We start from the raw sequence: 57671 nt of genomic DNA, 5'->3' as shown, positions 1-57671 counted from the left end.
CTCAGTTATCATGTACAAAATGGTGAGCCTAACCCGCCGTTTTTGTTAGGCACCTTCGGCTACGTGGCTCCTGAACAGATCAATCACGCAGTCCCTCACTTTAAAGAAGATATTTATTCACTTGGCGCATTGCTGTGTTTTACATTGACGGGATGTAAAACCTGGGAATACATTACGCCAAATCTGCACCAAGTCCGGGCGAAGACAATGCGCCTCACCAATGAGCATGAATTAACTGATATCATTATCAAATGTTTGAGTAACAGCCGTGCTGACCGCCCCAAAATAGGCGAATTGCTGGTCGGTGTGAAACGCATTTATCTACAACAAAAAAATCAAACTGATGAAAAAATCCCAATGGCTGTGTGAGTTAATTGTATTACTCCTGGCACTGCTTTTCCTTTATACGGCATTTAGCAAGCTGATTGATATGCGCCATTGGATTCGTGCGATCCATAACCAAGTTTTTCCAAAATCGGTCGATCCGTTTTTAGTTGTGTTAGTCCCCATTGTAGAAATAGTTGTTGGCGTAGCCTTGTTAATACCTAAATGGAGAAGGTTTGGATTTACGGGTTCAATGATATTGCTTTCGGGATTTAGTATTTATATCCTACTGGGCATACTACATGCTTTCAAACGCGTCCCCTGCGGTTGTGCAGGTGTTTTTCAAGCTATGTCCTGGCCTGTTCATTTAGTTTTTAATGTGGTATTTCTCTCACTGACAATCATCGGGCTTATTCTTAATCGCAAAGCAGATCATATCAAAGCTGTTTCAAAAAGATATTCGACAACATAAAAATATTCATGCGCAAAGAATCAGGGGAAAGCTGAAAACCTGCGAAAAGAGTAGGCAAAAAAATACATCTAAATTTCAAAGTTATGTTAAACTCTAAAAAAAGCTTTTTACAAAAAGCAAGAATTGCGATGGTAGCCATTGTAACAATTATGAGCCTTGGCGGTGCTTATGCCATGAATGCTCCTAAACACGATGCATTGCAGACATGGGGTGTAATTGCCACGGTTGGCAATCAATATCATGTTACCGCAGTTACTTCCGGATCATTTTGTGATAACCCATCAGCAAAAGCCTGCGAAGTTCGCTCTGCCGCAACACCGGATGCTAATAACATGATCCCAACAGCCGGTGCTTCTGTTAAATTAACTGGTGATTTTAATAAATAAGCCAGCATCAAATGGAATCGGTATGAGCCGATTCCGTTTGATCATTGTTATTTAATTATTACATTGTAATACTAATAGTAATTTCTGAACATTCTAAAAGGTCTAATTTGCTTTTGCTGCTGAGATTGTACTCAATAAGATATCCATGTTTCGCAAGGTATTATCGACTTTGTACAGTCGTTGTAATTTATCAATCACTAATGGTCGCGGGTACCCTAAAACTTGGTAAAATTTAATAACAGGATCGCTCATACCATCACCATTGGTATACAGGTTGACTATATTATCTGATGTATAAGTACCAGACTGGATACTTTTCAACCACCCCTCTTTATTTTTATCAATTGATATTGAAATAAAAACCACATTTGGATCATTGGCAAATTTCTCTTCAACCTTTGATAGTACATCTCTATAATAATTTATGCAATTGCCACAACCCGTATACCAAAAATCTATAAAAACCACTTTACCTGCAAATTCGGAAAGCTTTACTTTATGACCCTTTGCATCGGTTAGATCGAAATTATATGCTGGCATTCCCTTAGTCGTTTTCATCATTTCCGCAAGTTGTGATTTACCAACATCAGTTTTGATGCTAAGAGAAGCAATCTTAAAGAAATTGATCAGATTTCTGAACCGATTTAAATACATTTTTGTTACCAGGATATATAAATTTTCCTTAATAAAGGCATCGCCGATAGGTGCCAATGATTGCGCAAGAGTATCAGGTTTCCAATTCTTACAATCAGTTATAGTACGATATTTTCTAAGCTCTGCTGACCAAAAATCATTGCTTGAAATCATTGTAGTTCTATCAAGCCTTTTACGACTTACAGAATCAGCATAAGATAATGATTTGAATAGCTGTTTTTTGAATGGTACCGATGAATTCTTTAAGATCCCATGTAGGTTGCTTAAGAGGATGTCATATTGTAAACCAGCAGCAGAAAAATATGCATGAATACATAATTCATTATAAGCCTGAAGATCTAAACCCGCCCTATAATGTTTTATTGTGTCAATCGCTTTTCTGGCGATCCGCATATCCAAATTATCGACATTGAAGGTTGAGTCCGCTTTTATATAATCTTTAGCAAACTCACGCCAATATTCAATTGAATCTACAAGATAGCGTAATGAATATTTTTGAGCCCCCTTTCCACTAAAATTAAAGCTAAAGCCTCTTACGTAATTACTAAGTGGGCGAAAGGTAGATTTTTTTCTTGCCACAATTTTGATATCATCTCCACCTTGAACAAAGTAATTTTCTAAGATGCCATATCCTATGGGCACCCCCACCTCCCTATCGTTTCGGCCGAGTGTATCAAGAGAACTCCCAATTTTACTTAGTCGTATATAAAATCCCAATTTTCTCCGAGTTGGAGGGACTTTTAAATGAAACACATAAAGGCCATGTTTATCAGCTTTGGATACTAAGGACGTTTCCCCGTTATCGAAAGCTCTATCTGCTTTCACAACCTGATCTGAAAAAGTAAGTTCCAGTTTTTCAGATAAATCTATCTCTGGAATTAATACAGTTATTTTGGCAGAATCAATCGATCCTGTTCGAACAGAAGATTGTGCAAAGGTAATACGAGAGCTATAAATAAAAATAAACAGTGTAGCGATGAAAGCTATTGTTAAATTTTTCATGGATTATCGTGGATTTTGAGGTAAATGGTTAATAGTAATTTCGTCTTGCGGTAATGGAAAAACATAGCGTTTGTCGTTCGGAGCTAATATGTATGTATTGCCATGATACTCGTGTTGGATTGTCAATGAAAATCGGCTATCTTGATTAAGCCTTCTCAGATCTTCCCATCGCGTGTTACCTGTAAGAACTAATTCCCGGCGTCGTTCAGCTAATATTTTGTTGAGTAAAGTAACTGGATCTGTTGATGTGAACGCGACGAATGCGTCTGGCGATAACCTGTATTTCATCAAAGCATTGATGTCAGCTAATGCAATCGTTACATAGTTATTTCTTGCGGCACACTCAGCCCTTATAAGATAGATTTCATCGTTTGCGATTCCGCAGAAGTTATAGGGCCTCGCTGAATAGTTTGCCTTCGGCCTGAACGCACCGGCACCATCACTAATAAAATAGGTTGTTTTTCTTAAGTCACCAGGAATATAGCTATTGTAGAGATCGGTTGAAATTCGGCTTGTTGCCTTCGCGTTGCAGATAGTGGCGGTCAGACCATAACTGTAAGCGTACCACATAATTTCGGGATTATTTTGGGCGAAACTCGGAAATGGTGCTGTGCTCGATATATTGAGCTTATTAAAATCTAATAGTGTGGCATTTTCTTTAAGTGCTGCATCGGCGAATGTGTATGCATTTTGATAATCTGCCATAGATAAACACACTTTCGCTAACAAGGCATTTGCGGCACTGGAATTCGGCCGTGTTTTATACTGAGCACTTAAAGGCAAAAGTGGAATTGCAATCTTCAAATCATTGATCATTTGATCATAAACTTGCTTTACTGAGCCGCGTCCAACCTTTTGATTTACATCTAATGATAAACGGATGGGAACTCCTAAATCAGAACCTGCCGATGACAAAACATAAGGTTTGCAAAACAATTGTGATAACTGATAAAATGCAAAACTTCGCATAAAGAGTGCCTGGCCCTTAATATTTTGTGCGGTTACAGTGGATCGTTGTGCGGTGGGCAGTTTCTCCAGGCCATCCAATACAATGTTCGCATATTCTACTGCCTGATAATTATTAACCCAGTCAGCAGACAACGCACCCTGATAAATATCAGATGCCCATAAATATGTGTTTCGGGTAACCTGATTTTCGGCATCGAGTTTTGTATCGGGAAAATAGATGTTATCGGTTCCAATAACGCCTAAAATTGAATTTAGATCATTAAATACTACGTCATTATCTAATATGGCTTGAAAATCCTGGAGTGTTTGAGGAGTTACATCAGATTTATTGTTTTTAATGTTAAGCCAGTCGTCTTGTTTTTTACATGAAAAACAGCAAATTAAGGCCATTATGAACACACAAAAATATAACGACCTAAACATTTTAAATGGTGAACGTTTCATAGAGAGTTTTTAAAGATTAGCATTGAATCCTATAGAAAGAGTAAATGGTGTAGCAATTGGGTGTGGGTTGAATTGTACGAGATCTGGATCAAGTCCATATTTATTTGCCCTCCAAATAATGCCCAGATTACTTGCGTATGCGAAAACATTGATTTTTTTGAATGGTAGGTTGTGCACCATACTTTTATCCAAGCCATAGGAAAGCCTGATATCCATTAATCTGATGTTGTTTCCGTTTGCAACGAGACTACTGCTGTATTTATAAAAAGTATTTCTGTTTTCGTTTGAAGGATAAATTACAGAGGGTACAGACGTATTTTTCTCGTCTCCGGGATTTTGCCAGCGCACTTCATAATCGATATTTTGACTATTGCTCTGCGAAATGATGCCAGCTTGGTTAAGGTTAGTAGATGGTCGCCTAAATACATAACCGAATTCAAATTTGATCATTGCGGATAGCGTAAATCCAGCATAAGAAAATTCGTTTATTAATGAACCATATACCGTGGGGCGCGCTGATCCATTATATATTAGGCTATCAGTTTTGTAATTATTAATTATGCCAGTGTAATCCTCGCTTGTTTTCCCATTAAGATACCCAATAGGATTGCCATTCGTAGGATTAAGTCCCGCCCAACGATAGCTATAGATGCCATAAATGGAGTGATTTAATATTGGCACGCCGGTCGTTGACTGAATTGTTGAATTCGTTAATGGCATATCGAATTTTGTTACTCTATCATGCAGCGTGCTAAATAACAGCGTAGAATTCCATTGGAACTTTCCGACCAGGTTTCTTGTATTTATTGTGATATCGAAACCTTTAGTTGTAGTTGAGGCGGCGTTGCCAGAAAATGATGTAAAACCGCTCGAAGTCGCTAAGGGGATACTTTCAATTAGATCAGTGCCATTTTTGATATAGTACTCAATATCGCCGTAGATGCGGCTGTTCTTAGTTTGAAACTCTAACGTGAAGTTAGTATTCCTTACTTTCTCCCACCGCAATTCAGGATTTGGAGCGGTTAGATTAAATATAGCAGGTGCGCCTGTAATTGAATTTGTTTGATATAAACCTGTCACATAAGCCGAACCATTGTAGACATTTCCATTATAACCGTATGTAGCCTTTAACCGAAGTAATGGAAACCAATCCCATTTGTAAAAGGGCTCTTTAGAAAGTTCCCAAACTCCACCAGTTGACCAAAGTGGCGTTACACGATCATTGGTTTTTACACCGAAAATATTAGAACCATCTTTACGACCGCTCAATGTAAATGTGTATTTATCAGAAAAGGTATAGGCAAGATTTGAGAAATAAGATACATAGCGATTGGTTGAACCTGTGATACTGCCATCCGGTGCTGGAATTTGCGCATAACCCGAAGGATTTATTAAAAGATAATCGTAGAAGTTTAGATTTTGGGTTGCAGTGCCAAACTGATCGTTGTATCCTAATGAATTTCTTGTATATCCAGTATTGGTCAGTTGTTTTACTTCAGCACCGACTAATCCCGAAAGCTGACTGTTATTTGAAAATGCTTGACTATAATTCAATTGTCCCCTTGCGTTGTTAGACGTTAGTTGATTATGGTTAAGATTGAGCATGCCGCCAAGCGGAACCTGATATGTCGGCGCGGCGCCTGAGTTAATTATTGTAAATTCATTGATCAATGAGCGTGCGTTATAAGAGTCAACGCTTTGATAGTTTCTTCCATCCACAGCTTGCGTTTCATTTTGATAGGAAAGATTTACATCCCAATGCTTTAAAAATCTGTAGTCTGCGCTTACATTTAGTAGAAGATCATTGACTTTTGCATGATTGTCTGCTATCGCTAATTCGTCAAGTGGCCGATAACTCCAATTCAATAAGCCGGATGCTGGTACCCCTGCAACATAGCTTGATCTGTAACCTTTAACTATTGGTAAATGGTTGCCTGCGGCATCTGAAAATTGAGCATAAGGATATACACCGTTCACAGGGCCACCAACGCTAATACCAGAACCGTAATAAAGATTATTATTCAGGGCTGAGTTATTTTGACTATAATTTATACCGGTAGTTATAGAAAGATTTTTAATCGGTGTGTATGTATTTTGTGCATTCACACTCAGGCGTTCAAATCCATTACGAACCAAAGGATTTTGATTATTGACGTATCCGACCGACATATTGTAAGCATTTTGGTCGGTTCCCCCTCTAATGCCGATGGTATATTGTTGGTTAACGGTACTCCGGTAAATGTACTTTTCGTAATCGCTTCTAACATCTTTACTTCTTAAAGCCGCGATTTGGGAATTAGCATTAGGTATATTAATAGTGCCAGCTTTTGCAGCAGCCAATAAATCGACCACTGGTGAAACCGGTGATTGATCGTAAGTGTCGTTTAACCAAGTATCAAAATACCCTTGCTTGAACAAGCTTGTTTCCAGATCGACATAATCAGCAGACGGCAGGTAATTTCTGTCTGAGAAAAGATTAGGTTTATTTTGAAATGTAATTGTCCCATTCAACTCGACCGAAAGCTTTTGGTTTTTACGGCCTTTTTTAGTGGTTATTACAATCACTCCATTGCCGGATCGCGCACCCCAGATACTTGCTGCTGCGGCATCTTTAAGGACCGTTATACTCTCAACATCATTTGGATTTATGTTGCTAATGTTACCCTCATACGGGAAATTATCAAGAACAATCAAAGGATCAGTACCGACATTACCTGATAATGTACTTACCCCTCTTACAGTAACACCTAAATAGCGGTCATTTGAACCAGTTGCAATTGTTGGCCCGGACTGTCCCACAAAGCGTAATCCACTTGCTACACCATCAAGTCTATTTAAAATATTATCACCTGGGTTTCGGTTCAGTAATTTGTTATCAATCTGATCGAATGAACCAGATGCCCGTTCTTTTGGAATATTCTGATAACCCGTGGAAATTATTACTTCGTTCAACGATGTTTGATCGTCAGTTAATTGGATTTTAAATGGGCCAAAATTCTCATGTCCAAACGTAATCTCAATATTTTTATAACCAATGTAGGTAGCTAAGATAGTTCCACTGGTATCAGCTGTATGAAATTGAAAAGAGCCGCGGTTATCTGTTTGTGTTACAACTTTTCCATTTAGTAATATTGTAGCACCAAATAAAGGCTGTAGATTTTTCGCACTCAAAACAACACCCTGAATAAGCTTTATATTTTGTGCTTCTGACTGCGAGAAACTTTGTGGGGATTGATCCCGCTTTTCTGAGTTAACGGGTTTCGCTTTGATGACAATTCGATTTCCAATTATATCGAAGTCTAAATCAAGTGGTAGAAGCAAATCGTTAAGTACTTTTTTTAACGGTTGATTTGTTTCTTGTAGGCTTAACTTCACATTCAGGTTGCCACTTACATTACTGTAAATAATTCCTACTCTCGCTTTCTTTCCGATTATGGTTAAAACATCCTTGAGGGGTTTATCGGATATATCAACTGAAATTAATTTATTAAGATCCTGACCGAAAGCTTTGTTAGTTTGGGTCAGCGGGATTAAAACGAATAGAGATAGAGTAATAATACATATTCGTTTAAAAGCTAATTGTAAAAAAGGTCTAATAGGCATTTTAAAATTGCGTTTAAATAGTGTTTTAAAAATTGCATAGGGAACTTGATTTTGGCCTACCGGAGGTCGCCGCACATAGGGATGGAAAGGCAATAGCTTTCCCATAAAGTAAATTTTCATTTCTTTTTAGTTTTTAAATTCTTGACTGGAAAAGTGTTACTGTGCTGGCTAATGCAGCTTAGTGTTTCGTCTTATTTATGGTTCTTTACAACCACCATTAATAATAAATCCCCCATTCGCTTCAACTGCATTTCCATTGATGGAAACAGAAATTTGTTTTAAAATGACGGATAAGGGTTGTGATGTATCGAAGTCTCCGAAACACAGACAACTTGAAGTGTTGTCGCCAAGTTTGATCGACGCGTCGTAATATCGTCGTAAATCTGTTATGACCTCTTGAATAGGTGTGCCATTATATGATAGAATACCTGATTTTCTATTTAAGACAGCCTGAACTTTAGATGAACTTACAGTTAGTTCTAAATCTCTTCGATTAAAGAACACTTTTTGCCCTGGTTTTAAAACAACATTTTTGGTGAGAGCAGATTGAGGCTGATTGGAACTTACCTTCACTATACCGGTAACTACAGAAACTGAAAATATCTTAAGATTACTATAAGAAGTAATATCGAACGAGGTGCCAACCACTTCAGTTCTCATGTTTCCGCTATGTATGATAAATGGGTGAGATTTATCTTTTGCGACCTGAAAAAAAGCTTCGCCATCCAAACTAACCTCACGAAATTTACCTATTAACTGATCCCGGTATTTAAGTTTGCTGGATGGACAAAGCCATATCGTCGTCCCATCGTAAAGCTGGATTCTTTTTTTCTCACCAATATTTGTTACCAATTCTTTCAAATCTTCACTGTTCGTTTTACCTTTTATAAGTTCAGAGCGGTAAATCAGGTAAACTGTCGCGCTTGCTATCAAAATGAAAATTGCCGCCGCTGATAAAAAGATTTTGATAAACCTGGTATTGAAATTACTGTACCTATTATTCTCCTTGCTGCTATCTTTAACCGCAACCAAAAGTGTTTTTCTTACAGTTTCAATTGCTTTCTCATTTGCAAATAGTCTGTCAATCGCAATTGGATCGCCGTTTAATTCATTTGAAATAAAATTTCTTATAAGTAATTCATTCTCCGGCTTTTGAATTTCATTAAATAATAATGAAGCTTCAGCTGCGGTGCATTGATCGTTTAGATATTTATCAAGGAGTGCTTTTAAATCCACTTTATTCAATGTCGTTTAATGCTATTATCCGCATTGAATTAATTCTCACTGCTGTGAATGAAAATTTATTTCAGATGGTTGAAAACCTTAGGGATTATTACCAGGAGAGCTAAATGCTGGTTGGCAAGAAAATACTGCTTTATTGATTTGTTAGCTTTTACAAGGTGGTCATTGATCGTGTAAACTGAGATTCCGAGTAGTTCACTCACTTCCTTATAACTCTTTTCTTCTAAGCGACACAAGGTAAAAACAATCTTACGCTGAGGGGGCAAGCTTGCTATCGCTTTATTAATGAGTATTTTGGTTTCACTTTCGATAATTTTATCTTCTACTGGTAATACGTAGTCGATATTATTCACTATTAATTGCTCAATAAGTTTTTGATCCTGAGCAATTTTTCTAAAATGCTTATATACTAAGTTTTCTGCGATCTTAAATAGATAGGCCTTTATTGGTTTCTCGGGGTCGAGTGTATCGCGTTTCGTCCAGATTTTAAGGAACACATCTTGAAGAATCTCCTGAACGATTTCATCGTCTTTGATGATTCGCATAATTCTGCTATAAAGGTTGCGGCTATGTAAATCGTAAAATTTGGCAAATGCAATTTCGTCGCCATTTTTTATCGCGATGACTAAAACTTTTAATTCTTCATCGTTGACTATCATAACTGCCTTGACTACCCACTTTAAATTATTACGTCCAAGAATGGACTATGCTTTACGTGGGAGTAGTTAACCCTTCCTTAGTTTCGGCTGCATTGTTTGCCTGGTGAACGTTGTACGCTGCAGCAACCAGGCCAATTAACTGATCTAAGAACAAGGCAAGTTTTTCGTCGGAGATTTCCGCTTTCTGGTTGCAATCTTTCAATGTCCAGCATTGAAAGATTTTCCAGGCGAACACCTTCATGGTTTCAGGGGTATTGGCGACAAAAAAGTTAGCCAGTACATCTTTAAAAGGTGTTTCTGAGGAAGGACTGTTATTGAAATTTATTGCTCCCATACTTATCAGTTAAAGTTGGGCCACATAAAAACGCCATTGGCGTGGACTCAACTTACCGGACTGAGGCACGTGAGAAGGCCCAACCCCACAGTAAGAGAGCCCACACCAATGGCGTGGGCGTTCACTTACGTCTCCGGGGTTAAAAATTTCTCACGTTTTCAGACCGAGACAAAGCGAATGCTTCATATTTTTCAAGAAGTATCGCAAAACAAAGATAATATTTTTGTTGAATTGTAGTGCGTTCGCACTACAAACTTTTAATTTTAATAATCGAATTTCATTTCCTTAAATATTGTATCTATTTGGAAGCGAAAAGCGAAAACCTTAAAATCAAATTTGGCGAGCGTTTAAGAACTTTAAGAATTGAACGGAATCTTTCGCAAGAAAAATTAGCTGCATTGGCAGAAACAGATAAGAGTTGGATTTCGGAAGTTGAGTTGGCAAAAAGGGATATTCAGCTAACTTCAATTGGAAAATTAGCTGATGCATTAGAAATCTCGTTGAAAGAACTTTTAGATTTCGACTTTTAAGAATAAAATTGCTTCTAACAATTGTAAAATTCTTTTAGCCTCATTTAATAGGATAATTTTCTTTCACCTTTACTTTTTGATATAAATACGCATTTCTGCTATCAAGCGTAGCCAACTTATCTAATTCCAAGTTGGCCTGATCTTTATAGGCGTTGAACTGATTTCTTCGTATCCTGATTTGGTCTGGTTTAAAAGTCCAACTCTCATCACTCAGGTATTGGTTAGCAAGTGAGGTAAAAATCCGTGCACGCAATATTTTTAATTTAAAATCTTTCATGGAGTGCTTATAAGCGGAGTCTGCTTCAGCGCTTGCCTTCTTTAGATTTGCCAGCGAAGCCGCATTAGGATGAGGTTTTGCCATGACGTTGTTAGTCCTATAAAGGAAAAAGCTGTGTTCAAACAACGCAGCAGTATCGGTTGGGCTTTTTTTTAGGATCATCGCCAGACTATCTAAGCTATGTACATATTTCGAAGGACGAAACATCAAGGAACCATCATTGATTTGCAAATCTGCGTCAGTCGTTATAATCTTGATCTGAGCAATGGATTTTGTTGAATAAACATACAGAAAGCAGGTAACAGCAAGTAAAGCTTTAAGAGATGTTTTCATAGATATATAAGATTTAAATAGTATAAAAGTACTTATACTTAAAGATCCCTATTGATTAAAGATATAAGTTAAACTTATGAAACCTCTTTATTTAGGAGGATAAATGTATTATCAACGGCCGTTAAGTCTTTCAAAGAAAACGAACTCGAAGATTCAATAGGTAAATTGACAACTGAAAAAGGAAATCAGTTTAAAAGATGATTTATTGGCAACGATCCAAAGATGTTTGCGAAGACAGGAATATGTCACAAAACTCTTAAAGGAAAAGAACAATTTCTTGATCCAGCAAAATAGCTTGGTACTATTATTAGGCTATATATTTCATGAGCGTATAAAGTGATACTTAATGGCTGCGTAAATTGCTACCCAAACCAGAAGTAAGGCCGCACCATAAATTAATTGCCTTCTTCTGTTCGGCTTGTCTTTATTTTCGGCCCCCCCGATTGATTAAGATCAGTTTTCATTAGTTATTAATTAAGGGGATAAATAACTGGTTATATTGGTTTGGTCGAATTCGACTTACTAACATACATTTTTAACCTGTAAATTCTATCTGCTATAAATTCGTATATCCTCGAATTTCAGTTTCTCACTGCTCTAATTTTTATAATATTCCTTACGGTTGTATTTTTTAATACAGGCTAAAGTTTGTTGTATGGTAGTCATGGTAAAAACTAAATGAAGAAAAGCATGAACTTTAGCTACACACACATGCCGAAGAAACTGCGAAATTGCGGGGATGATGGTGGGACGGCTTCCTTAAGTTTTAATTTATGGCGTACCTTTAACCCAAACAATAAAACCATTCACAATCTATGTTTACCAGAGGATTTATTATTGGCAGGATCGTTGATGACATTGCCAACCTTAAAATACAAGTAGAAACCCGTAACCGGCTCGGTCTTTTCGATCTTACAAAAATGGCTGAGGATTTTTTTTGCGAAACCCTTAATGCCGTGTATAATTTAAACTTGGTCAACCTCAATACAGTTCGCAGTAATAACCCAGGCCTTGACCTTGGCGATAAAAAAAATAAAATAGCCTATCAAATCACGTCATCAAATAACAGCCAGAAAGTTAACGATACCTTAGCGGTATTGAACCAGGATCAATTGCGTACTTATACAAAAGTTAAGTTATTTATCATTGGTGATAAACAATCGAAATATACTGTTGATGCTACAAATCAGGCAAAAACCAATTTTATCATTGACGAAGATATACTTGACTTGGATGACTTGTTAAGAGATATTATGGTTCTACCGATTGCAAGCCTGGATGTCCTTTACAATCAGTTTTTACGGGAATTTAGAAGTTTGAAAATTGAGCTGGAGCCAGTTGATAAAGATGGTAATTTTGAATCGTCATTGTATAATCAATTGGAGTCGAAACCAAGTATGCCGCCGGCTAATGCAGGTAAAATTGCTGATCGTTTGTACGATGATGAATTTAATCTCAAATCTATTAAAGAGTTGTATGAGCGCTTAGCTGCGGTACCGAGATATTCAAGAGAATTGATTGCGATTATTGCTGAGCGTGGTAAAGAGGGGCTTTATGGCCGTGGAGGTGCAGATTGGGGTATTTTGCCGGAGTTGCTTCAAAGAATACTCCGTCTGACTCAACAGGAACTGAGGATGGAGTTATTAATATTGCTCGATGCGGATTTGATTTATAACGGAGAGCGTAGTATAGATGATGGTCATGTTCCTGTTATTGCATTAAAAGATGAAACTCTGAATGGCTTAGTAGACTGGATAAAAGAGGCAGGCCTATCGCTTCGTACTTTTTTCAATTTATTAGACTTCACTGTTTTGGATAACGAAGAATAACAGTTGTCATTTTATGAGCAACCCCGTACATCAAGAAATCAGTAAGCAGATGCTGGCTATCTATTATTTAGAAAGCAGGTCGCTGCCGGATTGGGATTTGATATTGGAAGTCATACAATTGGCAAAAATAGAACCTTCTTTTGACAACATTCGGTATGCCAACTGGCTGTTTTATGCATTAGAAGATCTTTTTAAGATTGTGAAACATAGCTGGGTAACGATAGAGCATATTGATGAAGCAAACCACACGGTTACACTAATTAAACATGATTTGTTCACTAATAAGGTAGGTGTTATCGATTCTGAGCCCTTCACTTATTCTCCAGATGATATTAGGTGGGATGCATTTTATAAAGATAAAACGATTGATGAGTTAAATGCCAATCCTTACGTCAACCAGGTGGATCAGTTTGAATACGAAGTGCTGGAGAAAAATGAGCGTAAGATGGAGCTTTTGCCTGAAGACTATGTTAATGAGCGAAATGTTAGAGATGGTTATAAGCAGGCGTTTGAACCGGTGATTAACCGCGAGTTTGCACGTATTAGTTTTTTTCGTTTTATCGAACGAATACAATCGGGGAACAGAATAAGCAGTAAATTTGGAGAGCCGGAACTTGTTAACCGGCATCAACACTTATTAAACTATTACAATATGCCAGAGTTTCAAACCGAAATACGCTCAACATTTGGTAAGGAGTATCTTAAAGTTTTTCTGAAGGATAAAACACGATTCCAGGAGATTCAAATTATTTTGAGAGATCTTCCTTCCATCAAAAGCGTAAATATTACAGAAAACAACCAAACTGATCTTACGGTATACCCAGGTAGGTTTAGCACGGCCAAAGAAATCCAGGCCGAAGTAACCAGCACCTTGAACGTGGTTTTCGCAGGTAAGCCATCGGACCCAATAATTAAAGATGATGTGTTAGATGGGATCAGCGAGCCTATTTACAAAAAAATACTTAACCTGATCTCTTACTTTGGTAAGAACCTGGAGAAGTTCAGTAGCCTGCACAGCAAATTTGACGAAGAAGGCTTCAGGGAGTATTTTTTGCCATTCCTTAATGTAATGTCGGCCTCACACAGCGCAACGGGAGAAACATTTAACAAGATCGGCAAAACAGATATACTCATTCAGAATCAAAAAGGTGAAAATGTATTTATCGCTGAGTGCAAAGTTTGGGGCGGCGAAAGCGAAGTGACCAAAGCGGTGGATCAATTATTGGAACGTTATGTTACCTGGAGAGACGAAAAGGTATCGCTGATCATTTTTAACAAAACAGTTCAAGGGTTTTCTGCAATTGTTGCAAAGGCGATTGATGCATTGAAGAAACACCCATCCTTTAAGGAGTATAAAGGCCAAGTTGAAAACAGTAGGGCTTCGTTTATTTTCAAACATCCGGAAGATCCTGCGAAGACCGTTGAGTTGGAATTAATGATGTTTAATTGCACTGGTAATTAAAACTTTCTATCAGCCATATTAAGTGTTAGATACTAATTACCATTTGGTATCGTTACCTGTATATTGCTCTACATTAACCCAAACCATCATCCTGTTACCAATGAAACACATCTTCTATTTATTGATTTGTTCTGCCTTATTCTTTTCATGTAAAAAAGGCAGTGATCAGTCTGCTACAACTCCACAGCCAGCTGCGGTAAATTATCAATTGGATCATGTTACTTTTCTGGTAAATGAACATACTACTACACGTTCGGATTCTACAATTCTTTACCAGCGACAGATTGTAAATAATGCAGTTAATAGTTTAGAAGCCAATATTGGCGTACCCACGCCCGACGAAACATCCAAATTCACTACAAATAATACGGACACCCGGTTACAGGGTACGTTTGCTACTAAGATCAGCATACCGGTAGCCCTTACAAACCAGGCATTGATAACAGGTGAGAAAAAGTGGAGCTACTCTGTAAATCAGTCAGAAGGTAAGGCAGCCAATATTGATCAATATCAAGTTAAGCTTTCGGTAACGGGTTACACGAAGATCAGCTTAGACGTATATGCTAAGTGGCAGACTTTGCAAACGGATTATTTAGCTACCTTTAAAGATACTGGCAGTGGCAAGACGATTGAGGTAAGCGGCACATGGGAAGGTCGATTATTACAGGGATTCTCACAGGTAGCCTCGGCCACTCCTATCAAGTAATTATCCTGCATCTGGTTGCAAATTGATATTAGTCCTTTAAAAAAGAGTATTTAGACAAGTAATCGTTATGACCGCGTTTCTGAATACCATTATTCTGCTTGGGGCCTTACAAGGTTTCATTATTAGCATTTTGCTTTTTTTTGCTCCCCTACACAAATTGTCTGACCGTTTATTGGGCGCGTTGTTATTTCTGATAGCTCTGGCTTGTCTTGGTATTTACCTGAATACACAGCAGTGGTATCGTTCCAACTCTTTATTGCAGTTGATCGATGCTATCGTACCTTTTATTATGGTTATGCCAATAGGGCCTTTGCTTTACTTTTATGTGCGCGCATCTGTTGAATTGGATTGTCGGCTTAGCGAAACGCAACGGAAACATTTTTACCTGGTGATCATCGATCTGTTACCCAGAGTATTCGTATTAGTCATCCTTATAGGGGCTTTACTAAAATTTTATAATCGATTACCTTTTGCACCAGGAATTTGGATTGATGTATATAATACTTATGCAGATATTCCGCGCTGGATCTCGTTGAGTGCTTATGTGATTTTCGCTTGGCGTTATTTGAAACGCCAAGATAAACCTGAACAATTAAAGTGGCTGACCCAGTGTGTAAAAGGTTTCGCGGTGTTCCAATTTTTATGGTTGATATTCCTGGTACCTTACGTCATACCCGTTGTCAGTAACAGATTACTGGATGCAGTGGACTGGTATCCCATATATGTGCCGTTAGCAATACTAATCTATTGGCTGGGCATCAACGGGTATTTGATCACGCGCCAGGAACGGCAGCTTGCAAAGCCATCGGCTGGGGGTTTAGCAAACTTGAACGACGATATTATTCAGGGTTTTATCACATCTATTACTCGGGCCATGGAACTTGACCAACTCTATCTCGACCCGGAGTTGAATCTGTCAAAACTCGCCCAATATACCGGTGTCTCACCGAAAAATATCTCGGCGGTGCTAAACCAGCATCTCCAAACCAGCTTTAACGAACTGGTAAATGAATACCGGGTTCGGGCCGTTAAGGACAAGATTTTATCGGAAAGTTTCAACCACTTGACTATTGCGGGTATCGCGGCGGAATGCGGCTTTAATTCGCAGGCGACTTTTCAGCGGAGTTTTAAGCAATTTACCGGTTTGTCGCCCTCCCAATTCCGTAAAAACAATACTCATATCCCGATTTGAGCATTGTTTGCTTTTGTGAATGGTGTGGTTAAGCACAGTTTTGCAAAAAGAAAACTGATGAAACGATTAACATTTTCTGTGCTATTGCTCTTAACATTTGGCCGCGTATCTTCCCAGTCCTTAAACGACGCTTACATCGATAAGGTCGTGTCCCGGCTAATGGATACGGCCGCGGTAACCGGCCTGCAAATAGGTATAGTTAAAGATGGCCAAGTATTTTTTGCAAAGGGTTATGGTTACCGCAACAAGGCGTTAAATTTGCGAAATGATGCGAATACCTGTTTTTATGGGGCATCGCTGTCCAAATCGTTGTTTGCCTATGTTGTGATGCAACTGGTCGATGAAAAAAAAATCGACCTCGATAAACCGGTCTATCAATACTTACCCAAGCGTCTGCCAGAATACGAAGCATATAAACAGTTGGCCGGTGATGAACGGTATAAACTGATCACCCCGCGCATGTGCCTTGATCATACAACGGGCTTCCCGAATTGGCGGGATCTTAACCAGGGAAGGCTTGAGATCCAGTTTCGCCCCGGTACAAAATATGCATACTCCGGCGAAGGCATTATGCTTTTGCAATTGGTGGTAGAGACGGTTAACGGGAAATCGCTTGCTGAAACGGCTCGCCAACGCATTTTCAAACCATTTGGCATGGATCGAACTGACTTTAAATGGCAACCTCGCTTTGAGACCAACTATGCAGTTGGACATAACGTGAATGAAGACACACTGACCATGGTGAGGTACCGGGCGACTTATGCCGCAGGTTCCATGGAAACCACCGCAGTCGATTACACGCGTTTTATGGCAATGGTGCTGCAAAGTAAAAATCTGTCAAAGAAAAGCTGGAACGAAATGTTATCGCCGCAGACCATCATTAAGAGCGCCCGCCAGTTCGATCCCGGTGATACTTCGCGCATTATTGAGAACCGCAGCATCGGGTTATCCTACGGTTTAGGCTGGGGCTTATTCCATACGCCGAAAGGAAAAGCTTTTTTTAAAGAAGGGCATGCCGACGGGTGGATGCATTATGTAATCGGGTTACCTGACCAGCGGTTTGCATTAGTAATCATGGGTAACAGTTCCAATGCTGAAAGCATTTTCAAAGAACTGGTGGAGAAACTGGCGGGTGTGACCATTCCCTGGTATTGGGAGGGATATACACCCTATCGTCCCAATATTAAACTTCCCTTAGCTGATCTGAAAAAATACGTTGGGGAATATGATGGGCGGCTAAAGGCAATTATAACTATAGAAAACGGTTGCCTGAGTGTAGCCTCGCCTACAGTTAATCTGGCTAAAAGCCGGCTCTACGCCACCGGGAATGATCATTTCTATCTCAAGGTTATGGAGGTGGATCTTTCTTTTGTAAAAGACGCACAAGGTAAGGTGGTAAAAGTGATAGCTGACGATGAAGGTGAACATTACGAATTGTCGAAAATTAAATAGCTTTAAATAGCTGAAGATCGCAATATGTGCGTAACGCAGGTAAATGCGTTACGCTGAAGTAGCTTAAAATTAGTTGCAGATGACATAAGAAGGTCGATTGCTATTAGAGCTCTCACACGTAGCATCGGCCACTTCTATCAAGTAATTATCCTGAATGTGATTGCGCATCGACAACCTTCTTTAACGGAATTTTATTCAAATAGCTGCTGACTTCCAGTGTAATACGTCTTACGTTTATCAAGTTCTGCTTTAAGAATAGGCTCACCGTTAAGCGTAAGTGTTTGTTTCGGACGGTGTACCTGTAAGAAATCGCGCTCTTTTTCCGTGATGGTGTCCGGGAAAAGAGAAACAATGTGATTTTCAGCATCTGTTAATACTCCTCTGATTGCCTGACTAAGGATTTCAATATTGCTTTCAGGAATTTTATTGGCTTTTGAAAAAGGCGATATTTTTGCGACGTAAAGGATTTCATCCACATAAGCGTTCCCAATACCCTGAACTGCTTTACCATCGGTCAACACTGTTTTGATCGGCTTTGCACTTTTTTTCAAAGCAGATTGCAGGTAGCCATCTGGCATGTGCATGGCATCGGGCACTGTGGAGATAACCGGATCAAGGGTTAACATCACTGATTTTTGCCAGTCTGTTATTGCCAACCCAGTACCATCAGAAAACAGCAATTCCACGATGGTAAACTTATTTTCATTTTTACCTTCATACCAGTGCATTGAGCCATACAGCATCAGATGTAGTCCCAATATGTGATTTTGCCCGAACTCAAAGAATAGCTGTTTGCCGATTCGTTTCACTGCCGTTAATATCTTGCCCGTAAGGGCTGCATCAAAATCGGCTTCAGTCGTTTTGATTTTGCGGGGAACAAGTATATGTATGGCGGTAAGCGATTTACCAACGAGGCGTTTGGCGAGGTTGGCGCTAAATATGTTCAAATCTGGTATTTCAGGCATAAGAATTTGCTTTAATTATTTGTATTCACTTTCGACGCGCAAGCCGATTTCTTCGATGATTGAGTCCGGCAATATAACCCCGGATTCCTGTATCCAAGTCCAATCATCAGTATGAGCTATCGTCGCCATAAACCGGCCATCGAAAATCACATCATAACCTTGTGGCTGCATGACCACCTTACAGTTGACGATTTTTTCGGCGTAGATCAAATCAAAATTAAATGCGGGGTTTTGCTCTTCCATTATTATTTAATCAAGGGTATTTCCTGGTATATAGATATTTAGGCCAAGCTCTTTATTGAGCGTTGTTATAAAAAACTGGTATAATGATAGCGAAGGCGCATCACCAGCATGAATGAAAAAGTATAATGATTGCAGTCCCTTTTCCTTCCATATTTTCAGACGCTTGGCCCACTCTTCCAATCTTAGATAATCTATACGATCATCATCACAAGCGACAAAACGTATAAACGCATGGGGCGTAGGTAATTCCATGTGCAGGCAATCTCTTCTGCTCAAGGTATCGGTGATTACCGCTCCTAATTTTGATTCTTTCAAAAAACTAAAAAGATCATTTCTGTGCAGTTCATCAAACCAGTTTTTATTTCTGACTTCAACAAATAGCTGAACGTCGGTTGGCAAAGTAACTAAGTATGCTTTGAGGTCAGGGAAAGTTTTTGGTGTAGCGTTATCGGCCAATTGAAGAAAGACAGGGCCAAGATATTCCCTTAACACCGCAATGCTCATGTAAAATTCGTCCGTTTGTTGTTCCACATTTTTGAATCTGCGGATATGGCTAATGCTCTGCGGGAATTTCGGGCAAAACTTAAAATCTGCCCCGTCCCTGATCAACTCTTTCCAGGCGGCCATTCGCTCCGGCGGCGGCGTCTGATAAAAGGTGGCGTTGAGTTCAATGGCATTAAAGTGCCTGGCGTAATATTGTAAGAAATCCTTGTCTTTGGTGTAATGAGGATAGATAACCCCTGACCAATTTTTATACCCCCACTTAGGTGCCCCAATATGCGCGATGAACGGGCTGGCCTTCTCTGCGCTTGCTAAAGTGGCCGTGGTCAGGTTAGTATCTGCCGGTAAATGATAATCGAAGCTTGAAATATCTATATTTTCTTTGCCAAAGTTCATAGGTAGAAGTTACGTAGTGATTTTGAAATAGGTAAAGCTTAGTCTTTTGGTAAACTTTGATCAGAACAAACTTAATTGCTCTTCTGGCGGTTCTTCCTGACCATAAATCGGTAGTTTTTTTCCCCAATCGTAATATGCATCCCGCTCTTGTCCTTCGGGCAATGCTTTCTTACCGCGAAGAGAAAATACCGGATGATGCTGAATCTTCTCCGATGGTATAGAGTAATGGAAAATTTCGTTCATATCACTATCACTCAAGTCTTCCAATACCCAGGCTTGTTCCATTTCTTCAGTTAGAAATAAGGGCATGCGGTGTTTATTATCGCCACTATTATGAATCCAACTCATTTTCTCATTCGCCCCGCGTGTGATCATGGAAAATGATGCGAAACTAAATATCTCACCTGTAGATTGATCCACTTCCTGGCTAATCTGGTATAATGCCGGAACATAAAATTGCTCCCGGTGAGCAATGCTGACATGATATGGTATTTTGTTTTTAAAACCCTTAACATCACGATGTTCATATATACCGGTCGCTGGGATCAAGCAACGGTTCTTTCGTAATCTATACCAATAAGATCTTTTATCATCAATTATTCTTTCTGCGCGCGCATTGACGTAGTTACTTCGCTGGGCCTGCCGTTCTGTTGGGTCATCAATAAATTGAGGTACTACCCCCCAGCTCATATTAGCCAATGCCAGGGTCTTGCGGTTGACCACAATTGGGTGGGTTGGCAAAACCAGGCAAGAAACATGGATCATATCATTTGGATAATGCGCCAGATCAGGAGCCAGTTTGATCCCCTGGAAATCCTTGGTGACTATTTGTATTTCCGAATGAAAGCTAATGTCCTTGCACATAAGTTTATTTAATCATATCATAAAACAGCGCCGTATGGCTCTGATCGCCAGAACTGATCTCTGCTTTTAATCGCCCGTATTCAACAAATATACGCACATCATAATGATCTTCCTTTTTCATGCGGATATAATGGATATACGCTGAAACGGCTTTAGCATAGGCCTTTTGCAAACGTGCTTCATGTTTGGCATCAATTGTACCGGCAAAAAAAACGCCAATGCCTTCAGTTGGTTTCAGCAGTTTGGTTATATTTTGATATTGCGTGAGATCAAGCAGATTTTGGGCTTTACCTTCATTAGCGCGCAATTCGCGTTCGTGCAAACGCGCCTCATATTCCTGTTCATAAGCGGAAAGCAGAAATGTTTTCTGTAAGGGCTGTCCTGGCCATTGAAAACGCTGGATGACCACATGCGGTTTACCCATCGCCATCAGTTTCCTAATGGTATCCTCCTTGACGCGTAAAAATGGATTATAAAACAAGTTATCAGCCATTTAGCCTATCCTCCAAAATTATTTTCAAATATAAACAAAATGCTAATATTTTTAGTATTAGTTTTGTTCTCCGTTTTCTAAACGAATAAAATAGATCATGATGTGATTAAAAACTGATCGTGTATTAATAATTCAAGGGCATAAATGAGTACAGACCGCCAAATCATTCACATGGACCAGGATGCATTTTTTGTATCCGTCGAAGTTCGCAAAAATCCTGAACTGATAGGCAAGCCGGTAATCATCGGAAGTTTGTCGGATCGCGGTGTAGTGGCCTCATGTAGTTATGAAGCGCGAAAATTCGGTATTCACTCCGCCATGCCCGCAAGGATGGCCCGTATGCTTTGCCCGCATGGTATCTGGATCAGGGGCAATATGGATGAGTATTCCAAAGCTTCCCATGAAATCACGGATATCCTCAAAGAAAATGTGCCGCTGATTGAAAAAGCCAGTATTGACGAGCATTATATCGATATGACCGGAATGGACAAGCATTTCGGAACATTGCGCTACGCTAAAGAATTACGTGCAAGGGTCATGAAAGAAACGGCCCTGCCCATATCATTTGGCTTATCGGTTAATAAAACAGTTTCCAAAATGGCTACCAATGAATGTAAGCCTAATGGTGAGCTGAATATAGAAAAGGCTGTTGTACAACCTTTTTTAAACCCGTTATCGATTCGGAAAATCCCCGGTTTGGGGGAAAAGACTTTTGTGAAATTGAGTGATATGGGTATTAAGCGGATTCATGAACTGGCACAGGTACACCCGGAATACATGAGCAGCATACTGGGGAAGAACGGCATTTGGCTATTACAGAAAGCGCAAGGCATCGATGAATCGCCGATCATTCCTTACCAGGAGCAAAAATCCATCGGTACCCAATCCACTTTTAAAAATGATAGTATTGACCTGGTATCAATTAATTATTTGCTGACCTCTATGGTGATGGATCTGGCTTTTGAGTTGAGGCAAAAGCAAAAACAAGCCGCTTGCGTGACCGTGACTGTGCGTTATTCGACGCGGGAAGATGTGACAAAACAGGCCACCATCCCTTATACAGCTTTGGATGCCCCGCTCATTAAAAAGGTTAAAGAGCTTTTTAAACAGGCTTATCAAAAGCGGTTGCTCATTCGTCTGGTTGGTGTGCGGCTATCCAATCTGGTCAACGGTTTTGAACAGATTGATTTATATACTGAATCAAAGGAACAATATAGTCTTTGCCAGGCGATGGATAAAATCCGTCGCCGGTTCGGCCCGGATGCGATTAAGCTTGCATCAGGTATAAATCTTAATTTATAATCAGCGATGTACCTGAATGTTCACTCTCAATATAGCCTGCGCTACGGCACGATGTCGATCCCGGCATTGGTGGAGGAAGCTATCGCGTGCGGCGTAACGCAAATGGTGCTCACGGATATCAATAATTCAACGGGTATCATGGAGTTTATGCGGGAGTGTGACGAGAAAGGCATTAAACCTATTGCCGGTATGGAGTTCAGGCGGGATAAAAAGCTGCTGTATTTCGGTATTGCGCGGAACAAAGAAGGCATGAAGGAGTTGAATGATTACCTGACCGAGCACAACCTGGAGCAGAAGCCCCTACCAGACCTCGCTCCGGCATTTGCACATGCTTATATTGTTTACCCATATGGCCACCAGGAACCGTTAAAAGAAAACGAATACCTGGGTATCCGTTACCATCAGCTAAATAGGCTGTTCAACGCTGACCTGACGGGTATCAAAGAAAAACTCCTGGCTTTACAGCCGGTGTTCATAAACGATAAGATTGAATACCGCTTACATGAATACCTGCGGGGTATCGATTTGAACGTGGTGCTAACCGAGGTTACTCCGGAAGATAAATGTGCGCCAACCGATATGTTTCTCCCGCCGGGACAATTAGAGGCTAAGTTCGCCCGGTATGCCTTCATATTGGATAACACCCGTAACCTGATGAACCGTTGTGTTATGGACTATCCAAAAGGGCGAGTCAATCTAAACCGTAAGCATTTTACCGGTAATAAAAAGAATGACCGGGACTTGTTAGAGAAACTGGCGCTAAGCGGCATGGAGTACCGTTATGGAAAATCCAACAAGGAAGCTTTACGTAGGGTTAAGCATGAATTAAAAGTTATTTATGAACTGGATTTCTGCGCCTACTTCCTCATTACCTGGGATATTATCCGCTATTCCAGTTCTCAGGGCTATTACCATGTTGGCCGTGGTTCGGGCGCTAACAGCATTGTCGCGTATTGTCTCAAAATAACCGATGTGGACCCGATTGAGCTGAACCTTTATTTTGAACGGTTCCTAAATGCGCAGCGGACTTCACCGCCTGATTTTGATATCGATTATTCCTGGGATGAACGGGAAGATGTACAGGATTACATATTTAAGCGCTACGGCAGCCAGCATACGGCCTTGTTAGGCACGATGTCAACTTTCAAAGACCGAAGCATTATCCGCGAAATTGGCAAGGTAATGGGCCTGCCCAAAGCAGAAATCGATGGTTTTACTGATCCAACGAGGCTGGCCTTTAACCGGGATAATGATGCCTTTAAAAAGATCACCGCCATTTATGAGCGCATGGCCAATATGCCTAACCAGCGCTCTATTCATGCCGGTGGCGTGCTGATTACAGAAGAACCCATTACTTATTATACTGCGCTTGACCTGCCGCCGAAAGGCATGGCTACCGTGCAGTGGGATATGTACGAAGCAGAGAAGATTGGCTTTGACAAATATGATATCCTCAGTCAACGGGGAATCGGGCATATCAAAATGGCAGTTCAATTGGTTGAGGAAAACCAGCAACGTAAGATCGACATTCACCAGGTCAAAAATTTCATGAAAGACCCGACGGTGAACGCCAACTTGAGAATTGGAAACACGAAAGGTTGTTTTTATATCGAATCCCCGGCAATGATCCAGCTAAACCGAAAGCTGGGCTGTGATAGTTATCTCGTGTTGGTTGCCGCAAGCTCGATTATCCGGCCAGGTGTAGCCAGTTCAGGTATGATGGCCGAGTATATCAAAAACCATCACGCACCCGATCAGGTGAAGTACCTGCATCCGGTAATGAAGGAACAACTTGAAGAAACTTATGGAGTGATGGTATATCAGGAGGATGTAATTAAAGTTTGTATTCATTTTGCGGGGATGGACGGAACGGATGCGGATATCCTGCGACGCGGCATGAGCGGCAAATACCGTTCAAAGAAAGAATTTGAGCGTTTGGTGGAGCGTTTCCATGAAGGTGCGTTGAATTTGGGCCGTCCGGAGGCAGTCGTTAAAGAAGTGTGGCGGCAGGTTGCCTCTTTTGCGGGTTATAGTTTCTCCAAAGCGCATTCTGCCAGCTTCGCTGTAGAAAGCTATCAAAGCCTTCACCTGAAGACTTATTTTCCTCGGGAGTTCATGGTTGCTGTATTGAATAATTACGGGGGATTTTATGACCGGGCGTTGTATGTGCAGGAGTTGCAAAGGTCAGGAGGCATTGTTCATTTGCCATGCGTGAATAACAGTGACAGCCTGGTGAATATCTCGGGCGTTGATGTTTACCTGGGATTTGTAGGTATTCACGGCTTAAATGAGGAGTTTATTGAACTGATTCCGGCAGAACGCCGGCAAAATGGGCCATATCAAAGCTTAGAAAATTTTGTAAAAAGAACGGGGATGGGTTTAGAGCAAACGATTACGCTAATTCGTGTAGGTGCGTTACGATTTACCGGGAAAAGTAAAAAGGAACTGCTTTGGGCCATACACCTGTTATTAGGAGCGAAAACCAAGCCTAATAATAATGCGGAGTTATTTAAGGTTGAAACCAAGAATTATTCCCTGCCTGTATTGGTCAACACACGGTTAGAGAATGCCTATCATGAACTGGAACTGCTGGGCTTTCCCGTAAGCATGACCATGTTTGAACTTTTGCAAACAGACTACCGGGGCGAAATCTGTGCGAACGATCTGATCAATCATGTAGGCCAGCAGGTGAAAATGGTGGGCCAGTACGTATGTGAAAAGACGGTTCATACAAAATACAATCAAAAAATGTGGTTTGGTAACTTTCTCGATGTGGAAGGCAATACATTCGACACGGTACATTTTCCTAATAATACCCCGAATTATCCTTTTCGCGGGGCTGGTTGCTATTTGATCCTTGGGAAAGTTGTCGCCGAGTTCGGGTTTGCCAGTTTAGAGGTGCTCAAATTTGCCAAATTGCCGATCTTCCCAAATCCCGTAATTTCTTAATCACGATATAAAGATGGACAGAATAAACATTAAGTGTTTGATTGCAGGCCTGGAGACGGAACTGCAATTTGACAAAAAAGCCATGCCGGGAGAAGCCGGGCCTTGCTTCATGATTACTGAGAGCGGATGTTTTAAAGGGTACATTTCCCGGAAACGGGATGGCGCGTATCAACCGATCGGTGCGCTATATTATACAGATACCGATTTCAAGTTAATTGGCGAAGTTTTAGGACAAAAAGTGAGGTGATCCAAAAAATGGTTGCGGGTTCGATTTAGGTTGGGTCGTATTGTCGTGGAAAGATTAAGTGTTCAGGAAAAATATAAAGCCCCATAGCACTCGCTGCATGGGGCCTTAAACCTAAACCTTATCACAATAAATGTCTCTAATGACATTTAAGAAGGGCAAGTTATGAAAATTTATAACATGCTTAATAGCGCTGGTTTCGCATTTTATTACGCATGTACTCCTGGAACCCGCGTTCTTCATATTTACGCTGCTGATATTTCTTCATGCGGTTATTCCAGCCTCTGAAAAAAGGCACCCAGATGCCAAAAGCAATTAAAAAAAATATAGCCTTGGCAGCGAACTGCTTTGTATTCGTTGCGGCCATCATCAGGCCACATGAAATACAGATGGTAAAGATAAAATAGACGAATGTTTTCATAGCTTCAATACTTAAAAATACTAATTTTATTAGTCTATTGCAAGCTTTATTTTATTAGTTTAACTCATAAACGCCATTGTTTCGGCGTGTCGCCAACACCCGTTTACGCAGTGTTTCTACCAGATCAGAGCAAGGAATACCACGTAACCAAAGGTTGCGGTTTTCGGGGTCGGTAGTCTTCAGGTTCAAATCCATCAGCCGCATGATCTGAAGCCAAACAGGCTGGATAAGTACATAATCTTTTACCCTGAATAATTCGACCGTATCCACTCTTTTAAAGATCAGGCCCTGGCAAATCTGAAGGTATTCAGCGGTGATCAGGTATTTAATATGACGGATGTACCAGTACCGGTAGGCAGCAATAAGAATGGCAGTCAGACTGAACCAGGTTAGTCCGGGCCAGAAGCGCCAGGCCAATAGCAACATAAGGATGGCGGTTACCAGATAACCAAATATCCGCATAAAAGCGAAGATTGCCGCCGGTCGGATGAGCAACGTTTCGGGCGGTGTAAAATCGGATGTTTCCATAATAAGCCATTAATGATTTTTTTCGGCGAGCAAAAGCTGCAGCCAGTTGAGATGATCTGTGGGTTTCGATGTGCCACACCGAAAGCGAAAACCTGCATGTTTACTGAAAGCGTTCAGGCTGAAATATTCAGCCTGAACGCGGTAAGCCTGGTTCCTGAAAAATATGTCAAGGTAATCCGCATCATGGCGAATTGAAATGGGTTTCCTTCGGATCGCGGCGGCGATGCTTAAATCCATTACCGCCCCTAAAAGGCTATTTTCGGTGGCAAGTACATAAGATTTGTGTTTACCGAGTGTGCTGAGCCTGGCACGCTTGATCAGCGATAGCGCAGTGCCAGTTGACAGTAACAGAAGGTTGTCGAGGTCAATAAATGCCGGAGCATGAAAATGCAGCCAGGCGACGGCTTCCATCGCCGACGTAGCTATCACTATTCTCTTTATTGTGGCAATGTTTTGTGCGCCAGCTTGCCAGAAATCATCGGTTACCGGCACCCGGTGAAAGCCTATGCCGTAAATCTCGGCTTCGTTACCATATTTAAACAGGATGTTTCCGGCATCATCAGACTGAAAAGATGGTGCCAGCCAAGCTTGAATTTGCGGGTTTATGCCAAGCCATTCCAGGTAAGGATGCATTATCTGGAGCCGGTTCGGGAGTACGAACGTTCGTATTCCTTATTATTGCTTTCAGGCTTCTGCGCCATGGTTTCCCGGCGATCCTGCTTTTGAAACTGTTCGAGATCGCTGTAATAGCCTTTGCTGTTCTCTGTAGCTTTGGAATCATGCTCTTTCTGTCCGAACAGTGCTTTAAGGCCGTGATAAACGGCATAAGTCAATCCGCCATCCATGATGATGGAGGCTATCAGTAACATTTTGTTGGAGCGCAAACCTTCCTTTTCTTTCGCTGAAAACTGAACCTTTGTGCCGTCTTGTAATTCGACTTCTTTGCCTTTTCGGTAACGTTCCTTTTGATCGAGTGAGAGATCCTCACCATTGATGCGGTCAGGTACCAGGATACGGCTCTGATCAGTTACGATAAACTCATTGGTTTCTTCATCAAACTCAATAAGGATATCCTGCGGATCTCCTTCATCGTCAAAAATCATTTTCTCAATGTTGGGTACGTGCCCTTCTTCGAGGTTGAGGGCTTCGGTATCCGTCAGAAAAGGCAGTTGGGGCGCTTCTTTATAAATCGGATGAACCATAAGTTCCAGGCCCCCTTCCTTAGCAGGCCGAACAGAGAGTTTGGCATCAAACTCGGGCAGGTTAAGTTCCGGTGCGAACTGATTTTTAAGGCGCAGCATTTCCGTGCGCCTGCCGGATAATAAAGTCATCAGGTTATCCTGGTCAATGGTTAACTTTCCTTCCCTGGCAAGACCGACCTTTTCCAGTTCATTGTATGGAAGCTGTTGCGCTTCATAGAGTTGTTGTTTCATGTAGCTTATCGTTTAAAACGGTTACCGGTATTGTGTTCGATCTCCTGAGCAACTACAGGTTCATTGTCCTGCTGCTGGCCTTCTTTGTTGCCTTGCTGCTCAGTTTGTCCATCTCGTTTTTCGCCCTGCTGCTGATATTGTTTGTGGTCAAGCGTTTCGGCGCTACCAGGACTATTTAGCTCTTTAAGCAGAGATTTATAGAGGCCCATCGATGGGGTAATCCTGATTTTCTGATGGCTGGTCAAGTCTTCAATCTTGACCGCATTTTTCGATTGTTTTTCAAGGATCTTGTAGGTGGTATTATTGTAGGGGATTTCCAGGCCTACCTCCAGTTTACCCGATTGAGATTGGTTTTGCTTTTGTTCCTGGCTTACTTCCTGTTTTTGTGCTGGCTGACGTTCATAAAGCATGACATAATCGGCAATCTTTTGTGCGTCGTTGGCTGCGTTAAATAATTCACCTGGTTCTTGTGCAATTAGTTTGGCCCAATCCTTCGTCATATTAGCATGTTCGCCAAGTTCGTAAGGCAGGTTAAGCTGTGCGCTCATAAAAACTGCTGCAATGTTGGTGCGGAGTGATTCCCTGACGATCTGATCTGCTTGCGGCAGATCTGTTTCCGGACGGTTAAGCCTGGTTTCATGGGAGGTAGCTGCGGCAACCTCACGTAACGCGGCGGCATAGTATAACTCCGGTTTCTCGAAGTCTTCCATTGATGGAATTTGAATGGCATCCTGCTTGCGGTCATAAGTGGTCATCAGGCCCGCAGGTTCAATTTTGATCTGGCTGTTTTCGATAATGATCTGCGCCCGCTCCATTGGCGTTTTTTCATGCGGTTTCACCTCACCGGATTTGAGGTTCATCAGGTCTTTACCGTTGAACATCCTCGCTGTTACCGCGACTGGTTCATCCAGTTTGACCCGCTCCATTTTTGGTGCGCCGTTTTCTTTCACTACGGGCTGGCCGTTTTCAGTCTTTTGGCGTAGTTCACGCGTTGAATTAAATTCGATATCAACACCATAGGCACCGCGCTTTACCGGGGTACGATTGAATTTTGCCTGGTCATAGGTGAGCCAGCGGGGATCGCGCCGGTTCTGCATGATCAGCACCAATGCTGCTGCCCCTCGATAAGGTTGCTTTGTACGCGCATTGATTGGCATATTAAACTGAGATGTACCATCTTCTCTGATGGCTTTGGTGAAGATCGATCTGTCTTCATTTAACAGGCCAGCCATTTTTTCGGCAACCTGTTCTGATAGCGGTTTTTGATTTTCGCTCATGGGATTAATGATTAATTGTTTTTTGATTTTTTAATGCTGCTGATAGAAAATTCAGCGGATTGATATACCAGTTATAGTACCGGATGGAAAAATGCAGGTGCTCAGCGGTGACCCTGCCCGTTGCACCGCTGATGGCGATGGGTACACCACCGGCTAATGAATCGCCGGTGGCAACCAGGCACATGGAAAGGTGCCCATAGATGGCGCAGAACGGGCCATTTTGTATTTTAATAAAAATGCCGATTAAAGGATGATAACCAATGGAAACTACCCGGCCTGAAAAGGCTGCATAAACGGTGTCCCTTTGTGCACGGAGGTCTACACCCTCATGAAAACAATCTTTGCCTGTTAAAGGATGAATGCGATTGCCGAAGGATGAGGTTACACGGAGTTTTTTCAGTGGTAAGCTCACTTGCGCACAAGTGATGCCCCTCATAGCAAAGAGCGCAGCTACGACGAGGGAACAAATTCGCTTCATGGCTATTTTTTCTTAATGACAGATTGATTTTCGTTCACGGGCGCTGTTGCGGGAGGCGCATTTTTTTGGCGGAACTGGCTGACAATCGCCTCCGTTTCGCTGTTGATGCGATTGAAGTTCTGGCGCAGGATTTCATCCTTTTTATCGCCGAAATGATAATAAACCGGAAGGTCGCGATAGTTCTTTTCTTCGAGTGCTATTTCCTCCGCATTCAGATTAACGCGGCAATTAATCGCCGAAGTTTCAAACTGACCGGTGTAGGTTTCCTGAACGTCGGCAGCCAAGAGGCCGACCATTTCGCCAGTATTTAAAGATGCCATTTTACCCGCCGGTATCAGGGCCTCAAGCTTTTCCTGTAGCGATGTAGAGGTTTTGTTGCGGTCAATGGAAAGACTTTCACCGATCTGTTTGGATTTACCAAACAGGCGTTCGAGCCAATCCAGTGTTTCTTTATTTCGCACCGCACCGGCCAGTACATTGCCCACTACGGAGGTAATTGTTGCCGCTGTTTCTTTGCCATACTGCTGATTGAACTGCGGCAACTCCTGTAATCCCATTAAAATGGCCACCTTGTTACTTCTGGCAACTGCGAGCAGATTTTCTACCCGGTGGGTATACAGCGTAGGTATTTCATCGATAACCAAAGCTGAAGGTAAATTACCCTTGTTGTTGATTAGTTTGGTGAGCCGGTTCATGACCACAGAGTAACAGGCCGAATTGATATTCTGGGTATTGGGGTCATTTGCGATCACCATCATACCAGGCGTTGCCGGGTCGGAAATCTTCAGGTTAAAATCGTCCCCGGAGAATACCCAAAAAGTTTCCTTTGTTGCTAAACGGCTGATGAAGATTTTGAGGGTGCCGACCTGCCCCTCCAGCTGATCGAATGCTTTTGCCATAAAAGCGCTCTTAAATGGAGACAGCAACGAAACCAGTTCCGGTTCAGAAAAGAGGGTATTGAAAATATCCTCATAGGAATGATTCAAAAATGATAATACATGCGGCATGCTCGAAAACTTACCGGCCTGGTGCTTACTAAAAAAGTAAATGCAGGCAGACAGAAAGTTGATGGCCGATTGCGTAAAAAACTGGTCGCTGCCGCCTGATTTATCGCCTTTCTTCATCGCCTCTACCAGACCTTCGGCGCTCTCCGACGCATCGGCGAGGGATTGAAGGTAATCGCTTCGCCAGGGATTAATGCGCCTGCTTCGCTCAGGATCGGTCAGGTTGATCACATGGAAACTATGCTTCTGGCATTTTCCATGCTGTTTGGCGAGCAGGTAATGGTAATAAGCAACCTTACCTAAATCCGGGTACTTATAATCATATAAACAGACACAGAACTCTTTGGCGATTATTTGCCGCAGGTATGGGCAAACAATCCCATAGGATTTTCCAGATCCTGGTACGCCTATAAGAAGCACTCCCTTGAAGGGGTTGGCTATCGGTATATACCCATTATGCACTTTCTTATTGTAATAGAATTGCATCGGGATGTTGACCGAATAAGGCGTTTCCACCGGCTTGAGCGGCTGCATAAAGCTTTCGCCCTCCACGTTCCATTTATCCTTGCCGAGGCCGGTGCGAATAAATTTGGAGATATTGTCACAGCTAACGCTAACCATGATGGCCCCTATTAAAGAGGCCGCCATATAAATGAGGTTAAACCAACTGGTATGGCTGAAAGCGTCGCCGGAAGGCCGGTTGCAGCAAATGGTGCTACCAAAAAATAGCACCAGGCCGATGGCCAATGGATAAAGGATCTGAGTTTTTGGATTGAGGTCTGTTTGCTTTTTTGCTAAAGTGCCTACACTGACCAGGCAAATCAGCAGTAGCGTTGAGAGTTTACTGTAAAGCAATTGCCGGTAAATGGGTATCTGGCTGATCTTATCGAGCGCATGCTTTAGGAGGCCCCAGAATGGGGCTTCGCGGTAAACGAACACGCAAAATTCCAGCGCGATGGAGACATAGATCAGGCATTGCAAAAAGCCGTGCAGGCGTTGTTGCTCACGTGTTTCTTCCATAAAATTGAAGTATTTGAGAATTTGAAAAGCAGAAGCCGGTGGCGCTGTTACCGGGAGGTGTAAACTGTTGAGCGCAGCCTATCAGGTGTTTAGGTTGTAGGCTATCTAATTGGGATGAAGAACGATCCTGCTCAAGTCAGCCTGCTTAGCGCTGGTTACCGGTTTATCGCGACCTGCGATAGGAATTGGTTTGGGTTTCGGCCTCCGATTGATTATCAGGAACTATAGGTTGTTCCATTTCAAGCGTCTGCATGTTAGCGAGGGTATTTAAATAGGCATTAGTTGGCGGGTGTTCCTGGTAGTCGTGCGAATAATCCCTTAGCGTTTTCAGGTTATAAAAGGAATTGTATATTTCCTCGCCATTGATGTTTACGGTAGCAATTAGTTCATTTTTGTTGGCCCGCATGCCCTGGGAGTCGGTAGCTGTAAATTGCAGCCTGGTGCTATCTGGTAATTCAATGATCTTGCCCCGCTTATAATCCTCCTGCTGCTCTTTGGAAAGCTGATAGCCGTTAACCTGATCCGGTGCAATAAGATCGTTCACATTAGTTTCCAAGAATTGATTGGTTTCGCGATCAAGCTCAATCAGCACGTGTTTGGGTAAACCGTCTATAGCGGTAATATGCTTTTCGATAACCAGTTGCCGGCGGGATTCCAAAAGGTTCATTTCTTCATTTGACAGGTGAGTTGGGCCGGTGCTTTGTAAATACACGGGGCTAATCAATAAAACAGGTACGCCATGTTGATTCCTGATAAGCGATAGTTTTGCCTGAAGTGAAGCAATCTTCATTTCTGCAAATTCCAGGTTTCGCAGCTCAACAAGGCGTGTCCGTCGTCCACCTAACAAGGCATCCTTATCGGTGGGTTCAAGAAAGATAAGGTCACGTTGAACAAGCCCTACGGCTGCGAGGCTTTCTAATGGCAAGTCCTTTTCGCTAAATGATTGAGGATTGAACATATTGTTTCTTTTAGGAGATAATGTACTTCGGTCGATAATAGGCCATGCCTATGCTTTATCTGGCTGACGGGATGATGTCAGCGTTAAGTATCTCTTTATAAGGGATACAGAGCGAAATCACCCTGCCTGACAATTGCTTTTCATTAAGTTCAACCCGCAATACCTTATTGCCAGGAAAGGTGAATTTTTTGAACACAAAAATGTTCCGGTAATGACGCGCAAATTGGGTCTGGTCAAAAAGAATAAATTCCGGTTTTATTTCGAGGGCCTGCACGGTTGAGGCTTTGGTAACCTTCCGATCTTCGATTGCAAATCGAAAATCATCAATTTCATAGCTCAGCTTGCTTCGGTTGACATAGCCCAGATCAAGAAAGATATAATCGCCGAACGTGTATACATGATTAAGCCTGGCTTTGATATCGAATGCTTTGGCGCGCCGTAGGTTGGCTTCCGGGCGAAAACAAAGCAGGTTCGTGCTTAACCTTTTAAGTTCTGGCTGAGATAGACTAACCCCTATATCGAGCGGCCTCGTCTCCGAGGGTTGAATTTCGATTTCAGATTGGATGGCCCCCCCATCCGACGCAGACCATTCAATACGGTATTGCGCCAAAAATTTTTCACCGGCGATGGTTACTATGGCTTCACGGCCAGTAATTTTTGACGAATCCGAACGATAACGGATACGCAGTACGTTTTTTACCGGCAGATCTCCGACAATACTTTTAGAGGAAATATCCACGTATTGAATAGGTTCAGGGGAAATAAAGTGTACCGAAAGGCTGTCGGGTAAATAAACCACGGGTAAGTCTGATTTATGGGTGCCCTCGGGCAAATTAATTTTTTGGGCATAGGAATGCAGGGCCGCTATGAAGATAGCAGCGAGCGTAAACAGGAAATTTTTCATTACTGATTTAAGTTTTTAGTGTCAATGAGGTAGATGTAACTGTTGTATTTGATTTTCGCCTTGTTTTTGCGAATGGCCGAGGCGATGGCGTTCGATGTCGATTGAAAGAGTTTGCTGGCGGTGCTCATTAAAAACTGGCTGCCGGAACCGGAACCGTTGTCGATGGATACCCCTTGTATGGAATTAGTGCCGAGATCTTTGGTAAAATCCCTGAATTGAGAATCGGGCACATAAAGGCCGGGCAACCCATCCTGGTCATAAATATCCAGCTTAACAGGGAGCATCTGGCCATTATACAGTATTGACCTCACTGTGAGCACCACGCGCTGACCGGAAAAGCCACTGATGAGCGCATAAAGGTAACTGTCTTTAGGTACAGTCACCTTTCCGGCTACAATGGGTTCTAATAACCGTAGCCGGATGCGTGAACCAGCGTAACCCGTTATATTTTCATCGATCATGGCCGTGATAAAAGATTGATCCTTTTGCGGTTTGATGGTGTTAAACTCATCAGTCGATTCGCTGAATTTGACGACACTTAGCGTTTGGTCTTCGGCCTTTTTCTGCTCTGCTTTTAATTTGGCTTCCTGCTGTTCCTTCTGGTAATTTGGATCGCTTAACTTCTTGATGCTATCCATGTAGGCCATTTGCTTTTTGAACAGTTCCATCGGGTCTTTCTCGCCGGGCTGCGGAGTGCCACTATTAAGCGGCGGCTGGGATTTTTTCTGATGTGAGATCAGGTTTAAAGCATCGGCCATTTGCTGGTCATGACTATTATAGGTGCTTTTGGGAATTTGTGTTTTTGATGTCGGCATGATGAAGCGTTGTTTCATCACGCTATCGATGGAATCCAGTTGTCTTTTTTGGCGGGTGGCGGTGCTCATACCGCCATTGCCTGGTGCTTCAGATGGTATTGGCGATACGGCCGAATTACCATCCGCATTCTTGTACCTGTCCCGGTATGCGTCGAGCTTGTTTTCGAGGTTGCGTTTTTTGATATCGGGGGAAACGTCCGCCACCGTGCTGTTGAAGCCAGCTTCCTGTTTCACCTGCTTTTTGTTTTTCGACGCGCTGCTATGATAGACGTAGAAAAACAGGCAAAGGAAAGGCAGCGCCAGCAACGGAAGAATGTACTTGGGTTGTCGGAGATTGATTTTCATTTTCTTTGATTGAATTTGTGGTTGAGTTTTTGAAAGCTGTCAAGAGCGGTATCGAGCCTGGCACTGTCCGCGCCGGTTAGCTGTTTCTTTTCTGATAGGCTGTCGATCATTTTGCGGAGGGCAAGCATTTCCTGAATTGCGTTACCGGCAGCCATGATTTGCTGAAATCCACCGGTAATGGGCGATTTTGCAATAACCGTTTTAGGTGGGCGTATGGTTATATGAGGCGATCTGTGAGACGTTAGAATGATGATCACCGAAAGCAGCATACTGGCCACCATTACCCAAAAGATGGCTTTCGTGTTTTTAGCAGCGAACTGGCCGGCTGTACTTTTTGCCCTGTCCAGATAAGGTGCGAACTCTTTTTTAAGTTCGGAATAGACCGTATCCCTGGGATCACGGTCAGAGCGTATTTTTTTGAACATCCTGCAAGTCTTTATTTTCAAGTGTTTTCCAGCCACAGATGAGAACCCCATGAGGGTTGTTGTCGCTTCGGGGGATATCTTTCAGGTAGCCTTCGGTTATCAGTGAGCGAATAACGGTGGAGCTGCGGCGGTCGATTTTAAGTTTACCATAGTACCTGAAATATTTACGGTTGAGGTCAAGGCTGATCGAATCCGTAGTGAGCGTTAGTACCGAACTGGAAGACAGTATAGAGTTGAAATACCCGTTTTCCTTGAGATTATTGTATTCTTGCACGCCGGATTCGTCAACCAGGTACATTGCTTTTTTCAGCTGGTAATCGATATATTTATCGTCCGGTGTAAGGGAAAAGAACAGGCTATGAAAGCGTTCGATATCTGCCCGGTATTCCACTGGGCGGTTAACGGCGACATCTGTTTGATTCGCCATGATGGGGATGTTACCTGCCAATATGTAAATACTCTTGCGGGCATCGGCCGCCTGCCGGCTGGCGAATGCCAGCGCGGTGACAGCGATAATGATGGCAGTCAGGAAACTACCGCACGCTAAAAAAGTGGCCAACTTTATTTTGGCTTCAATGTTCTTGATGATCATAAAATTGGAGTTGGGTTAAATAAAACTGCCGGAGACCCTGCGGCCGACAGCGAAAACGGTAGCGGCACCACGGCTGGCGCTGGAGGTGGCCGAGCTGATACCGGAGGTAGAGATGATCCAGGTGGAGATACTCGGAACGGTAAACATGCAGATGGCACCGATCAGGAAAACGATAATTACCGTTCCAAAGGACAGGATGCCGTTACCCGCAAACCACGCAAGCTTTTCAAGGTCGGCGCTGGCACCATTCTGGCCAACCAATACCTGGTAGCGACTGATTTCCGATTGCATGCCGTATTCCTGCATCAGGGCGCAGAGATACATGATGAGGTAACCAATTCCGGAGTACAGGTTCACGGATATAAAACGGGCGATCCAGGTACTGAAACTGTCACGGAAAGCAGGAAGTATGCTGGCTGCGACGGAGAACGGCCCGAGTATCACCAATATCGATGAATAGATAATCTGAATCATAAAGATGATGTACACCGCTATCCTAAGAATCCAGATCGCGAGCAGTTCGAGCAGCTCCGTGACGAGTAATTGCATCCCCACTTGCAGCCGGTTTTTCAACTCCAATAATGGCGAAACCACATCAGAAATACCCTGTTTTACAGTGCTGGTAACAGAATCCCAAGCCTGCCCGTACCAGGTATCACTTTCTTTTTCAGCAACCTCGGTTTGTGCCTGGTAAGTGATGAGCGAATTGGCCACCGCTAAGATGAGGTTGGCACGTTGAAACCGTAAACCTTCCACATTTTGCTGTTCACTCTCGAACATCTGATCTGTTTGCGCCTGCACGAGGTCTGTAGGAAAAGCGATCATTTTTACGAAAGCGCCCCACCAGATGATGACCATGGCCAATGCGAAGGGTCGTAACAGCGGCATGATCTCCATTTTTTTATCGCCGACCATCATTTCGTAAGATTTTACAGAAAAAAATATGATCATAAATATGGCTGCAAGCGCCTGCGCGTCGCCGATGAACAAACCGAAGTGCGACCAAATGGAATCTTTAAGGCCACCTAAAAAGGTCATCATACCGTTTTCATAGATACCGTCACCCTGAAGGAATTGAATTGATTGTTTATAATTGGCTGTGTCGATGGTATTCTGCGCAAAACTTCCGGTGGCCATGACCAGGAAGAGCATGGATAGTAGAATGATTTTCTTTTTCATGAGTTAGTATTTTGCGTGCTGTAATACTTTATTGGCAATCTGTACATCCGTTTGCGGCGACCATGGGCCGGGGTTTACGGCTGCTGTTTTGATACGGTGCTGTTGGCTTACCATTTGGATATCCTTCTGTGCGGCCGAGATGCGAATGTTCCAAACCCCTGCAAGACGCTCATATTCTTTCAGCATCCGGTAATAAGCCATAATACGGGACCCGCGATCCATGTCGGTCGTTCTGGCACCGTTTAACCTTTGCTGGAGCATGGACAACTCGTTGGTATACCAGTTATAAGTACCCTCGGTGACCAGCTTGGCGCTGACCTCCGTGGGAAGCGCACCGAGCAGCGATGCTGCTGAAAAGTTCAGTAATGGCTTAAACTGCTGGTTATAGTAGAGCAGCCAAAGCGGATCGGTATCTGATAGCAGGCCGGATTGACTGGCGATTTGTGAAAGTGCCGTGTTGCGTACGGTGTCGGATTGCAGTTTGTATTTGTTATCGATGCTGTTTTGCGTACCTACCAGGGCGAGGCGTTGTGTTTGCGGCCCGGTGGCTGACAGGGGCCTGAGATCAGTTTTGTGATAATTGGGATAAAAGAACCCCCATATCAGCCAGTAATAAGGGTTGAGACTTAGAAAGCCAGCTTTCGGATCAAATTTGTTCTGATCCCATTGCAGGTACACCATCCGCTGTTCCTGATGAATGATCGCTTTATCGTTGATCTCTTCCTGTGCGTTTGCTTTAAAAATGAATAAGCAAACGAGGACTGACAGTATAAATAATTGTTTCATTGTTGCAGGTATTTGGATTTGGTAATAATTTGGCTGGCGAGGTTCAGATCTTTGTTGACCCAGGCCTGATAGGGATTAACAGAGGCGATCAATCCACGGGTTTTCGCCCAGAACATCGCGCGGTAAGCACCATAGGCAAGCGCATCGATGATTTGTAATTGTTGCGTAACCTTGCGTAATAACTGATCCCGGCTATTATAATCGGCAAGTACATTATTACCTTCCTTCAAAACATAGCCGGACACATCACTGACGAGCGCAATCGCCCGGGCCTGCATCTGCTGCTGGATATTTTGGGTAAAGAGCAAAAGCGCTGGCTGAGCCTTTGCCATTTCCAGGCATTGATTGAGATTATTAACCATGTCGGCGATAATAACACTGAGATTTTTGACCGCAAGGCCATCCTTCAGTGCGGAATTTACGTTGACCAAACCATTGTAAATAATATTCTGCGCCAGCACGACAGAACTTACATTGGTGTTCATTGTATTCAGGTTGCCATTGATTTTTCCTAAATACTGATTGTGTGTAGATTCTGCCGAACTGCGCACCAACCCATTTTCAATAACCGCTGCAAAGTGCTGCGGGTCGAAAACGATTTCCTGCGCCCTGGCCTGTAACAGGCCAAGGCATAGGGCAAACACTAAGAAACTTTTCATTATTTGAGATATTTGGCGTTTTGGAGAATGTTGTTAACCATGCTTTTATCCTGATCGACCCAGGTTTGAAACGGGTTAACTGATTTAAGTACCGAAGCCAGATTGGAATATTGCAACAGGTTGAGAAGGTTCCCGGACAATTCCTGAATACGGCTAAGCTGCTGAATAATGTAGTCGACCAGCAATTTACGGTCGGATTGTTTCATCTGGTTTACATCACCGTAGGATAAGATCAGGCCTGCGACGTATCCCGAAAGCGCTTCCGCTTTTTCGGCAAATTCAACTTCCGTATGATAGCTTAATGGAATAATTGCCGGGTTCTTTTGTGCGAGTGCAATAATCTGTTGTTGATTATTGACTATTCGATTGATGACGGGTACAGCATATATGCCTACATCAGCAGCGCTGATGAGCGTACCGAGGGCATTGTAGCGGTTCTGGATGGTTCTATAAACCCCCTTAAGTTTGTCCAGTAGGGTTTCGTTGGCTTGTTCATTAGCGGTATTTACAGCCTGTTGATTTTTTGCGGCCACCTGCCTGCTATGCTCATCCTGAGATTCGTTAATCAGCTGGTACATACCTGGCAAGTCGAGTGCATTCTTTTGCGCCATTACCGGCAGGCTAAGGGAAAAGAGGCAGATGATCATGATGAGATTTTTCATTGCTTCAGGTATTTAGCGTTATTGATCACGTCTTTAGCGATGCGGACATCCTGATTCTGCCAGGTTGCCCAGGGATTAAGAGAGCGAATGATGCCATTCATTCTGGCCCAGTACATAACGCGGGACATACCATAAGCAATACCACGTAAAACCTGCATGTTGGAAGCGATGTGATTGAGCAGCCGCCCGCGTTCACCGGAGTCCATGAGATTCGCACTGCCGCCTTTCATGACATACGCGCTTACATCTGCTGCTAAGGCAACGGCCCTTGATTGAAAATCACGTGCTCCCTGTTCAGCAAAGAGCAGCAATACAGGGTTTGATTTTGCGTAGGTTAAAGCTTGCTGCACATCAGTTACAATGTCACTGCCGCATTCGGCAATGTCCTTAATGGTATAGAGATTGGAGATTACGGAAGCTACCTGGCTAAGCCCTTTATAAATATTGTTTTGCAGGTCATTGGCAACAGTCAACTGCCCGGTGAGTGCCAATTGACCCTTTGAGATCAGGCTGAGGTTGTTGTTGGTGGTATTGAGCTGGCCGTTGATCACCCCAGCATTCACCGCGATAGCGGCAGAGGTTGTAGGATCAACCACCAATTCCTGTCCGCAGACTTTATGTAAAAGCATAAAAAGTAGCGGAAAAAGCACTATCATCAGTTTCATGGTCGTTGTTTTAAGTTAATGGAATGGTTAAGCAGCTAAGGGCATACCGGTATTGTTGACCCGGCTTACAAATTGCTGAAGCTGAAGCCCGCTGTTTTTAAGGGCTTCCACGAACGCTTCAAGCGCTTTCGGATAAGTACCAAAATGATTGACATAGATTTCAACTGCAGATTTTTCCGGCTTTTCAGTGGTATAGGCGAGATATTGATATAAGGAAACCTCTACGCCATAAACTTCGCCGGTCGAGCCGCGTCGGATATACACTTCTTTGAATCTGCCCCGACCTTCCTGATTGTTCAATTGATGTATACTAAAGATCTTTTTGCGTTCCACCTCGTTGATGGAAAGCAAAGCGGCAATTTCATTATAGTTATCCTTAAACTTATTCTGATCGAGTAGCGTGATGGTATCGGAATTACTGATGATACTATCTTTAACTACCGCATTGCCAATGATGTCAGCCAATTCCTGGGTAACAACGATCACTTCACCCCAAAACTTCCTTACCGTTTTATAGAGGTATAAAAGATACCCCGCCATCAGCGGACTGGCGATGGCTTTCCAGGCCTCTTCCACAATCAGACATTTGCGCCGGTCGGAACGATAGCGCATTTTCTGGATGAACAAATCCATGATGGAGAGCGTAACTATCGGAAATAAAATCTTGTTCTCCTTTATGGAATCAATTTCATAAACAATAAACCGCTCATTAAATAGCGATTTGTCCGTTTGCTCGTTCAGTATGGTTTCAAACTCACCACCCCGATAAAACTTTTTAAGTACATATTTGAATTCGTCATGATCGAATGCGATCTGCTCCTCGGCTTTGATTTCCGGTATTTTTTTAAGGGCAAATTCATAGAAAGTGTTGAAGTTCAAAAGATGGTCATCTTCGTGGTCGTCGAACCAATAGTTAAAATAAGCGCTGATGGTATGCGCGATGACATCACGTTCAACCTGGCTGATAATGCCCTCGGCACCTTTCCAAAGCAGGCAGACCAGTGTAACCAGAAACTCCTTCTTTTCGATATTATATTCCTCCGGCGAAATCGCAAAAGGGTTCATCGTGATCGGCTTCTTATCGGTATAGGTGACGTATTTGCCGTTATAATATGAACATAGCCCGGAATATGAGTGACCGGTATCAACGATCACCATATCGGTGTTATAGAGCATTTTTTGTTCTATCAGCGAATTTTGATAAAATGATTTGCCCGAACCTGATGGGCCCAATGTAAAGGAGTTTCTGTTATTGATACGCCCTGTTCGCATGGGAAGATCAGAAGGATCGATAGCGATTGGGATGCCTTGCCGGTCAGTGAAGCGGACGGTATAATCTGACGGCTCATCTTTTGGCAGTGATTCTTTAAAAAAGAAACATAAAGCAGCGTCGCAGGTGGTCAGGAACCAGTCATAGTTTTTCAGTTCAACTGCATTACCGGGTAATACCGTTCTGAAAAGCTCCAGCTGGTTATAGGCGTTTTTGCTGGCAATAATTCCCAACCCAAACAGGCTGCTTTCAATATAATTTGCCGCCTTTTGTATTTCGCTTTTATCGGCCGCGATCAGGATATTAAAATGGCAGTTTACCAAGAGCTGGTTTTCACGGGCGACGTCCGTCAAAAGGTGGTCAATATCCTCCACGCAGGTTTGATTGGCCGGGTCTGGGATGCCGGAATGCCTTTTCTTTTTCAGCTCCAGTTTTCGGAGTGTAGCCGTTTGCCCCGGAATTTCGATCACCTGGTTATAGACGAGGCAATCACAGCCGGGAGCTTTAAAAAGGAATTGGAGCGCATCCACCGGAAACCCTTTAATGGTATCTTTTTCATTCCATTCCACATGGGTGGCAACCTCAGATGGTAAATCCATACTGTCGATATTGATAAGGCTGATACTCCTGACAGCACGGTCACCCATCAGCAATTCGGTATCATTCGGTGCAATATTGTTAAGCACTGTAGTTGGCTCACTGAAACTCATGCTAAGGATTTGCATAACCAGTTTATTGATCTGGCTTTCTTCGAGGATCTTGGGCTGCATACCCGCGCCGAGTAACAGATCGTACACTTTATTTACCGATTGGCTGAAGTCGATGAGCGCACGCTGATCGAAAACATAAAAGGCACCGCGTTTAACCTGCCGGGTAATGACGAGGTGTGTTTCGAGTTTGATATACCTTCGGCCGGCGAAGTGTTCGTTAAATTTTTGCTGTAAAAACTCCTTTGCAGGTTTGTTTGGATAAATGGCTTTTGAAAAGACATCTAATTTTTGCAATAGGTAGCCATCACCTAATATTTTGACGATGTTCAGTAAGAGGTTGTGATAATCATCGTAGGCCTCGGACTGCGCACCGTATTGCAGGACAGGATTTGAAACGGTAAGGATTGCTGAAAAATCACCATCAGTGCCATAAAGTAGGTCGATGCCGGACTCGCGGGCCACACCAATATAGGGTAGCTTAAACTCTGTTTTTGCTGCCATAAAATTTGAGTTTTTTAAGATTTGCGGGATGAATGAGGATTTGCCTGGATTGCGTTTTGGAGTGCAATCCTTTCTTCTGCTTGCCAGCGATGTAGATTAATCCACCGGTTACGCTACCGGCAAGCACGGCAGTACCGAGCCACATATTGACCAGGGCAATAGTTAAGGCACCCAGTACGAGGCCGATTAACAGGATGGCAATACCCCAGTAAATAAATTTGCCCTGGAAGCCTTTAAATACAAGGGGCTTTTGAAGCCCCTTGTAAACGGCGAATCGCTTAGCCATTAGTTAAGGCCGAAGAAGGCCTTGACAATCAGCGCAGAAACCACGAGAAAGACACATGACCCTCCCCATCCCATAATCTCTTTATTGATATCTTGATCTCCTGAATTCCATTTCGAGTAAACGCGAATAGCGCCCACGATACCGATAATACCGCCGATGACGAGCGCGATATTGCTGGCAGGATCTACATAGGTTTTAAGTGTTGAGGTTGCGGTATTTATACCAGTTACACCACTTTGGGCAAAAGCGGAAGCTGAGCCAAGGGCCAGCACTGTTAAGGTGGCCCATAGACGTTTCATTTTATTCATGAAAATGAGGTTATTAAGGGTTGGAAAAAAAGAAAGCGGCCCGGTGAACCGGAGCCGCTTTCAGGGTTGTTTAGATTAGAAAAATGATAGATTCAGATACCGAACAGGGCCTGCAAAAAGCCGCCTGCCAGTATCATAAAAATGGCCGCGAAGCACCAACCGGCCACAGCCTGATCTATGCGAGGATGTCCCATTTGCCAGTTGTGGTAAATACGCACCGCGCCTAAGATGCCGAAGATTCCGGCAAGGACAAGACTACAGTCGAGAGCGGAAAAAAAAGTTGAGCTTAGTTGCTGTTTGGCCTGGTTGATTTCGTCGATACCGGGCTGTGCGGAGGTTGATAGAGCTGACGCGACCAATACTGATACCAGTATGATGCGCTTGTTCATGCTGGTTAAAAACTTACTTCTTTGAGATAAACGATGGCCTCCTTTCTTGCCAGGCTGAAGACGTCTTTCAGCAGTACCCCACCCGAGGCAATCATTTCCGGGGCACTTAATTTCGGCCCTTGCGATATCGGGCTTGACGGGGCGGTATTGCCTCCAAACAGTTCGACCGCATTTAGCGGTACAACCGGCTCAGAAAAGGTGAGCTCGTGCGCGGCAGTCTTTGTGGCAGCCGGATCTTTATGGTTTAATGATTCAAAAAGAATGATTGCGGTGTAATAGAGGGCATAAATCGCCCCCAACCAGAGTAAAAAAGTTGTCCAGTTCATAATTCAATAGTTTGGAGGTATTGCTTGACGATAATTTTCAATTCGGGATGCTGTTCTAAAAACTGCTTCACCGCATAGCCGACCACTTTATTGACCTCGATACCCGAGGCCATTTTGAGATGATGCAGTAGTTGTGCTGTAGGTGTTTCAAACCGCACATGGATCATGCTTTTGTGGTCGGCAAGATCATAAGCCCGTAGCAGCTCAAGAACCGGCGCTGCTACCTGCTGCTTTTTCTCCTTCTTTTTTTGAGGTGGTGATTTTTCCACCGCTGGCGCATCCGGTTTGTTAATGCGATTGCGGAGCTGATCAGCCAGTGATTTAATTTCATGCATTTGGCTCCATTTTGAGGTGTTGTTTATACAAGCCATCGAAAACCGGCCGGACGGCGGGGAACACAGATATAGGTGTTTGAAATGTACTCGTCCGCTGAAAATCGATCCGATCAGGTATAGCAGCGGTGACCATACCGAATTTTTTCAATTGCTCGTCCACGTCAGATTGGGTGTCATAGCGGACGTTGGCTTTGATGCGGTTTGGAACGAACATCATTTCGCAGTCCGGGCACAATTTTTTGAAAACGACGGAAAAAAGTATGGTCGATTCAAAGCTGAATTCATCATAGGCAAATGGGCAAATCACGAGATCTGCGGATTTGAAAACCGGCAACAAGCCATCATCATCCAGTTTTCCAGGGAGGTCGATCAATACAAGGGTTTCGGGGTTAGATTTTATCAGTTCCAGTAAATCCGGGTAGTCTTCGAGTGAGGCCGCTACCACCTCATAAGGCTCTTCATTTTCAAGCACTTTGGCTTTTTCGTACTTCTGTGCGATGGACTGCTGATAGTCCATATCAATGACGGTCACTTTTCTTTTTTTGACCATGGTGAGGTAATTGGCCAGCAAAAGAGTAAGCGTACTTTTGCCGGCACCACCTTTTTGGTTGCCGATAATTATAATCATGATGTGTGGGATTTTTTTGTCCTACCTGCTGTTGGTGCGCGGGTGTTTTTTGCGACGTCTGTTACGACCGTTAATGGCCTCGTCGTCGATGGACTCCGCGATGATTGGCGGAGGAATAAAGAGATGTTCGGGAGATAGTTCCGATTCAAGTTCACCGGAGGCATCAAACGCCTCAAGGGTACGGTGATAATCAGCAGGTTCAAGCAGCTGATCGAGGGGGATAAAAGCCCCGTCTTTATGATTTATGAGCAAATAGCGATTGTCGCGTTCGTAGATATCGATACCTACCTGATGGAGACCCTGCCTGATATCAGGGTAATTATTGGTAGCCACTTTGAGCATGGCCTTATAGTAGGTGCGGCGTCCTGGGTCGTCGTCCGCTAACTGGTACTTGACGGGTTCGGCTTGATCACGCTGATCATCCGGAGGATTGCTGATCATTGATAACAAGTTCTTTAAGGCTAATATTTCGCTGCCCTTGAATACATTTTTACCCGCATGGTCGATAACTGAATATCCATAAGGCGGCTGATCCCCTTTAGCGTGAAGAAGCAATATGAGGCCATGTTTGCTTTTCAGGTATTGCGTTAATGATGACAGATCATGTTGTTGTGTGTATTTATATAATATCGCCTTCAGCTGAGCTGTACGTTTTTTATCCGGCTCTGTACGCATATGGGCCAATACCTGCTGCGTGTTAACCTGCGCCTGAACTTTCCCATATTTGATGATATTAAGAAGCCCCTCATTCTCGCTGAATTTGTAACCCTGTGCTTCCAGGATCATCATAAATTGTGCTTTGGTCGAATAACTATAGCCCAATGCGCTTTCAATATCTGATTTCGCGTAAAGCACGGGGGCAATACCCACAACCTCATTGAGTTGTTGAATGGCGCGGTTCTTCTCAAAGCCGCTATTGATTTTTTTACCATTTTTATCAATCCTTGTCGATACTACATGAATATGGTTATTGTCGGTATCTTTATGAAAGACGATCAAATAAGGCTGGGCAGCATACCCCATTTTATCCAACCATTGTTCGGCAATGCCGGTTAATTCGTGTTTATTATGAAGTCGCCCCTCGGTTGAAATCGTCACATGAAATTGTGGTTTAGATACCGCCTTATTGGTAGCAGAAACCATTTTCAGGTAATTGATATAATCTTCGGGGCGCAGGTTCGTCAGGCCTTGCAATGCCCCGAAATTCCGAACGGCCATCAATTCACCTTTATTCCTATCCATTTTACTGGTGTTATAATCAACACCGGGAAAAGAGGCTGCTGAAGACAATATCTTAACGATCATAGTTAGCTTGTTTACCCCTGGAGAGCTGGCTATATCGTACCGGGATCATTAAGAACCAGAGATAAAAGATCCGGATACAAAGTTTCCAGATACGGGATTGATCATATCTGGTTACAAAGTGAATGATCTCCAGCTACATCATATCTCTGCTTTTATCTCCAGGTAAATTCAAGCCGGGTACAAGATACCCCGGTATTTTGTAGCCTGATACCTTTAAACTTTGTCTCTGGATAGCCAGATACATTGTGCCGGTGTATCGGGATACATTGGCGATTGTCTCCAGGTAAAATCCACCTGAGTATTTTATCCCCGGATATATTATCGCGCGATGCGGATCAGTTTCCGAAAGGTGGTTTCCAATGTTTCTATCCGTTTTAGATAATCCGTAAAAAGCCGGTTGAACTCATTGATAACCGAAGGATTTAACCGACCGGCTTTATTGAGCGTATTGGCATGACGCGCCAATTGATTGATATTATTACCACAACGGCCTAACTCAGTTCCAATAGCATCAATTTCTTCAATCAATGCTTTTGCATTGACAATAACTTCCTTTGTTTTCTGTAAAACGCGACCGCGTATCAAATCGGTCTTATTGATGCCCAGGGTTTCTTCCCATAGAAGAATCATACGGTATTCTTCTTCTGTAAAGCGGACATCGATTTTTTTTGATCTTTTACCATCGGCCATTGGTGGCCGTCCCCCGAGTTTCAGCTGTGCCTTCATAAGAGGAATTGAGTTGCGAAATTCCGATACTCCCCGCTCTTTCACGCAGAGAGGAACGAACGAAGTGAATGGCCGGGCAAGATTCTGAGTGTCTGGCAAAATACCGGAGGTTTTTGTCGGACACGAAGACATCTTGCAAGGATAAAAACCAAATTGTATCCAGATACAATATATTAGTAAACAAGATGATTGTTCGCATAAGGCAATGCCCTGGCGAAGTTATTTGCTGCTTCAACACCAACGGCAGTTGCTGAAAAGTATAGCCCGATCTCGGGAAATGAGGTTGCCATCCTGATGGCCTCGTTAAGGCCTTCATTTGTGTTTAGGATCACTGCCGAGTGATTTACTGAGCTATTTTCTTTCTTCCAAATCAGGTAGCGGAATTGATTTTCAAAAACGACAAGCCTTCGAAGGTCATTTTTAAGAATGGTGATTCCTACTTTTCCGATGCAACCGTTAAAGTGTTTGCTGATGACCTGCCAGCCATATTTTGAGTTCTGACATGCGGCTGCGCAAAAATCCTTTTTATTGCCATAAAAATCGACAGTATAGTAATACAGCTCCTTAAAAGATTGCCTGGCTGTCTCAAACAGGCCATTTTGGTTAAGGAAATTGGTTATCAGGTCGTTCGTACCTAAATCCTTAATATCTTCAATAACATAATTGGGGATTTTTACGGGAACTTGAATACGGGGACGTTTGACCTTTGTAGCATCTTGCTGTAGCAGGGCAATTTTATGATTTGCGGCCTGTTCGTCTACATGCCACCAGTGCTTGACCAGATCAACCAGCGTACCGCCTTTTTTATAATGTTGATCGTACCATACTTCCAATTGATCATCACAAGCTATTTTTATACTTGCGCCAGCCAATTGTGACCAATTTTCATAGATTACAATTCGGCCACAGGTTTCAACCTGCCTAAATCCGGCATATTTGAGGATTTGGGATATAGAAATACCTGGCCCTGCTGATGAGAGTTCATGCAGTTCATTCATGGTAATGATTATTAATTGCGTAATTGTTATTTCAGAAAGGCTGTGGATCGGAATAATTGTTGAGTAACTCAAGCCACAGCGAACGATAAAGTTGGTTCGATCCTAAATGATATATGTCGAACGACCTTATTTGTACCGGCAGCGGTAACGAACCCGAAAATTCATTTCTACCGGTATTTTTTCGGGATTACTCACGTCGTGTTCTACAACACGGTCTTTAAACTGCCCAGGCGTTTTCGGATTATTGCGGCTTTACGCGCACCTTCGCCTGATTTCCGGTTAGTGGCCGGATAATGCTTCATCCCCATACGTCAAAGAACTGCGGACAGTGCCGTCAGTGCTATCTGCGGTTGGCAGATAGGAGCTTCGTTTGCTGGATGCGACAATGGCATTCAGCGAAGCCCAATCAATTTTCGATGGAGATTTCAGCTACCCTACAAGGTTATGATGCCGAATATTAATTCGACCGTCGCCATTGCAGGCTACTGTTTAGGGAAGTTGCTTGAGAAAGGTTAACTGGTTAAAGTGGATGAACTACACCGCAGATAACGAACACTTTCCAAAACAACGAAACCTCACTTCCAGCTCCATGGAGCCAAAAGTGAGGTTAACGGGAAGGTGCATATCAGGAGCTTTCAGGTACTACCTATAAATATTTTTATCTGGATATAAAGTTTCGGGAGCCTTATTTAAATAAAATCCGGATACAACGGGAATTGTAATTACCGGATTATTCCACTGACTAAATCAGTAGTTAATGTGCGGTTAAAGATTTTATCGCCAGGGGACAGACTAAATCGCAAAGAGGATTTATGATACAGTAAACTATCTCTGAGTTTCCTAAATTGAATAAAACAAAAAGGGCTGAATTTTTATCCAGCCCTTTGATTCATTTATACTAAATTATTATTTAACCTGACCAGCAAACCTTCAAATTGAAGGATCTGGTCAGTTGTCATCCCTTTATAAAGCGTTTCATTTACTTTATCTATGGCTGCCTGAACTAATGGCTGCATTGCCAGACCTTTTTTGGTAAGGAAAACGAAATGCTCCCGACGGTCTGCCGGGTTTAAAGTGGTATAGGTATAACCCTTTGTGTTGAGTGCATCGATGATAACCGCTATACGAGATTTATCCAGCTCAAGAAGTTCCGCAATCATTTTTTGTGTTTGCGGTTGAGTGGCTGATGATAGTATAGTAATGATGTCGATCAAATACTCCCCAGGTTTACCAGGTATTTCTTTTAGAACGGATTGTGCGTAGCGGTTCTTTAATTTACGCAGTTGTTTAGAAATCATCAATTGCATACCTTGAATTGGTTGATTAATTTTTCCCCTGATTGATTGACTACCTATAGACATAGATGACTCAAAAATGCGAGTACCAGTTAAAGCCATAGGTGCATTTCCCAGCATCAGATTGTTTTAGGTAAGATTTTTGGAAGGATGCATTGGCAACCTTATAGGTTGATCAGATACGGATCGTACAGAGCGAGAGAAATAATTGACGAGTCCCTAAAGCAGAAAAAAAACAATCTGGTGATTGTGTTAGGAACTGTTTTAATTGCGCAATGATCAGAAAGGCCTTAAACTTATGAAGTAAGACAAAAGGGAGGCTATGAGCCAGTTTGCGATCTTCGAAAACGGATTTATCGAGGCGCTTGACCAGGCTATTAGATGGTAAAATACCGCTGACCTGTTCTTGCTTTCTTTTAAATATGGAATTGCCTTTTACAGTTTTGGTATGGAATACTGGCTGATGCTGTAAAGGAAGCAGGAAAATATGCGTGATTGCGACTAACGAATAGATTAATGTCAGCGCAAGCACAGAGAAGAATTTGCCACGAATTGTATTCTTATATTTCATTGTCTTCCGGTAGCAGAACAAACATCATAAAAATTTGCGATTCGTAGCAAATTTTTATTGGAGGTTAAATTAAGCAAACTCGGTTTAGGCTCATAAAATGAATGCAATTGCGAACATTACAAGTTTGACAAGAGGTAATATAACAAAACTATGGAGGCGGCAAAAAGAAGCGCGGTCAGCAGAAATAAAAGCCTGGAGTTGGGATAAAATTTGCCATTCAACAATTGCTGTTCAATCCTTTGATAACGCAGGTAACCGATCAACGCGGTTATCGCCCCAATTGCAACCATAGAAATTCCGATAATTACCGAAAAACCTCTGGAAGGAGCTGGCATCTTGTCATTTACAACAATGGTGAGTTGCTTTAAAAAAGCGAAAATTTGACCACCACAAACCCGAAACCCATAAGGGCAATACTTGTACGTATCCAGGCTAAAAAGGTACGCTCATTGGCCAAATGGTCACTGGCATTGATCTTTTGTTGATTATCTGTTGTCATACATCATAATTAGATCGAATGAACAACTGTTATTATTCTTCCTTGCGTTCATTTTCATGTAATGATCTCTTCCAATTAACGTACCATTTATGATGATGAAGAGCCAGCAGAAAGTACAATAAGGCAGCCGTACCTATAGCAATCAAAAATTCATTCAGGCCAAGCGTAACACCAACGGCGGCGGTACACCAGGTTGTCGCCGCAGTTGTTAATCCCTGTGAACCTTTGCCGGACGCATCTCGGGAGATAATACCGGCACCAAGAAAACCAACTCCAACAACGATATTGGCAACAATACGGGAGGCTGCGGCAGTATCGCCAAGATGGGCAGCAATCGACGTAAATATAGCGGCACCGACACAAACGGCAGCGTAAGTACGGATACCAGCATCGCGGCCATGTTTTTCACGGTCGTACCCGATGACCGCTCCAAGGATTGCCGCCATAAAAATCTTGCCTAAAATGATCAGTTCCGCCTGATAGGTCATGGAGAAGTGTTAAAAGATGTTAAAAATGTAACAAGATCTATAGGGTAAAGTCTTATAAACAAACCGTATAAATAGTTGTTACGTATTTGGTTATGACAATAGTCAAACTTATTAATTATATTTTTAAAAACTGTTTTAATATCTTTGCATCGAAATGAAATGGATGTGCTTCATATTTGCGATCTTTTTTCTTGCCCTGGACTTAGAGCCATGCAAGGATAAGGTCGGTGCTGCGCCTGATTCTTTCGTTTCAACTATTTTCACAAAACATCATCAATCTAAGACTACTCAGGATCAATGCCCGCCGATGTGCCATTGTAGCTGCTGCAATATGCAGGTAGTAATACAAGGTAAAATGGTCTTCAGGCCAGTTACAGGCAAGTATACACCTATTACTGTTTACATGATCCCGGAAAAGCCGGTTACCCGACCAGCTAATATTTGGCAACCGCCCAAGCTAAACGCATAAACATTTCGAGTTAGCCGCTTGCGTCATGACTGACGTATTCCTGCGGCAAGTTTATTTTTTTATGTTTTACTTGTACCGGTATGGCAACAAACAGGTTAACACCTGCTAAGCGTACCTCTGTAACCAACAAAAATAAAAAGAAGAAAAAATCCCGTAAGCCACTATGGATGCGCATTATCCGCACCATATCGCTAATCATCGTTACTATTGTTTTGTTACTGGCGATCATAGGGATGATACAGAGGTACTGTCATATCTTATCCAAGCATTAGATTAATTTTATGCTGAATAAGATCATTCATTTTTCCATCAACAATAAATTGGTGATTGGGTTATTTACGCTCGGGCTGATTGCCTGGGGTATCTGGTCACTCAAAAAATTACCCATAGATGCCGTTCCTGATATTACTAATAATCAGGTTCAGGTTATTACATTGAGCCCCTCCCTGGCGACCCAAGAGGTTGAAAGGCTTATTTCCTATCCGGTCGAACAAACGATGGCCACCATTCCTGAGATTGAACAGGTGCGTTCTATCTCTCGTTTCGGTCTCTCGGTGGTGACTATTGTATTCCACGATGATGTGGATATCTATTGGGCACGCCAGCAGGTTAACGAAAAACTTGCAGAGGCCAAGAACAATATTCCGGCCGGTTTAGGCAACCCTGAAATTTCTCCTATTTCAACCGGTCTTGGCGAGATCTATCAATATGTGATTCACGCCAAACCGGGATATGAAACTAAATATAACGCCCGTGAGCTGCGGAGCATCCAGGATTGGATCGTTCGTCGGCAGCTATTAGGCACACCTGGTATTGCCGAGGTAAATAGCTTTGGCGGCCTATTAAAACAATATGAGATCGCGCTTGATCCCGATAAACTGCGCAGCTTCAACCTCAGCATTACCAATGTATTTGATGCCCTGGAGCAGAATAACCAAAATACCGGTGGCGCTTATATAGATAAAAAGCCCAATGCCTACTTTATCAGGAGCGAAGGTTTGGTAGGATCTACCGATGATATCGGCAAAATCGTCGTGAAGAACAATACGGACGGTACACCGGTTCTGATCCGAGATATCTCGGTTGTTAAAATTGGCAATTCTATCCGCTATGGTGCGCTTACCCGCGCTTCTAAAGAGAACAGTGGTGAGGCGGTTGGCGGTATCGTGATGATGTTAAAGGGCGCTAATGCTAATAACGTTGTAAAAGCGGTGAAAGAAAAGATCGCCCGCATCAATACCTCATTACCGCAGGGCGTAGTTGTAGAATCATTCCTTGACCGTAGTGCCCTGGTAGGAAGAGCTATAGGTACAGTAGAAAAGAACCTGATCGAGGGTGCGCTTATTGTAATCTTCGTGTTGGTTATCTTCCTGGGTAATCTTCGGGCCGGTTTGGTAGTTGCCTCGGTAATCCCGTTAGCGATGCTTTTCGCCATCTGTATGATGAACCTTTTCGGGGTATCCGGTAACCTGATGTCCCTTGGAGCGATAGATTTTGGTTTGATCGTGGATGGCGCTGTGATTATCGTGGAAGCTACGATGCATTTGCTTTATGCTAAAGAACGCGCAAAAGCTTATACGCAACAGGAGATGAATGACCAGGTAGAAACGTCGGCTGTGCGTATGATGAGTGCTGCAGCATTTGGGCAGATCATTATCCTGATTGTATATTTTCCAATATTGGCCCTGGTAGGTATAGAAGGTAAAATGTTCCGGCCGATGGCTGAAACCGTTGCGTTTGCCATTATTGGTGCATTCCTTTTGTCTTTGACCTATGTGCCAATGATTTCATCGATGTTCCTGAGTAAAAAACCAAAAAAAGGCAAGAACTTCTCAGACAAAATGATGGACGCGGTGCATAAACGCTACGAGCCGATGATCAAAGGTGCCTTAAATCACCGCATGCCGATCATCATCGTTTCTGTTGTACTATTGGCCGCAGCAGTGTTCACGTTTACCCGCATGGGCGGTGAGTTCATCCCAACGCTGGAAGAAGGCGATTTCGCCGTTGAAACGCGATTGCTGACCGGCAGTTCCCTTTCCCAAACTATTGATAAGGTAAACCAGGCCTCACAAATACTGGTAAAAAAATTCCCTGAAGTAAAAGAAGTGATCGGTAAGATCGGCGCAGCAGAGATTCCCACTGACCCGATGCCGATGGACGCATGTGATTTGACGGTGATCCTGAAAGATAAAAAAGAATGGACCACCACCCAGGATCGCGAAGAACTGGCCAACCTGATGGCCAAGGAACTGGAGAGCGTACCAGGTGTAACCTTCGGATTTTCCCAGCCCATCCAGCTTCGTTCCAATGAGCTAATCTCCGGCGTAAGGCAGGATATTGGTATCAAAATATTTGGTGACGACCTGCAAACATTAGCCGAGCTATCACAAAAGGTAGGAAAAATTGTGAGCAGCGTTTCAGGTGCCAAGGACTTATATATTGAGCAGGCTACAGGTCTTCCGCAGATCGTTGTGAAAATTGACAGGGATAAAGTGGCCCAATACGGTCTGAGTGTGTCAACCGTTAACCAGGCCATTAATGCCGCGTTTGCCGGTCAATCCGCAGGGCTTGTTTACGAGGGTGAGCGCCGTTACGATATGGTCGTGCGCCTTTCGGATCAGAACCGTCAGAATATTGATGACGTGAAGAACCTTTATGTAACAGCGCCAAACGGCAACCAGGTACCACTGGAACAATTGGCCAGTGTGCAGTTCCAGGTTGGCCCTAACCAGATCCAGCGTGAGGATACAAAACGTCGTATCGTAGTAGGCCTTAATGTACGTGGCCGTGATATCCAATCTGTAGTAACTGAAATACAGGCCAAGATCAATCAACAGATAAAAATGCCTGCCGGTTATTATGTTACCTATGGGGGGCAGTTTGAAAACCTGAAAGAAGCGACTGCAAGATTAAGCGTTGCAGTACCGGTGGCCTTGCTGCTCATCTTGCTATTATTGTACTTCTCATTTGGCTCAATCAAGCAATCCGTCCTGATCTTCTCTGCAATTCCTATGGCAGCGATTGGCGGTGTATTTGCCTTGCTGCTACGCGGTATGCCTTTCAGTATATCAGCTGGTGTGGGCTTCATCGCACTATTCGGTGTCGCGGTATTGAATGGCATCGTATTGATCACTGAGTTTAACAGGTTAAAGAAAAGCGGGCTGACGGATCTCAAAAAAATCGTGCTTGAAGGTACTGCAGAACGGCTTCGTCCGGTACTGATGACAGCAACGGTTGCCTCGCTGGGCTTTATGCCGATGGCAATTTCATCTGCCGCCGGGGCTGAGGTGCAAAAACCGCTGGCAACCGTAGTGATCGGTGGTTTGATCACTTCAACCATCTTAACTTTAATTGTATTACCCGTGTTATATACTTATTTCGAGAATTTCGGAAAAAAACGTAAAGCTGGCAAAACCGCAAAGGTTGTAGCCTCACTATTGTTGCTATTAGGATTTTGCCTGCCTTCAGCCAAAGCACAAAACCGTCCTGCCCCCGGACAACCGCTTACGCTGGAGCAGGCTATTTCAACTGCATCTGCCAATAACTTTGGTGTGAAGGCCTCACAACTGGAGATCAGCCAGCAAACGGCGCTGAAAGGTAGTTCCGTTGACCTGGGCAAAACCAATTTCAACCTCCAATACGGTCAGTTCAACAGTATCAAGCGGGATAATCAGATCAATATCACGCAAAGCATCCCTTTCCCCGGTTTGTTTAAAAGCCAGCGCCAGGTTTATGAGGCGCAGGAGCAAAACGCGAGGATCGGCCTGAATGTTACCCAGTCACAATTGCGTTACCAGGTACGTCAGGCCTTCGGGCAACTCGCTTATTTTACGGCACTGAGCGACCTTTATTTGCGGCAGGATTCGATTTATAACGAGTTCTTCCGCGCCGCTTCGGTACGTTTTAAAGCAGGTGAAAGCAATTTACTGGAAAAGACCACCGCGGAAACCCAGCTGAATGAGGTACGTAACCAACGCAGCAAGAATAGCGGTGACATCGCCGCAGCAAGTGCAGAACTGCAACGGTTAATGAATACGAGCGATTCCGTATCGCTGGTAAGCGGTTCGCTGAAAAGGGCGAGCGCTGAGTTTAAACATTTGGACAGTGCCATTAACCAAAATCCCCAACTGGCGTATCAGCGCCAGCAGGTAATCTTAGCAGACCGTACGATCAGCCTGGAGAAAGCGAAATCCGGGCCGGATTTTACCGTAGGCTATTTCAACCAGTCGATCATGGGTATTCAAAATGTTAACGGAACTGATCAAAATTTCACCGGTGCCAACCGCTTCCAGGGCATTCAGGCAGGAGTTTCAATTCCTTTGTTCTTTAAACCTTTTGCAGCACGCGTAAAAGCGGCCCGCATTCAAAAGGAGGTATCGCAGACGCAACTGCAACTGTATGAGAAAAACCTCTCCAGCCAATATGAGCAGTCTTACCACCAGTTACTGAAAAGTGACCGTTCGGTATCCTACTATGAAAGCAGCGCCTTGCCCAATGCAGAGCTGATCCTCAAACAGGCACAGATTGCCTTCCGAAACGGGGAGATCAGTTATGTGGAATTTGTGCAGGCGCTGAAAACGGCATCGGACATTCGCTTGGCTTACTTACAAGCCCTTAATCAATACAATCAATCTGTTTACGACTTGCAATACCTGACCGGTTTATAATAAAAGAAATGAAAAAGCAACTAATAATAAAATTTTCGGGCCTGATGATCATCGTTTCACTGGCCTTATCAATGAGTAGCTGCGGTGGTGGTGGCAATAAAGAAACTGCTGCTACGACAGATACTACGAAAAAGAAGGAAGAAAGCAATGTCGCTGAAATTAGCGACGCGCAGTATAGTACATTGGGCGTAAAACTGGAAGCAGTGAGCCAGAAAGCATTAAGCGGTGTTTTGAAAGTTAACGGATTTATCGACGTACCACCGCAGGATTTGGTAAGTATCAGCACGCAAATGGGGGGTATTGTAAAATCGATTCCAGTTCTTCAGGGAACCGTGGTTAAAAAAGGTCAAGTGATCGCCATACTGGAAAACCAGGACTATGTTCAATTGCAACAAGATTACCTGGACAGTAAAAGCCAGCACGATCTTAATTCAGCCGAATATAAGCGGCAACAAACCCTTGCCTCGCAGAATGTTACGGCGACCAAGATTTTACAACAGGCTAAAGCCAGCTATGAGAGTTCAATGGCTCGTGAAGCGGCCTTACGCCAACGGTTGCGCCTGATCAATATAGATCCGGATAAACTAACACCGGCAGGTATACGGAGTACAGTAAACATTTATGCACCGATAGGCGGCTATGTGACTAAGGTAAATACCAACGTAGGTAAATTTGTTAATCCCAATGATATCATGCTGGAAATTGTTAACAGCAATAACCTGCACGTGGAATTAAACGTTTTTGAACGGGATGCCGAAAAAGTAAAAACCGGGCAAACCGTTCGCTTTACTTTAACCAACGACTCAACAGAGCGTCAGGCAATAGTTTCACTTGTAGGTAAAGAGATCAATAATGACAAAACCATACGGATTCACAGTATTGCAAAAGGGAGCTTTAACTTCCTGCCGGGAACTTACGTAAAGGCATTTATTGAAACCGGAAAAAACGCGACCCCTGCACTTCCGGAAACTGCTGTAGTAAATTTTGAAGGAAAGCAATATGTATTTGTGAGTACAGGAACAACCAATGAAAAACGTAAGGATGGTGATACCAAAGTATACCGATTTAAAATGACGCCGGTTACTACCGGTGTGAATGAAGGAGGTTATATCGCGGTGCAGTTGCCAGCCGACATGACAGCTAATAGCCAAATAGTTACAAAAGGTGCTTATGACCTTTTGAGTAAGCTTAAAAATAGCGAAGAAGAATAAAATCCTAAAAAACGATGAAAAAACAGGAAAGCAAAAATGCGGCCCAGCGAAATGGCCACAAGCACGAAACTCCGAGGGTAGATATCAGTCGGCCAGAGGATAAAGAGGAAAAAAAGGGTCATAAGCATAACGAGAAAGACCATGAACATGAAGAAGGCCATGATCATGAACATGGTGGTGTTTTTGGAAAAAACACCGAGCTGATCTTCGCGATCCTTTGCGGTGTGGCGCTGGGTACAGGCTGGGGATTACATTTCATTAAGAGCCTGCCGGATTGGATAAGTCTTTCCTGTTACATCATCGCGTATTTCTTCGGCGGATATTTTACAGCTAAAGAAGCTGTAGAAACCGTATTGAACGGTGGCTTTGAGATTGATTTCCTGATGCTGGTGGCAGCAGTCGGTGCTGCAATTCTTGGTTCCTGGCTGGAAGGCGCATTACTTCTCTTTTTATTTAGCCTGGGCCATTCATTGGAACATTATGCCATGGGCAAAGCCCGGAAATCCATAGAAGCGCTCACCAGTTTGGCACCGCCAACCGCCCTTGTTATCAAAGACGGGAAACAAACCGAAATTCTTATAGGAGACCTGCAATTGGGCGAGATCATTTTGATCAAACCGAACAGCAAAATCCCAGCCGATGGTGTCGTAATCAAAGGTGAAGGCAGCGTTAACCAGGCACCGATCACCGGAGAAAGCGTGCCGGTAG

At 43.0% G+C, this 57671-nt stretch carries 60 protein-coding genes (2 of these 60 cut by a window edge); 16 read left to right on the top strand and 44 right to left on the bottom strand.

The window, feature by feature from the left end:
• The 3 genes from DIU38_RS09520 to DIU38_RS09510 form a co-directional block, all read left to right on the top strand.
• Window positions 1–369, top strand: partial view of a serine/threonine protein kinase gene (locus DIU38_RS09520; protein ID WP_112652445.1) — the final stretch only. 1014 nt of this gene lie to the left of the window's left edge; the window shows 369 of its 1383 coding nt (coding positions 1015–1383); the start codon falls outside the window, past its left edge; the stop codon is at window positions 367–369.
• Window positions 344–796: a MauE/DoxX family redox-associated membrane protein gene (locus tag DIU38_RS09515; protein ID WP_112652446.1), complete on the top strand. Its 453-nt coding sequence runs from the start codon at window positions 344–346 to the stop codon at window positions 794–796. The genes DIU38_RS09520 and DIU38_RS09515 overlap by 26 nt, the downstream gene beginning before the upstream one ends.
• Before the next feature lie 83 nt (window positions 797–879).
• Window positions 880–1182 carry a hypothetical protein gene (locus DIU38_RS09510; protein ID WP_112683109.1) on the top strand — a complete coding sequence of 101 codons (303 nt, stop codon included), beginning with the start codon at window positions 880–882 and terminating at the stop codon, window positions 1180–1182.
• A gap of 102 nt (window positions 1183–1284) precedes the next feature.
• Here DIU38_RS09510 and DIU38_RS09505 read toward each other — a convergent pair whose 3' ends face one another.
• The 6 genes from DIU38_RS09505 to DIU38_RS09480 all read right to left on the bottom strand — a co-directional run bounded on the left by DIU38_RS09505 (window position 1285) and on the right by DIU38_RS09480 (window position 10089).
• Window positions 1285–2838, bottom strand: coding sequence for a TlpA family protein disulfide reductase (locus DIU38_RS09505; protein WP_112652448.1), 1554 nt, complete (start codon window positions 2836–2838; stop codon window positions 1285–1287).
• Between the two features lie 3 nt (window positions 2839–2841).
• Window positions 2842–4251 (bottom strand): RagB/SusD family nutrient uptake outer membrane protein, encoded by a 1410-nt coding sequence (locus DIU38_RS09500; RefSeq protein WP_112652449.1) that lies wholly within the window; start codon window positions 4249–4251, stop codon window positions 2842–2844.
• A gap of 9 nt (window positions 4252–4260) precedes the next feature.
• Window positions 4261–7974, bottom strand: a complete 3714-nt coding sequence (locus tag DIU38_RS09495) for a SusC/RagA family TonB-linked outer membrane protein (protein ID WP_243770774.1) — start codon at window positions 7972–7974, stop codon at window positions 4261–4263.
• Window positions 7975–8049: 75 nt separating this feature from the next.
• Window positions 8050–9090, bottom strand: a complete 1041-nt coding sequence (locus DIU38_RS09490) for a FecR family protein (protein ID WP_243770838.1) — start codon at window positions 9088–9090, stop codon at window positions 8050–8052.
• 65 nt (window positions 9091–9155) lie between these two features.
• Window positions 9156–9755, bottom strand: a complete 600-nt coding sequence (locus DIU38_RS09485; protein ID WP_112652451.1) for an RNA polymerase sigma factor — start codon at window positions 9753–9755, stop codon at window positions 9156–9158.
• 52 nt (window positions 9756–9807) lie between these two features.
• Window positions 9808–10089: a hypothetical protein gene (locus DIU38_RS09480; protein ID WP_112652452.1), complete on the bottom strand. Its 282-nt coding sequence runs from the start codon at window positions 10087–10089 to the stop codon at window positions 9808–9810.
• A 302-nt stretch (window positions 10090–10391) separates the two neighbouring features.
• On the opposite strand from DIU38_RS09480, the gene DIU38_RS09475 reads away from it, so the two are divergent.
• Entirely contained in the window at window positions 10392–10619 is a 228-nt protein-coding gene (locus DIU38_RS09475; protein ID WP_208057539.1) for a helix-turn-helix domain-containing protein, read from the top strand.
• 40 nt (window positions 10620–10659) lie between these two features.
• On the opposite strand, the gene DIU38_RS09470 is transcribed toward DIU38_RS09475, so the two are convergent.
• Window positions 10660–11229 carry a hypothetical protein gene (locus DIU38_RS09470; protein WP_112652454.1) on the bottom strand — a complete coding sequence of 190 codons (570 nt, stop codon included), beginning with the start codon at window positions 11227–11229 and terminating at the stop codon, window positions 10660–10662.
• Between the two features lie 815 nt (window positions 11230–12044).
• Here DIU38_RS09470 and DIU38_RS09465 point away from each other — a divergent pair.
• From DIU38_RS09465 to DIU38_RS09445, 5 genes are all read left to right on the top strand, one after another.
• Window positions 12045–13058 (top strand): SMEK domain-containing protein, encoded by a 1014-nt coding sequence (locus DIU38_RS09465; protein WP_112652455.1) that lies wholly within the window; start codon window positions 12045–12047, stop codon window positions 13056–13058.
• Between the two features lie 13 nt (window positions 13059–13071).
• Window positions 13072–14520: a hypothetical protein gene (locus DIU38_RS33470; protein WP_208057540.1), complete on the top strand. Its 1449-nt coding sequence runs from the start codon at window positions 13072–13074 to the stop codon at window positions 14518–14520.
• A 100-nt stretch (window positions 14521–14620) separates the two neighbouring features.
• Window positions 14621–15226 carry a hypothetical protein gene (locus DIU38_RS09455; RefSeq protein WP_112652456.1) on the top strand — a complete coding sequence of 202 codons (606 nt, stop codon included), beginning with the start codon at window positions 14621–14623 and terminating at the stop codon, window positions 15224–15226.
• 67 nt (window positions 15227–15293) lie between these two features.
• Window positions 15294–16418 carry a helix-turn-helix domain-containing protein gene (locus DIU38_RS09450; RefSeq protein WP_112652457.1) on the top strand — a complete coding sequence of 375 codons (1125 nt, stop codon included), beginning with the start codon at window positions 15294–15296 and terminating at the stop codon, window positions 16416–16418.
• Window positions 16419–16475: 57 nt separating this feature from the next.
• The gene (locus DIU38_RS09445; protein WP_146750380.1) at window positions 16476–17870 is read left to right on the top strand and encodes a serine hydrolase domain-containing protein; all 1395 of its coding nucleotides are present in this window, start codon (window positions 16476–16478) and stop codon (window positions 17868–17870) included.
• A gap of 191 nt (window positions 17871–18061) precedes the next feature.
• Here DIU38_RS09445 and DIU38_RS09440 read toward each other — a convergent pair whose 3' ends face one another.
• The 5 genes from DIU38_RS09440 to DIU38_RS09420 are packed head-to-tail and all read right to left on the bottom strand — an operon-like array spanning window position 18062 to window position 21332.
• The gene (locus tag DIU38_RS09440; RefSeq protein ID WP_112652459.1) at window positions 18062–18835 is read right to left on the bottom strand and encodes a DNA-formamidopyrimidine glycosylase family protein; all 774 of its coding nucleotides are present in this window, start codon (window positions 18833–18835) and stop codon (window positions 18062–18064) included.
• Window positions 18836–18850: 15 nt separating this feature from the next.
• Window positions 18851–19078 carry a hypothetical protein gene (locus tag DIU38_RS09435; protein WP_112652460.1) on the bottom strand — a complete coding sequence of 76 codons (228 nt, stop codon included), beginning with the start codon at window positions 19076–19078 and terminating at the stop codon, window positions 18851–18853.
• A gap of 6 nt (window positions 19079–19084) precedes the next feature.
• Window positions 19085–19975, bottom strand: coding sequence for a DUF72 domain-containing protein (locus DIU38_RS09430; RefSeq protein WP_112652461.1), 891 nt, complete (start codon window positions 19973–19975; stop codon window positions 19085–19087).
• A gap of 60 nt (window positions 19976–20035) precedes the next feature.
• A complete protein-coding gene (locus tag DIU38_RS09425) occupies window positions 20036–20839 on the bottom strand; it encodes an SOS response-associated peptidase (protein ID WP_112652462.1) in 804 nt (267 codons plus the stop codon).
• A gap of 4 nt (window positions 20840–20843) precedes the next feature.
• Complete coding sequence (locus DIU38_RS09420) at window positions 20844–21332, bottom strand: hypothetical protein (protein WP_112652463.1); 489 nt, start codon at window positions 21330–21332, stop codon at window positions 20844–20846.
• Between the two features lie 144 nt (window positions 21333–21476).
• On the opposite strand from DIU38_RS09420, the gene dinB reads away from it, so the two are divergent.
• The 3 genes from dinB to DIU38_RS09405 are packed head-to-tail and all read left to right on the top strand — an operon-like array spanning window position 21477 to window position 25830.
• Window positions 21477–22634, top strand: a complete 1158-nt coding sequence (dinB, locus tag DIU38_RS09415) for a DNA polymerase IV (protein WP_112652464.1) — start codon at window positions 21477–21479, stop codon at window positions 22632–22634.
• A 6-nt stretch (window positions 22635–22640) separates the two neighbouring features.
• On the top strand, window positions 22641–25583 hold the full coding sequence (locus tag DIU38_RS09410) for a DNA polymerase III subunit alpha (RefSeq protein WP_112652465.1): 2943 nt from the start codon (window positions 22641–22643) through the stop codon (window positions 25581–25583).
• 13 nt (window positions 25584–25596) lie between these two features.
• Window positions 25597–25830, top strand: a complete 234-nt coding sequence (locus DIU38_RS09405) for a hypothetical protein (RefSeq protein WP_112652466.1) — start codon at window positions 25597–25599, stop codon at window positions 25828–25830.
• Between the two features lie 181 nt (window positions 25831–26011).
• On the opposite strand, the gene DIU38_RS09400 is transcribed toward DIU38_RS09405, so the two are convergent.
• The 31 genes from DIU38_RS09400 to DIU38_RS09250 all read right to left on the bottom strand — a co-directional run bounded on the left by DIU38_RS09400 (window position 26012) and on the right by DIU38_RS09250 (window position 50613).
• On the bottom strand, window positions 26012–26248 hold the full coding sequence (locus DIU38_RS09400) for a hypothetical protein (protein WP_112652467.1): 237 nt from the start codon (window positions 26246–26248) through the stop codon (window positions 26012–26014).
• 54 nt (window positions 26249–26302) lie between these two features.
• The gene (locus DIU38_RS09395; RefSeq protein WP_112652468.1) at window positions 26303–26776 is read right to left on the bottom strand and encodes a PH domain-containing protein; all 474 of its coding nucleotides are present in this window, start codon (window positions 26774–26776) and stop codon (window positions 26303–26305) included.
• Window positions 26777–26785: 9 nt separating this feature from the next.
• Window positions 26786–27409 (bottom strand): hypothetical protein, encoded by a 624-nt coding sequence (locus tag DIU38_RS09390; protein ID WP_112652469.1) that lies wholly within the window; start codon window positions 27407–27409, stop codon window positions 26786–26788.
• Entirely contained in the window at window positions 27409–28209 is an 801-nt protein-coding gene (locus DIU38_RS09385) for a DUF4099 domain-containing protein (protein ID WP_112652470.1), read from the bottom strand. The genes DIU38_RS09390 and DIU38_RS09385 overlap by 1 nt, the downstream gene beginning before the upstream one ends.
• Before the next feature lie 5 nt (window positions 28210–28214).
• Window positions 28215–29486, bottom strand: a complete 1272-nt coding sequence (locus DIU38_RS09380; RefSeq protein ID WP_112652471.1) for a zincin-like metallopeptidase domain-containing protein — start codon at window positions 29484–29486, stop codon at window positions 28215–28217.
• Window positions 29487–29490: 4 nt separating this feature from the next.
• A complete protein-coding gene (locus DIU38_RS09375; RefSeq protein ID WP_112652472.1) occupies window positions 29491–29964 on the bottom strand; it encodes a M23 family metallopeptidase in 474 nt (157 codons plus the stop codon).
• A 2-nt stretch (window positions 29965–29966) separates the two neighbouring features.
• Window positions 29967–31988 carry a type IV secretory system conjugative DNA transfer family protein gene (locus DIU38_RS09370; RefSeq protein WP_112652473.1) on the bottom strand — a complete coding sequence of 674 codons (2022 nt, stop codon included), beginning with the start codon at window positions 31986–31988 and terminating at the stop codon, window positions 29967–29969.
• Between the two features lie 163 nt (window positions 31989–32151).
• Window positions 32152–32946: a DUF4099 domain-containing protein gene (locus DIU38_RS09365; RefSeq protein WP_112652474.1), complete on the bottom strand. Its 795-nt coding sequence runs from the start codon at window positions 32944–32946 to the stop codon at window positions 32152–32154.
• 55 nt (window positions 32947–33001) lie between these two features.
• Window positions 33002–33850 (bottom strand): DUF4138 domain-containing protein, encoded by an 849-nt coding sequence (locus DIU38_RS09360; protein WP_112652475.1) that lies wholly within the window; start codon window positions 33848–33850, stop codon window positions 33002–33004.
• Window positions 33850–35010: a conjugative transposon protein TraM gene (traM, locus tag DIU38_RS09355; RefSeq protein ID WP_112652476.1), complete on the bottom strand. Its 1161-nt coding sequence runs from the start codon at window positions 35008–35010 to the stop codon at window positions 33850–33852. The genes DIU38_RS09360 and traM overlap by 1 nt, the downstream gene beginning before the upstream one ends.
• A complete protein-coding gene (locus tag DIU38_RS09350; RefSeq protein WP_112652477.1) occupies window positions 35007–35435 on the bottom strand; it encodes a hypothetical protein in 429 nt (142 codons plus the stop codon). The genes traM and DIU38_RS09350 overlap by 4 nt, the downstream gene beginning before the upstream one ends.
• A complete protein-coding gene (traK, locus tag DIU38_RS09345; RefSeq protein WP_208057541.1) occupies window positions 35413–36027 on the bottom strand; it encodes a conjugative transposon protein TraK in 615 nt (204 codons plus the stop codon). Before traK ends, DIU38_RS09350 begins: the two co-directional genes overlap by 23 nt.
• Window positions 36028–36042: 15 nt before the next feature.
• Window positions 36043–37206, bottom strand: a complete 1164-nt coding sequence (locus DIU38_RS09340) for a plasmid transfer protein (RefSeq protein WP_091207670.1) — start codon at window positions 37204–37206, stop codon at window positions 36043–36045.
• Window positions 37207–37209: 3 nt separating this feature from the next.
• Window positions 37210–37992 carry a hypothetical protein gene (locus DIU38_RS09335; RefSeq protein WP_112652478.1) on the bottom strand — a complete coding sequence of 261 codons (783 nt, stop codon included), beginning with the start codon at window positions 37990–37992 and terminating at the stop codon, window positions 37210–37212.
• A complete protein-coding gene (locus tag DIU38_RS09330; protein WP_112652479.1) occupies window positions 37989–38651 on the bottom strand; it encodes a hypothetical protein in 663 nt (220 codons plus the stop codon). Before DIU38_RS09330 ends, DIU38_RS09335 begins: the two co-directional genes overlap by 4 nt.
• A complete protein-coding gene (locus DIU38_RS09325; RefSeq protein WP_112652480.1) occupies window positions 38651–39313 on the bottom strand; it encodes a hypothetical protein in 663 nt (220 codons plus the stop codon). The genes DIU38_RS09330 and DIU38_RS09325 overlap by 1 nt, the downstream gene beginning before the upstream one ends.
• Window positions 39310–39978 carry a hypothetical protein gene (locus DIU38_RS09320; RefSeq protein WP_243770775.1) on the bottom strand — a complete coding sequence of 223 codons (669 nt, stop codon included), beginning with the start codon at window positions 39976–39978 and terminating at the stop codon, window positions 39310–39312. Before DIU38_RS09320 ends, DIU38_RS09325 begins: the two co-directional genes overlap by 4 nt.
• A 27-nt stretch (window positions 39979–40005) precedes the next feature.
• Window positions 40006–42459: a TraG family conjugative transposon ATPase gene (locus DIU38_RS09315; protein WP_112652481.1), complete on the bottom strand. Its 2454-nt coding sequence runs from the start codon at window positions 42457–42459 to the stop codon at window positions 40006–40008.
• Window positions 42437–42745 carry a plasmid transfer protein gene (locus DIU38_RS09310; RefSeq protein ID WP_112652482.1) on the bottom strand — a complete coding sequence of 103 codons (309 nt, stop codon included), beginning with the start codon at window positions 42743–42745 and terminating at the stop codon, window positions 42437–42439. Before DIU38_RS09310 ends, DIU38_RS09315 begins: the two co-directional genes overlap by 23 nt.
• Entirely contained in the window at window positions 42745–43053 is a 309-nt protein-coding gene (locus DIU38_RS09305; RefSeq protein ID WP_091207688.1) for a DUF4134 domain-containing protein, read from the bottom strand. Before DIU38_RS09305 ends, DIU38_RS09310 begins: the two co-directional genes overlap by 1 nt.
• 92 nt (window positions 43054–43145) lie before the next feature.
• A complete protein-coding gene (locus tag DIU38_RS09300; RefSeq protein ID WP_112652483.1) occupies window positions 43146–43442 on the bottom strand; it encodes a DUF4134 domain-containing protein in 297 nt (98 codons plus the stop codon).
• Between the two features lie 5 nt (window positions 43443–43447).
• The gene (locus DIU38_RS09295) at window positions 43448–43768 is read right to left on the bottom strand and encodes a hypothetical protein (protein ID WP_112652484.1); all 321 of its coding nucleotides are present in this window, start codon (window positions 43766–43768) and stop codon (window positions 43448–43450) included.
• The gene (locus tag DIU38_RS09290; RefSeq protein WP_112652485.1) at window positions 43765–44103 is read right to left on the bottom strand and encodes a hypothetical protein; all 339 of its coding nucleotides are present in this window, start codon (window positions 44101–44103) and stop codon (window positions 43765–43767) included. Before DIU38_RS09290 ends, DIU38_RS09295 begins: the two co-directional genes overlap by 4 nt.
• Window positions 44096–44731: a ParA family protein gene (locus DIU38_RS09285; protein ID WP_112652486.1), complete on the bottom strand. Its 636-nt coding sequence runs from the start codon at window positions 44729–44731 to the stop codon at window positions 44096–44098. Before DIU38_RS09285 ends, DIU38_RS09290 begins: the two co-directional genes overlap by 8 nt.
• A gap of 21 nt (window positions 44732–44752) precedes the next feature.
• The gene (locus DIU38_RS09280) at window positions 44753–46036 is read right to left on the bottom strand and encodes a relaxase/mobilization nuclease domain-containing protein (protein WP_112652487.1); all 1284 of its coding nucleotides are present in this window, start codon (window positions 46034–46036) and stop codon (window positions 44753–44755) included.
• Window positions 46037–46354: 318 nt separating this feature from the next.
• Window positions 46355–46726: a plasmid mobilization protein gene (locus tag DIU38_RS09275; protein WP_243770879.1), complete on the bottom strand. Its 372-nt coding sequence runs from the start codon at window positions 46724–46726 to the stop codon at window positions 46355–46357.
• A gap of 209 nt (window positions 46727–46935) precedes the next feature.
• On the bottom strand, window positions 46936–47760 hold the full coding sequence (locus tag DIU38_RS09270; RefSeq protein ID WP_112652488.1) for a hypothetical protein: 825 nt from the start codon (window positions 47758–47760) through the stop codon (window positions 46936–46938).
• An 893-nt stretch (window positions 47761–48653) separates the two neighbouring features.
• The gene (locus DIU38_RS09265; RefSeq protein ID WP_112652489.1) at window positions 48654–49175 is read right to left on the bottom strand and encodes a MarR family winged helix-turn-helix transcriptional regulator; all 522 of its coding nucleotides are present in this window, start codon (window positions 49173–49175) and stop codon (window positions 48654–48656) included.
• Between the two features lie 55 nt (window positions 49176–49230).
• The gene (locus tag DIU38_RS09260; RefSeq protein WP_112652490.1) at window positions 49231–49626 is read right to left on the bottom strand and encodes a hypothetical protein; all 396 of its coding nucleotides are present in this window, start codon (window positions 49624–49626) and stop codon (window positions 49231–49233) included.
• Window positions 49627–49990: 364 nt separating this feature from the next.
• Entirely contained in the window at window positions 49991–50125 is a 135-nt protein-coding gene (locus DIU38_RS33915; protein ID WP_167516127.1) for a YidH family protein, read from the bottom strand.
• Between the two features lie 32 nt (window positions 50126–50157).
• A complete protein-coding gene (locus tag DIU38_RS09250; protein ID WP_112652492.1) occupies window positions 50158–50613 on the bottom strand; it encodes an MgtC/SapB family protein in 456 nt (151 codons plus the stop codon).
• A gap of 154 nt (window positions 50614–50767) precedes the next feature.
• On the opposite strand from DIU38_RS09250, the gene DIU38_RS34840 reads away from it, so the two are divergent.
• Complete coding sequence (locus DIU38_RS34840; RefSeq protein ID WP_112652493.1) at window positions 50768–51082, top strand: DUF6660 family protein; 315 nt, start codon at window positions 50768–50770, stop codon at window positions 51080–51082.
• Window positions 51083–51092: 10 nt separating this feature from the next.
• On the opposite strand, the gene DIU38_RS09245 is transcribed toward DIU38_RS34840, so the two are convergent.
• Window positions 51093–51311, bottom strand: a complete 219-nt coding sequence (locus DIU38_RS09245; RefSeq protein ID WP_112652494.1) for a hypothetical protein — start codon at window positions 51309–51311, stop codon at window positions 51093–51095.
• A gap of 52 nt (window positions 51312–51363) precedes the next feature.
• On the opposite strand from DIU38_RS09245, the gene DIU38_RS09240 reads away from it, so the two are divergent.
• The 3 genes in view from DIU38_RS09240 to DIU38_RS09230 are tightly spaced (at most 14 nt apart) and all read left to right on the top strand, a layout consistent with a single transcriptional unit that may run on beyond the window.
• Window positions 51364–55752 carry a CusA/CzcA family heavy metal efflux RND transporter gene (locus DIU38_RS09240; protein ID WP_112652495.1) on the top strand — a complete coding sequence of 1463 codons (4389 nt, stop codon included), beginning with the start codon at window positions 51364–51366 and terminating at the stop codon, window positions 55750–55752.
• Between the two features lie 8 nt (window positions 55753–55760).
• Window positions 55761–56963 (top strand): efflux RND transporter periplasmic adaptor subunit, encoded by a 1203-nt coding sequence (locus tag DIU38_RS09235; RefSeq protein ID WP_112652496.1) that lies wholly within the window; start codon window positions 55761–55763, stop codon window positions 56961–56963.
• A 14-nt stretch (window positions 56964–56977) separates the two neighbouring features.
• Window positions 56978–57671, top strand: the beginning of a protein-coding gene (locus DIU38_RS09230) for a heavy metal translocating P-type ATPase (protein ID WP_112652497.1). 1427 nt of this gene lie beyond the right edge of the window; 694 of the gene's 2121 nt are visible here — the first part of the coding sequence; the start codon lies at window positions 56978–56980; its stop codon lies beyond the right edge, outside the window.

Source organism: Mucilaginibacter metallidurans (genome assembly GCF_003286435.2).
GTDB lineage: Bacteria > Bacteroidota > Bacteroidia > Sphingobacteriales > Sphingobacteriaceae > Mucilaginibacter > Mucilaginibacter gossypii.
The sequence above is the reverse complement of the archived record's forward strand: the minus strand, read 5'-3'. Positions and strand labels throughout refer to the sequence as shown.

Bases quoted from the DNA above. Each gene is read 5' to 3' on its own strand.
- DIU38_RS09340 (WP_091207670.1), bottom strand. From the start codon at position 37,206: ATGAAAAAGAAAATCATTCTACTATCCATGCTCTTCCTGGTCATGGCC.
- DIU38_RS33915 (WP_167516127.1), bottom strand. From the start codon at position 50,125: ATGACAACAGATAATCAACAAAAGATCAATGCCAGTGACCATTTGGCC.
- DIU38_RS09385 (WP_112652470.1), bottom strand. From the start codon at position 28,209: ATGAAACAACAACTCTATGAAGCGCAACAGCTTCCATACAATGAACTG.
- DIU38_RS09325 (WP_112652480.1), bottom strand. From the start codon at position 39,313: ATGAAAAATCTCATCATGATCATCTGCCTCTTTTCCCTTAGCCTGCCG.
- DIU38_RS09515 (WP_112652446.1), top strand. From the start codon at position 344: ATGAAAAAATCCCAATGGCTGTGTGAGTTAATTGTATTACTCCTGGCA.
- DIU38_RS09235 (WP_112652496.1), top strand. From the start codon at position 55,761: ATGAAAAAGCAACTAATAATAAAATTTTCGGGCCTGATGATCATCGTT.
- DIU38_RS09435 (WP_112652460.1), bottom strand. From the start codon at position 19,078: ATGGAAGAGCAAAACCCCGCATTTAATTTTGATTTGATCTACGCCGAA.
- DIU38_RS09360 (WP_112652475.1), bottom strand. From the start codon at position 33,850: ATGAAAAATTTCCTGTTTACGCTCGCTGCTATCTTCATAGCGGCCCTG.
- DIU38_RS09390 (WP_112652469.1), bottom strand. From the start codon at position 27,409: ATGCATCCTTACCTGGAATGGCTTGGCATAAACCCGCAAATTCAAGCT.
- DIU38_RS09270 (WP_112652488.1), bottom strand. From the start codon at position 47,760: ATGAATGAACTGCATGAACTCTCATCAGCAGGGCCAGGTATTTCTATA.
- DIU38_RS09485 (WP_112652451.1), bottom strand. From the start codon at position 9,755: ATGATAGTCAACGATGAAGAATTAAAAGTTTTAGTCATCGCGATAAAA.
- DIU38_RS09440 (WP_112652459.1), bottom strand. From the start codon at position 18,835: ATGCCTGAAATACCAGATTTGAACATATTTAGCGCCAACCTCGCCAAA.
- DIU38_RS09240 (WP_112652495.1), top strand. From the start codon at position 51,364: ATGCTGAATAAGATCATTCATTTTTCCATCAACAATAAATTGGTGATT.
- dinB (WP_112652464.1), top strand. From the start codon at position 21,477: ATGAGTACAGACCGCCAAATCATTCACATGGACCAGGATGCATTTTTT.
- DIU38_RS09305 (WP_091207688.1), bottom strand. From the start codon at position 43,053: ATGAATAAAATGAAACGTCTATGGGCCACCTTAACAGTGCTGGCCCTT.
- DIU38_RS09265 (WP_112652489.1), bottom strand. From the start codon at position 49,175: ATGCTGGGAAATGCACCTATGGCTTTAACTGGTACTCGCATTTTTGAG.
- DIU38_RS09250 (WP_112652492.1), bottom strand. From the start codon at position 50,613: ATGACCTATCAGGCGGAACTGATCATTTTAGGCAAGATTTTTATGGCG.
- DIU38_RS09260 (WP_112652490.1), bottom strand. From the start codon at position 49,626: ATGAAATATAAGAATACAATTCGTGGCAAATTCTTCTCTGTGCTTGCG.
- DIU38_RS09330 (WP_112652479.1), bottom strand. From the start codon at position 38,651: ATGAAAAGTTTCTTAGTGTTTGCCCTATGCCTTGGCCTGTTACAGGCC.
- DIU38_RS09430 (WP_112652461.1), bottom strand. From the start codon at position 19,975: ATGAACTTTGGCAAAGAAAATATAGATATTTCAAGCTTCGATTATCAT.
- DIU38_RS09500 (WP_112652449.1), bottom strand. From the start codon at position 4,251: ATGAAACGTTCACCATTTAAAATGTTTAGGTCGTTATATTTTTGTGTG.
- DIU38_RS34840 (WP_112652493.1), top strand. From the start codon at position 50,768: ATGAAATGGATGTGCTTCATATTTGCGATCTTTTTTCTTGCCCTGGAC.
- DIU38_RS09470 (WP_112652454.1), bottom strand. From the start codon at position 11,229: ATGAAAACATCTCTTAAAGCTTTACTTGCTGTTACCTGCTTTCTGTAT.
- DIU38_RS09505 (WP_112652448.1), bottom strand. From the start codon at position 2,838: ATGAAAAATTTAACAATAGCTTTCATCGCTACACTGTTTATTTTTATT.
- DIU38_RS09405 (WP_112652466.1), top strand. From the start codon at position 25,597: ATGGACAGAATAAACATTAAGTGTTTGATTGCAGGCCTGGAGACGGAA.
- DIU38_RS09495 (WP_243770774.1), bottom strand. From the start codon at position 7,974: ATGAAAATTTACTTTATGGGAAAGCTATTGCCTTTCCATCCCTATGTG.
- DIU38_RS09465 (WP_112652455.1), top strand. From the start codon at position 12,045: ATGTTTACCAGAGGATTTATTATTGGCAGGATCGTTGATGACATTGCC.
- DIU38_RS09335 (WP_112652478.1), bottom strand. From the start codon at position 37,992: ATGAAACAATTATTTATACTGTCAGTCCTCGTTTGCTTATTCATTTTT.
- DIU38_RS09455 (WP_112652456.1), top strand. From the start codon at position 14,621: ATGAAACACATCTTCTATTTATTGATTTGTTCTGCCTTATTCTTTTCA.
- DIU38_RS09370 (WP_112652473.1), bottom strand. From the start codon at position 31,988: ATGGAAGAAACACGTGAGCAACAACGCCTGCACGGCTTTTTGCAATGC.
- DIU38_RS09290 (WP_112652485.1), bottom strand. From the start codon at position 44,103: ATGCATGAAATTAAATCACTGGCTGATCAGCTCCGCAATCGCATTAAC.
- traM (WP_112652476.1), bottom strand. From the start codon at position 35,010: ATGAAAATCAATCTCCGACAACCCAAGTACATTCTTCCGTTGCTGGCG.
- DIU38_RS09410 (WP_112652465.1), top strand. From the start codon at position 22,641: ATGTACCTGAATGTTCACTCTCAATATAGCCTGCGCTACGGCACGATG.
- DIU38_RS09425 (WP_112652462.1), bottom strand. From the start codon at position 20,839: ATGTGCAAGGACATTAGCTTTCATTCGGAAATACAAATAGTCACCAAG.
- DIU38_RS09400 (WP_112652467.1), bottom strand. From the start codon at position 26,248: ATGAAAACATTCGTCTATTTTATCTTTACCATCTGTATTTCATGTGGC.
- DIU38_RS09480 (WP_112652452.1), bottom strand. From the start codon at position 10,089: ATGGGAGCAATAAATTTCAATAACAGTCCTTCCTCAGAAACACCTTTT.
- DIU38_RS09350 (WP_112652477.1), bottom strand. From the start codon at position 35,435: ATGTTCAAAAAAATACGCTCTGACCGTGATCCCAGGGATACGGTCTAT.
- DIU38_RS09365 (WP_112652474.1), bottom strand. From the start codon at position 32,946: ATGTTCAATCCTCAATCATTTAGCGAAAAGGACTTGCCATTAGAAAGC.
- DIU38_RS09445 (WP_146750380.1), top strand. From the start codon at position 16,476: ATGAAACGATTAACATTTTCTGTGCTATTGCTCTTAACATTTGGCCGC.
- DIU38_RS09315 (WP_112652481.1), bottom strand. From the start codon at position 42,459: ATGGCAGCAAAAACAGAGTTTAAGCTACCCTATATTGGTGTGGCCCGC.
- DIU38_RS09320 (WP_243770775.1), bottom strand. From the start codon at position 39,978: ATGAAACTGATGATAGTGCTTTTTCCGCTACTTTTTATGCTTTTACAT.
- DIU38_RS09310 (WP_112652482.1), bottom strand. From the start codon at position 42,745: ATGGCTAAGCGATTCGCCGTTTACAAGGGGCTTCAAAAGCCCCTTGTA.
- DIU38_RS09380 (WP_112652471.1), bottom strand. From the start codon at position 29,486: ATGAGCGAAAATCAAAAACCGCTATCAGAACAGGTTGCCGAAAAAATG.
- DIU38_RS09375 (WP_112652472.1), bottom strand. From the start codon at position 29,964: ATGAAGCGAATTTGTTCCCTCGTCGTAGCTGCGCTCTTTGCTATGAGG.
- DIU38_RS09395 (WP_112652468.1), bottom strand. From the start codon at position 26,776: ATGGAAACATCCGATTTTACACCGCCCGAAACGTTGCTCATCCGACCG.
- traK (WP_208057541.1), bottom strand. From the start codon at position 36,027: ATGATCATCAAGAACATTGAAGCCAAAATAAAGTTGGCCACTTTTTTA.
- DIU38_RS09280 (WP_112652487.1), bottom strand. From the start codon at position 46,036: ATGATCGTTAAGATATTGTCTTCAGCAGCCTCTTTTCCCGGTGTTGAT.
- DIU38_RS09285 (WP_112652486.1), bottom strand. From the start codon at position 44,731: ATGATTATAATTATCGGCAACCAAAAAGGTGGTGCCGGCAAAAGTACG.
- DIU38_RS09245 (WP_112652494.1), bottom strand. From the start codon at position 51,311: ATGATCGCCAGTAACAAAACAATAGTAACGATGATTAGCGATATGGTG.
- DIU38_RS09275 (WP_243770879.1), bottom strand. From the start codon at position 46,726: ATGGCCGATGGTAAAAGATCAAAAAAAATCGATGTCCGCTTTACAGAA.
- DIU38_RS09300 (WP_112652483.1), bottom strand. From the start codon at position 43,442: ATGAACAAGCGCATCATACTGGTATCAGTATTGGTCGCGTCAGCTCTA.
- DIU38_RS09295 (WP_112652484.1), bottom strand. From the start codon at position 43,768: ATGAACTGGACAACTTTTTTACTCTGGTTGGGGGCGATTTATGCCCTC.
- DIU38_RS09420 (WP_112652463.1), bottom strand. From the start codon at position 21,332: ATGGCTGATAACTTGTTTTATAATCCATTTTTACGCGTCAAGGAGGAT.
- DIU38_RS33470 (WP_208057540.1), top strand. From the start codon at position 13,072: ATGAGCAACCCCGTACATCAAGAAATCAGTAAGCAGATGCTGGCTATC.
- DIU38_RS09450 (WP_112652457.1), top strand. From the start codon at position 15,294: ATGACCGCGTTTCTGAATACCATTATTCTGCTTGGGGCCTTACAAGGT.
- DIU38_RS09510 (WP_112683109.1), top strand. From the start codon at position 880: ATGTTAAACTCTAAAAAAAGCTTTTTACAAAAAGCAAGAATTGCGATG.